General features: G+C 71.5%; 51 protein-coding genes and 1 pseudogene (2 of these 52 only partly in view). 23 read left to right on the top strand and 29 right to left on the bottom strand.

Annotation, left to right across the window (positions count from 1 at the left end; translation table 11 throughout):
- The 5 genes from ACFO60_RS11905 to ACFO60_RS11885 form a co-directional block, all read left to right on the top strand.
- A protein-coding gene (locus tag ACFO60_RS11905) for an acyl-CoA carboxylase subunit beta (protein WP_380840086.1) crosses the window boundary here: on the top strand, nt 1-729 show its final stretch. The gene continues 870 nt to the left of window position 1, outside the view; 729 of the gene's 1599 nt are visible here — the last part of the coding sequence; the start codon falls outside the window, past its left edge; it ends in the stop codon at nt 727-729.
- A gap of 9 nt (nt 730-738) precedes the next feature.
- Entirely contained in the window at nt 739-942 is a 204-nt protein-coding gene (locus ACFO60_RS11900; protein ID WP_380840084.1) for an acyl-CoA carboxylase subunit epsilon, read from the top strand.
- A gap of 103 nt (nt 943-1045) precedes the next feature.
- On the top strand, nt 1046-1987 hold the full coding sequence (locus tag ACFO60_RS11895) for an NYN domain-containing protein (protein WP_380840083.1): 942 nt from the start codon (nt 1046-1048) through the stop codon (nt 1985-1987).
- Between the two features lie 127 nt (nt 1988-2114).
- On the top strand, nt 2115-3662 hold the full coding sequence (locus tag ACFO60_RS11890) for a DNA-3-methyladenine glycosylase 2 family protein (protein WP_380840082.1): 1548 nt from the start codon (nt 2115-2117) through the stop codon (nt 3660-3662).
- A 65-nt stretch (nt 3663-3727) separates the two neighbouring features.
- Nucleotides 3728-4234, top strand: coding sequence for a methylated-DNA--[protein]-cysteine S-methyltransferase (locus ACFO60_RS11885; protein ID WP_380840081.1), 507 nt, complete (start codon nt 3728-3730; stop codon nt 4232-4234).
- 56 nt (nt 4235-4290) lie between these two features.
- Here ACFO60_RS11885 and ACFO60_RS11880 read toward each other — a convergent pair whose 3' ends face one another.
- The 14 genes from ACFO60_RS11880 to cutA form a co-directional block, all read right to left on the bottom strand.
- Nucleotides 4291-4956: an MOSC domain-containing protein gene (locus ACFO60_RS11880; RefSeq protein ID WP_380840080.1), complete on the bottom strand. Its 666-nt coding sequence runs from the start codon at nt 4954-4956 to the stop codon at nt 4291-4293.
- A 97-nt stretch (nt 4957-5053) separates the two neighbouring features.
- Nucleotides 5054-6202 (bottom strand): serine hydrolase domain-containing protein, encoded by a 1149-nt coding sequence (locus tag ACFO60_RS11875; RefSeq protein ID WP_380840079.1) that lies wholly within the window; start codon nt 6200-6202, stop codon nt 5054-5056.
- Nucleotides 6203-6287: 85 nt separating this feature from the next.
- Nucleotides 6288-7232 carry a hypothetical protein gene (locus ACFO60_RS11870; RefSeq protein WP_380840078.1) on the bottom strand — a complete coding sequence of 315 codons (945 nt, stop codon included), beginning with the start codon at nt 7230-7232 and terminating at the stop codon, nt 6288-6290.
- Nucleotides 7229-7924, bottom strand: coding sequence for a hypothetical protein (locus tag ACFO60_RS11865; protein WP_380840077.1), 696 nt, complete (start codon nt 7922-7924; stop codon nt 7229-7231). Before ACFO60_RS11865 ends, ACFO60_RS11870 begins: the two co-directional genes overlap by 4 nt.
- Nucleotides 7925-8083: 159 nt before the next feature.
- A complete protein-coding gene (locus ACFO60_RS11860) occupies nt 8084-11323 on the bottom strand; it encodes a BTAD domain-containing putative transcriptional regulator (protein ID WP_380840076.1) in 3240 nt (1079 codons plus the stop codon).
- Between the two features lies 1 nt (nt 11324).
- On the bottom strand, nt 11325-11870 hold the full coding sequence (locus ACFO60_RS11855; RefSeq protein WP_380840075.1) for a pilus assembly protein TadG-related protein: 546 nt from the start codon (nt 11868-11870) through the stop codon (nt 11325-11327).
- Nucleotides 11867-12283, bottom strand: a complete 417-nt coding sequence (locus ACFO60_RS11850; RefSeq protein WP_380840074.1) for a TadE family protein — start codon at nt 12281-12283, stop codon at nt 11867-11869. Before ACFO60_RS11850 ends, ACFO60_RS11855 begins: the two co-directional genes overlap by 4 nt.
- A 67-nt stretch (nt 12284-12350) precedes the next feature.
- Nucleotides 12351-12590 (bottom strand): hypothetical protein, encoded by a 240-nt coding sequence (locus ACFO60_RS11845; protein ID WP_380840073.1) that lies wholly within the window; start codon nt 12588-12590, stop codon nt 12351-12353.
- Nucleotides 12591-13517, bottom strand: a complete 927-nt coding sequence (locus ACFO60_RS11840; protein ID WP_380840072.1) for a type II secretion system F family protein — start codon at nt 13515-13517, stop codon at nt 12591-12593.
- On the bottom strand, nt 13510-14424 hold the full coding sequence (locus ACFO60_RS11835; protein WP_380840303.1) for a type II secretion system F family protein: 915 nt from the start codon (nt 14422-14424) through the stop codon (nt 13510-13512). The genes ACFO60_RS11840 and ACFO60_RS11835 overlap by 8 nt, the downstream gene beginning before the upstream one ends.
- A complete protein-coding gene (locus ACFO60_RS11830; RefSeq protein ID WP_380840071.1) occupies nt 14424-15731 on the bottom strand; it encodes a CpaF family protein in 1308 nt (435 codons plus the stop codon). Before ACFO60_RS11830 ends, ACFO60_RS11835 begins: the two co-directional genes overlap by 1 nt.
- Nucleotides 15732-15819: 88 nt before the next feature.
- Complete coding sequence (locus tag ACFO60_RS11825) at nt 15820-16611, bottom strand: hypothetical protein (RefSeq protein ID WP_380840070.1); 792 nt, start codon at nt 16609-16611, stop codon at nt 15820-15822.
- Nucleotide 16612: 1 nt separating this feature from the next.
- Nucleotides 16613-17314, bottom strand: coding sequence for a hypothetical protein (locus tag ACFO60_RS11820; protein WP_380840069.1), 702 nt, complete (start codon nt 17312-17314; stop codon nt 16613-16615).
- 451 nt (nt 17315-17765) lie between these two features.
- Nucleotides 17766-18125 (bottom strand): divalent-cation tolerance protein CutA, encoded by a 360-nt coding sequence (gene cutA, locus ACFO60_RS11815; RefSeq protein WP_380840068.1) that lies wholly within the window; start codon nt 18123-18125, stop codon nt 17766-17768.
- A 413-nt stretch (nt 18126-18538) separates the two neighbouring features.
- Between cutA and ACFO60_RS11810 the strand changes: the two genes are divergently transcribed.
- Both ACFO60_RS11810 and ACFO60_RS11805 read left to right on the top strand, forming a co-directional pair.
- Nucleotides 18539-19129 (top strand): COG4315 family predicted lipoprotein, encoded by a 591-nt coding sequence (locus ACFO60_RS11810; RefSeq protein WP_380840066.1) that lies wholly within the window; start codon nt 18539-18541, stop codon nt 19127-19129.
- A gap of 103 nt (nt 19130-19232) precedes the next feature.
- Nucleotides 19233-23960 (top strand): FtsK/SpoIIIE domain-containing protein, encoded by a 4728-nt coding sequence (locus tag ACFO60_RS11805; protein WP_380840065.1) that lies wholly within the window; start codon nt 19233-19235, stop codon nt 23958-23960.
- A gap of 139 nt (nt 23961-24099) precedes the next feature.
- Here the strand turns inward: ACFO60_RS11805 and ACFO60_RS11800 are convergent, their stop codons facing one another.
- Entirely contained in the window at nt 24100-24555 is a 456-nt protein-coding gene (locus ACFO60_RS11800; protein ID WP_380840064.1) for a TadE/TadG family type IV pilus assembly protein, read from the bottom strand.
- A 36-nt stretch (nt 24556-24591) separates the two neighbouring features.
- Nucleotides 24592-24864 carry a WXG100 family type VII secretion target gene (locus ACFO60_RS11795; protein WP_354837269.1) on the bottom strand — a complete coding sequence of 91 codons (273 nt, stop codon included), beginning with the start codon at nt 24862-24864 and terminating at the stop codon, nt 24592-24594.
- A gap of 231 nt (nt 24865-25095) precedes the next feature.
- Between ACFO60_RS11795 and ACFO60_RS11790 the strand changes: the two genes are divergently transcribed.
- From ACFO60_RS11790 to ACFO60_RS11780, 3 genes are all read left to right on the top strand, one after another.
- A complete protein-coding gene (locus ACFO60_RS11790) occupies nt 25096-26838 on the top strand; it encodes an acetyl/propionyl/methylcrotonyl-CoA carboxylase subunit alpha (RefSeq protein WP_380840063.1) in 1743 nt (580 codons plus the stop codon).
- Nucleotides 26839-26941: 103 nt separating this feature from the next.
- On the top strand, nt 26942-28312 hold the full coding sequence (locus ACFO60_RS11785; RefSeq protein WP_380840062.1) for a protein kinase family protein: 1371 nt from the start codon (nt 26942-26944) through the stop codon (nt 28310-28312).
- 345 nt (nt 28313-28657) lie between these two features.
- On the top strand, nt 28658-29890 hold the full coding sequence (locus tag ACFO60_RS11780; protein WP_380840061.1) for a pentapeptide repeat-containing protein: 1233 nt from the start codon (nt 28658-28660) through the stop codon (nt 29888-29890).
- A 364-nt stretch (nt 29891-30254) separates the two neighbouring features.
- Here ACFO60_RS11780 and ACFO60_RS11775 read toward each other — a convergent pair whose 3' ends face one another.
- Complete coding sequence (locus ACFO60_RS11775) at nt 30255-31649, bottom strand: NAD(P)H-quinone dehydrogenase (protein ID WP_380840060.1); 1395 nt, start codon at nt 31647-31649, stop codon at nt 30255-30257.
- A 221-nt stretch (nt 31650-31870) separates the two neighbouring features.
- On the opposite strand from ACFO60_RS11775, the gene ACFO60_RS11770 reads away from it, so the two are divergent.
- The gene (locus ACFO60_RS11770; protein WP_248966349.1) at nt 31871-32323 is read left to right on the top strand and encodes a gamma-glutamylcyclotransferase family protein; all 453 of its coding nucleotides are present in this window, start codon (nt 31871-31873) and stop codon (nt 32321-32323) included.
- A 39-nt stretch (nt 32324-32362) separates the two neighbouring features.
- Here ACFO60_RS11770 and kynU read toward each other — a convergent pair whose 3' ends face one another.
- The 3 genes from kynU to ACFO60_RS11755 all read right to left on the bottom strand — a co-directional run bounded on the left by kynU (nt 32363) and on the right by ACFO60_RS11755 (nt 36290).
- Entirely contained in the window at nt 32363-33538 is a 1176-nt protein-coding gene (gene kynU / locus ACFO60_RS11765) for a kynureninase (RefSeq protein ID WP_380840059.1), read from the bottom strand.
- Nucleotides 33539-33652: 114 nt separating this feature from the next.
- Entirely contained in the window at nt 33653-34294 is a 642-nt protein-coding gene (locus tag ACFO60_RS11760; protein ID WP_380840058.1) for an RDD family protein, read from the bottom strand.
- Between the two features lie 493 nt (nt 34295-34787).
- Entirely contained in the window at nt 34788-36290 is a 1503-nt protein-coding gene (locus ACFO60_RS11755; protein WP_380840057.1) for a PucR family transcriptional regulator, read from the bottom strand.
- Between the two features lie 93 nt (nt 36291-36383).
- On the opposite strand from ACFO60_RS11755, the gene ACFO60_RS11750 reads away from it, so the two are divergent.
- The 4 genes from ACFO60_RS11750 (at nt 36384) to ACFO60_RS11735 (ending at nt 40291) form a co-directional block, all read left to right on the top strand.
- Nucleotides 36384-36845, top strand: a complete 462-nt coding sequence (locus ACFO60_RS11750; RefSeq protein ID WP_380840056.1) for a nucleoside deaminase — start codon at nt 36384-36386, stop codon at nt 36843-36845.
- 3 nt (nt 36846-36848) lie between these two features.
- Nucleotides 36849-37805 (top strand): isopenicillin N synthase family dioxygenase, encoded by a 957-nt coding sequence (locus ACFO60_RS11745; protein ID WP_380840054.1) that lies wholly within the window; start codon nt 36849-36851, stop codon nt 37803-37805.
- Nucleotides 37802-39178: a purine-cytosine permease family protein gene (locus ACFO60_RS11740; RefSeq protein WP_380840053.1), complete on the top strand. Its 1377-nt coding sequence runs from the start codon at nt 37802-37804 to the stop codon at nt 39176-39178. The genes ACFO60_RS11745 and ACFO60_RS11740 overlap by 4 nt, the downstream gene beginning before the upstream one ends.
- A gap of 267 nt (nt 39179-39445) precedes the next feature.
- On the top strand, nt 39446-40291 hold the full coding sequence (locus ACFO60_RS11735; protein ID WP_380840052.1) for a hypothetical protein: 846 nt from the start codon (nt 39446-39448) through the stop codon (nt 40289-40291).
- Nucleotides 40292-40340: 49 nt separating this feature from the next.
- Here the strand turns inward: ACFO60_RS11735 and ACFO60_RS11730 are convergent, their stop codons facing one another.
- The 4 genes and pseudogenes from ACFO60_RS11730 to ACFO60_RS11715 all read right to left on the bottom strand — a co-directional run.
- The gene (locus tag ACFO60_RS11730) at nt 40341-41459 is read right to left on the bottom strand and encodes an ARPP-2 domain-containing protein (protein ID WP_380840051.1); all 1119 of its coding nucleotides are present in this window, start codon (nt 41457-41459) and stop codon (nt 40341-40343) included.
- Entirely contained in the window at nt 41456-42829 is a 1374-nt protein-coding gene (locus ACFO60_RS11725; RefSeq protein ID WP_380840049.1) for a hypothetical protein, read from the bottom strand. The genes ACFO60_RS11730 and ACFO60_RS11725 overlap by 4 nt, the downstream gene beginning before the upstream one ends.
- Before the next feature lie 457 nt (nt 42830-43286).
- The gene (locus ACFO60_RS11720) at nt 43287-44135 is read right to left on the bottom strand and encodes a hypothetical protein (protein ID WP_380840314.1); all 849 of its coding nucleotides are present in this window, start codon (nt 44133-44135) and stop codon (nt 43287-43289) included.
- A 210-nt stretch (nt 44136-44345) separates the two neighbouring features.
- A pseudogene (locus ACFO60_RS11715) lies at nt 44346-44501 on the bottom strand (helix-turn-helix domain-containing protein); the annotation flags it as partial.
- Nucleotides 44502-45006: 505 nt separating this feature from the next.
- On the opposite strand from ACFO60_RS11715, the gene ACFO60_RS11710 reads away from it, so the two are divergent.
- From ACFO60_RS11710 to ACFO60_RS11700, 3 genes are all read left to right on the top strand, one after another.
- Complete coding sequence (locus ACFO60_RS11710) at nt 45007-45297, top strand: hypothetical protein (protein WP_380840048.1); 291 nt, start codon at nt 45007-45009, stop codon at nt 45295-45297.
- A 79-nt stretch (nt 45298-45376) separates the two neighbouring features.
- Complete coding sequence (locus tag ACFO60_RS11705; protein WP_380840047.1) at nt 45377-46036, top strand: DUF397 domain-containing protein; 660 nt, start codon at nt 45377-45379, stop codon at nt 46034-46036.
- 192 nt (nt 46037-46228) lie between these two features.
- The gene (locus tag ACFO60_RS11700; protein WP_380840046.1) at nt 46229-46528 is read left to right on the top strand and encodes a hypothetical protein; all 300 of its coding nucleotides are present in this window, start codon (nt 46229-46231) and stop codon (nt 46526-46528) included.
- 252 nt (nt 46529-46780) lie between these two features.
- Here ACFO60_RS11700 and ACFO60_RS11695 read toward each other — a convergent pair whose 3' ends face one another.
- From ACFO60_RS11695 to ACFO60_RS11675, 4 genes are all read right to left on the bottom strand, one after another.
- Nucleotides 46781-47233, bottom strand: coding sequence for a hypothetical protein (locus tag ACFO60_RS11695; RefSeq protein ID WP_380840045.1), 453 nt, complete (start codon nt 47231-47233; stop codon nt 46781-46783).
- The gene (locus tag ACFO60_RS11690) at nt 47234-48001 is read right to left on the bottom strand and encodes a polymorphic toxin-type HINT domain-containing protein (RefSeq protein ID WP_417765079.1); all 768 of its coding nucleotides are present in this window, start codon (nt 47999-48001) and stop codon (nt 47234-47236) included.
- 188 nt (nt 48002-48189) lie between these two features.
- Nucleotides 48190-48678 (bottom strand): hypothetical protein, encoded by a 489-nt coding sequence (locus ACFO60_RS11680; protein WP_380840044.1) that lies wholly within the window; start codon nt 48676-48678, stop codon nt 48190-48192.
- A 143-nt stretch (nt 48679-48821) separates the two neighbouring features.
- Nucleotides 48822-51344 (bottom strand): ATP-binding protein, encoded by a 2523-nt coding sequence (locus tag ACFO60_RS11675; protein WP_380840299.1) that lies wholly within the window; start codon nt 51342-51344, stop codon nt 48822-48824.
- 377 nt (nt 51345-51721) lie between these two features.
- Here ACFO60_RS11675 and ACFO60_RS11670 point away from each other — a divergent pair, with 377 nt between their 5' ends.
- The 5 genes from ACFO60_RS11670 (at nt 51722) to ACFO60_RS11650 (ending at nt 56003) form a co-directional block, all read left to right on the top strand.
- Nucleotides 51722-52243 (top strand): MauE/DoxX family redox-associated membrane protein, encoded by a 522-nt coding sequence (locus ACFO60_RS11670; RefSeq protein ID WP_380840043.1) that lies wholly within the window; start codon nt 51722-51724, stop codon nt 52241-52243.
- 9 nt (nt 52244-52252) lie between these two features.
- Entirely contained in the window at nt 52253-52837 is a 585-nt protein-coding gene (locus ACFO60_RS11665) for a TlpA disulfide reductase family protein (protein ID WP_380840042.1), read from the top strand.
- An 85-nt stretch (nt 52838-52922) separates the two neighbouring features.
- Nucleotides 52923-54671 carry an ABC transporter ATP-binding protein gene (locus ACFO60_RS11660; RefSeq protein ID WP_380840040.1) on the top strand — a complete coding sequence of 583 codons (1749 nt, stop codon included), beginning with the start codon at nt 52923-52925 and terminating at the stop codon, nt 54669-54671.
- The gene (locus ACFO60_RS11655) at nt 54668-55171 is read left to right on the top strand and encodes a S26 family signal peptidase (protein WP_380840039.1); all 504 of its coding nucleotides are present in this window, start codon (nt 54668-54670) and stop codon (nt 55169-55171) included. The genes ACFO60_RS11660 and ACFO60_RS11655 overlap by 4 nt, the downstream gene beginning before the upstream one ends.
- A gap of 247 nt (nt 55172-55418) precedes the next feature.
- Nucleotides 55419-56003 carry a glycoside hydrolase family 26 protein gene (locus ACFO60_RS11650; RefSeq protein WP_380840037.1) on the top strand — a complete coding sequence of 195 codons (585 nt, stop codon included), beginning with the start codon at nt 55419-55421 and terminating at the stop codon, nt 56001-56003.
- On the opposite strand, the gene ACFO60_RS11645 is transcribed toward ACFO60_RS11650, so the two are convergent.
- Nucleotides 55889-56851, bottom strand: the 3' portion of a protein-coding gene (locus tag ACFO60_RS11645) for a LysR family transcriptional regulator (RefSeq protein ID WP_380840036.1). Its footprint extends 15 nt past the window's final position; the window shows 963 of its 978 coding nt (coding positions 16-978); the start codon falls outside the window, past its right edge; the stop codon is at nt 55889-55891. The genes ACFO60_RS11650 and ACFO60_RS11645 overlap by 115 nt on opposite strands.

Here is a 56851-nt window from a genome sequence, read left to right as displayed (position 1 = left end):
ATCCCCGACTCGGCGAACCAGCCGTACGACATGCACCAGGTGATCGAGCACGTGCTGGACGACGGCGAGTTCCTGGAGATCCACGCCGGGTTCGCGCCGAACATCCTCGTCGGCTTCGGGCGGGTCGAAGGGCAGTCGGTGGGGGTCGTGGCCAACCAGCCGATGAGCTTCGCGGGCACGCTCGACATCGCCGCTTCGGAAAAGGCCGCGCGATTCGTCCGCACTTGCGATGCCTTTAATATTCCCGTCCTGACTTTTGTCGACGTTCCGGGGTTCCTGCCGGGTACCGACCAGGAATGGAACGGGATCATCCGGCGCGGCGCCAAGCTGCTCTACGCCTACGCCGAGGCCACCGTGCCGCTCGTGACGGTGATCACCCGCAAGGCGTACGGCGGCGCGTACGACGTCATGGGGTCCAAGCACCTCGGGGCGGACGTCAACCTGGCCTGGCCGACGGCCCAGATCGCGGTCATGGGCGCCCAGGGCGCGGTGAACATCCTCTACCGTCGCGAGCTGGCCGCGGCCGACGATCCGGAGGCCGAGCGCGCGCGCCTGATCACGCAGTACGAGGACACACTGGCCAACCCGTACCTGGCGGCCGAGCGGGGGTACGTCGACGCGGTGATCAGGCCCGCCGACACCCGGGTGCGCGTCGTCAGGGCGCTGCGCGCGCTGCGCAACAAGCGCCAGACCCTGCCGCCGAAGAAGCACGGCAACATCCCCCTGTAGGAGGCGTCCATGGATCAGCCCTATCTGAGGATCATTCACGGCGGCGCCACTCCGGAGGAGGTGGCCGCGCTCGTCATCGCCGTCGCGACAAGGGCGCCAAATCCCTCCCGACCTGTCCGAAGCCGCGAACTATGGCGTAGCCCAGCACATCAGATGAGAAGGGCCTTCCCTACGGGGCCAGGAGCGTGGCGGGCAAGCTCACGGCCTCATTAGATCTTTGGAAGTGGGTGTCAAGCGCGCTAAGAGTTGGGACTATCTAGAAATGGGGGAATATAGTCAGCCGATCATCGCCTAGGACCGAGGCCTGGAGGAGAGCATGGCAATCCCGGACCTCACACCGCATCCCGTGGCGGCGAAATACGCCGTCCTCGTGGACGTCGGCTATCTCTACGCTGCGGCGGGCGAGGTCATCCTGGGGGCCAAGGAGCGCAAGGAATATCGCGTGGCGGCCGACGAGCTCATCCAGGCTCTCAAGAAGCACGCCATGGAGCGCATCCCCGGCGAACTGCTGCGGGTCTACTGGTACGACGCCGCCCGTGACCGGGTGCCGACGGTCGACCAGCGGGTGATCGCGCAGCTGCCCTGGGTCAAGGTGCGCCTGGGCAACCTCAACGCCCGCGGCCAGCAGAAGGGCGTGGACGCGCAGATCCGCAGCGACCTCGAGGCCCTCGCCCGCCACCACGCGGTCAGCGACACCGTGCTGATCGCCGGGGACGAGGACATGGTGCCCGCCGTCGAGGCCGCCCAGACGTTCGGCGTGCGCATCCACCTGTGGGGGGTCGAGCCGCCGTACGGCACCAACCAGGCCGAGCGCCTCGTCTGGGAGTCCGACACGGTCGAGGAACTGACCGCCGAATTCCTGCGCCCCTACTTCAGCCGCTCCGCCCAGGTCGTGCCGGCCGCCGCGCCGTCGCCGCCCTCGCCCGCCCAGGTGTTCGCCGGGCGCACCGCGATGGCCAAGCCCGTCAAGCAACCCGGCCAGGTCACCAAGCTCGGGCCGAGCCGTCCGAGGGTCGAGGAGGTCGGCGAGCACGTCGCGCAGAAGTGGATCCTCACCCGGGGCCGCGACAACATCCGCGACCTGCTCCCCGGACCGCTCCTGCCGACGGTCATCGACACCGAACTGCTCATCGAGGCCGAGAAGGAGCTGGGCCACTCCCTGCGCCCCTATCCCGAGGCCCGGGTGTGGCTCCGCGACGGCTTCTGGGCCCGCGTCTACCGGGAGTTCGATCTCGGGGTCGGCATCTCCACCAAATGACCGCCCGGTGCCGGGGCACCTTCACGCGACCGACACCCCCGGCACCGGGCCCCACGTCGGGACGCGCGCCACGGCTGGGTCCGATTTCCGCCAGTGGCTCGCCGCTAGCAGGGCATAGCCTCGATCTGTGACCCCACACCAGACCCTCGACTTCGACTCCTGCTACCGGGCGGCGAGCGCCCGGGACACGAGGTTCGACGGGCGGTTCTACACAGCCGTCACCTCCACCGGCATCTACTGCCGCCCCATCTGCCCGGCCCGCACCCCCGCCCGGCGCAACGTCCGCTTCTACCGGCACGCCGCGGCGGCCGAGGCGGCCGGGTTCCGCCCGTGCCGGCGATGCCGGCCCGAGCTCAGCCCCGGCGACCCCGGCTGGGACGTCCCCGCCGACCTGGTGGGACGGGCCCTGCGGCTGATCGACGACGGGGTGGCCGACGAGTCCGGCGTGGCGGGGCTGGCTCAGCGACTGCACGTGACCGAGCGCCATCTGCTGCGCCTGTTCACCGCCCAGCTCGGCGCGGGTCCGCTGGCGGTGGCGCGGACGCGGCGGCTGCTGCTGGCCAAGCAGTTGCTGACCGAGACCCCGCTGCCGATCACCGACGTCGCCTTCGCGGCGGGGTTCGGCAGCGTGCGCCAGTTCAACGCGACCATGAAGGAGGCGTACGGCTTCGTGCCCGGCGAGCTGCGCACCTCCTCGGGGCCCGGCGCCGCCGGTCGCGGCATCGCGAGGCCGGGGCCCTGCGCCCCGGGCGCGCCGGCCGCGCTCACGCTGCGGCTGAACCACCGTGCTCCCTATGACGCCGAGACGCTGTTCGGGTTCCTGGCCGCCCGGGCGATCCCCGGGGTCGAGGAGGCCGGCCCGGGCGGTTACCGCCGCGCGGTCCCCGGCGGGATGATCGAGCTCACTCCGGCGGCCGGGCACGTCAGTCTGTCGGTGACCCTGGACGACACCCGCCACCTGGCGAAGATCGTCTCGCGCTGCCGCCGGCTGCTGGACCTGGACGCCGACCCGGCCGCGATCGCCGACGCGCTGGGCGCGACCGCGCTGCGGCCTCTCGTCTCGGACAGGCCGGGGCTGCGGGTGCCGGGCGCGTTCGACGGCTTCGAGCTGGCGGTGCGCGCGGTGGTGGGCCAGCAGATCTCCGTGGCCGGGGCCAGGACGCTGCTCGGCCGCATCGCCGCCCGCGCCGGCGCCGCCGCCAGGCCGGCCGATTCCCTCCAGCCCGCCGACCCCGTCCAGCCCGCCGAGCCCGCCAGGGCGGCCGAACCTGACCGGCGGGGTGACGGGGATGGCGCGAAGGGCGGTGGGAAGCCGTTCCTGGTGTTCCCGACCGCGGAGCGGCTGGCCGAGGCCGATCTGTCCGGTCTCGGGCTCACCGGACGGAGAACGGCGACGCTGAAGACGCTCGCCGAACAGGTGGCCGCCGGTGAGCTGGACCTGGACGCGGGCGCCGATCCGGCCGAGGCGGCCGGACGGCTGATGGCGATTCCGGGCATCGGCCCGTGGACCAGCGGCTACATCGTGATGCGGGCGCTGCGCGACCCCGACGCCTGGCCCGCCGGCGATCTCGGCCTGCGAAGGGCCATGCGGGCGCTCGACATCCCCGAAGACGACATCGAGCGATGGCGGCCCTGGCGGGCGTACGCCGCCATGCACCTCTGGAGTTCGGAGTGACGCCCACCCCGGGTGCGTCCAGACCGGCTCGTCAGCGCTCAACATGCCATATACAAGGAGATCTCATGACTTCGACCATCGATGCTCAGGTACTGCCCACGCCGACCGGACCGCTGTCGCTCCTGGTGCACGAGGGTGTGCTGGTCGCGGCCGGGTTCACCGCCGACCCCGGTGAGATGCACGCGCGCCTGGCCGTCACGCTCAAGGCGCTCCCGCTGCGCACCGTCGACGACCTGGGCAAGCCGGCCCAGGCCGTGCGCGACTACCTGGACGGCGATCTGTTCGCCCTGGACACCGTGGAAGTGGAGCAGCCGGGCACGCCGACCAGGCAGCGCCTGCTGACCGCGCTGCGCGCGGTGCCGGCGGGCACGACGGTGAGGTACGCAGAACTGGCCGAGCGCGCCGGGCTCCCGAGGACGGCGGCGCGGGCCGCCGGATCCGCCTGCGCGCAGAACCTCATCGCGCCGTTCGTCCCCTGCCACCGGGTGCTGCCCTCCGTGGGCGGCTTCGGCGGCTACTACTACGGCAGCCCGGTCAAGCAGTGGCTCCTCCACCACGAAAAGGCCTTGTGAGGCGACGTCACGGCGCATCGGCGCCCTCGATCACGAAAAGGCCCTGTGAGGCGCTGTCACGGCGCGTCCGCGCCCTCGATCCGGCGGCGGATCTTCTGCCGGATCCCTTCGGGCAGGGCCTCGGCGGCGGCGGCCAGGCGAGGCAGCAACTCGGGTTCGCGGGTCAGCGCGCGGAAGGCGACGGCGACGGTGACGTCATGGCCGGGCCGGTGGGCGATCTCGACCGCGTCCCCGGCCCGGATGTCACCCGGCTCGACCACCCGCAGGTACGCGCCGGGCGACGCGGCCTCGGTGAACCGATTGATCCATCCTTCCTGCTCCAGCCATCCCTGGAACGTCGAGCAGGGGATGCGCGGGCAGGACACCTCCAGCACCACCTGGGACCCGATGCGCCAGCGCTCGCCGATCAGGGCGCCGTTGACGTCGAGGCCGGCGATGGTGAGGTTCTCGCCGAAGACCCCGTTGGCCAGCGGCCTGCCCAGCTCGGCCTCCCAGCGGTCGAGATCCTCACGGGCGTAGGCGTACACGGCCTGGTCGGACCCGCCGTGGTGCGCGACGTCGTGGACGCGGTCACCGGCGAGGCCGACGGCGCCGGTGCCCTTGGGGCCGGGATCGCGCACTGAGACGGGTCCCTCGACGGGCCGCTTGTCGATGCCCGTCGAGCCGCTCTCCTTCCACGGGTTGGGCCGCGGCTTGCCGACATTGACCGACAGCAGTCTCATATCGGCCACGGTACGTGCGCCCGTCGCCTTCGACGACCCTTTTTCGCTTCGCCGTGTCCGGCGGGAGGACCCGGGGCGCCGGACGCCGCGACCGGAGTCAGGCGCCGGCCGACCAGCGCCAGAAGTCGCGCATCACGGGAGGCGGCGTCGGTCCGGTCATCGCCACCTGGGTGAGCAGGATGGTGACCGTGCCGGTGGACGGGATGATGTGCGCCGCCGTCCCGGTGCCGCCGACCCAGCCGTAGCGTCCCGGGACGTTCCAGGGGGCGATGGCCTGGACGTCGACCGAGCCGCCGAAGCCCCAGCCCTGCCCCTCCAGGAACAGCGTGGCGGCCTCGCGCTGGGACGGCGTCAGATGGTCGGTGGTCATCTGCCGCACCGACGCCCGGGACAACAGCCGGCGGCCGCCGGCGGTCCCCTCGGCGAGCAGCATCCGGGCGAAGGACAGCAGGTCGCCGGCGGTCGAGACCAGCCCTCCGCCCCCGGACGGGAACGGGGGCAGGGTGCTCCACTCCTCGCCGGTGACGTCGAGCCGCTCCAGTCCGCCATCGGGATCGGGGCGGTAGTAGCCGGCGAGCCGGTCGAGCCCGCCCGCGGGCAGCTGGAATCCGGTGTCGGCCATACCGAGCGGCTCGAACAGCCGCTCGGCGAGGAACTCGGGCAACGGCCGCTCCGCGACCCTGGCGATGAGCACGCCCTGGATGTCCGAGCAGGTGTTGTACAGCCAGGCGTCCCCCGGCTGGCGCAGCATCGGGATGCGGCCCAGCGTCGCCATCCACTCGTCCGGCTCCGCGACGGCCTGCGGCTGCGGCGGCCCCTGCTTCAGCTCGCCGAACAACGGCGCGACCGCCGGCAGCGAGAAGTCGGACGGGAATCCGTACCCGGCGCGGAAGGTGAGCAGGTCTTCCACGGTGATCGGCCGGGCGGCCGGGACCACGTCGTCGATGGGGCCGTCGGGCGTCCGGACAACGGAAGGTGACGCCAGCTCCGGCAACCACTGCGCGACCGGGCTGTCCAGGGCGATGCGCCCTTCGTCGACCAGCATCATGACCGCCGCGGCGACGATGGGCTTGGTGACCGAGGCGATGCGGAAGATCGTGTCCCTGGTCATCGGGGAGGTGCCCTCGACGTCGGCGAAGCCGGCGGCCTCGCTCTCGACCTCCTCGCCCCGGGCCACCAGGCCCACCGCTCCGGGCACCGTTCCGTCGCCGGCGCACGTCTTCAACAGGCCGTGCAGAGTCGTCATCGGTCGACCCTCTCAAATATGCGGTCGCACCGTAAGTGGAGCGGCCGAACGCGAACCCGCGCCCTCCTGACCGGCGCGGCGCCGGTCAGGAGTCGCCGGCGCCGTCGCGGACGGTGGTCTGCACCTCGCCGACGGGGACGTCCCGGGTGGCCGTGGCCTGGACCGGCTGGAAGGCGAAGCCCACGCCGCCCCCGCCCGTGACCGGCCAGACGGTGGTCACGGACATGACGTACACCTTGCGCGGCTGGTCGACGGAGGCGCGCAGGTAGCGCACGCCGCAGCGGAAGGCGCCGCCCTTCACGTAGGGGTGACCGGTCGCGCCGCAGTCCTGCTTGACCTCGGCCCGCCCGGCGGGGGCTCCCGACTTGATCTCGACGCGGGACAGGGTGGCGGTCACGGTGGCCGACATGACGCCCGGGATCTCGGCCGTCACCGAGCGGCTGGTCTCGCCGGTGCCTTCGAGCCAGACCCAGGTGGGGAGGTTCACGTAGCTCTTGACGTCCGGGCTCAGCTCGACGCGCGGCTCGGGGACGGTGAGCGCGGCACGGGCCAGCTGGTAGAGCTCCTCCAGGGTGATCCCGCCCGGCGGGGCGCCTCCCTCGGGCACCCAGACGGCTCCTTCGAGCGCCGTCCAGCACGAGAGCCCGTCGGGGTCGGCGGCGTTGTAGGCGGGCACCCACCAGCGGCCGTTCTCGCCGACCTTGTCCTTGTACTGCTTGAGGAAGGTGTCGAAGTCCTGCTCGGTGCCGTCGGGGTGGGTGTGGAACCAGAACTGCCGGACGTCCTGGTCCTGCTGCCGGTTCAGCATGGAGTCGGCGTCGTCCCCGGGCTCGTACCAGCAGGGACGCTTGACGCGGTAGCCGTCGCTCTTGGCGCCGAGCCCGTTGCCGCTCAGCACGATCTTGGAGTTGCGCAGGATGACGCCGCTCGTGCGGTCGTTCTGGTACCCCTCGCCCATCGGGCCGCCGGGGTCGGGCACCGGCGCGGTGAACAGGGCGGCGGTCAGCACGTACGACAGCAGTGATCTCATCGGCGGCACTCCTTCGCACGCTGATGGGGATAGGAGGCATGCATGTACGTCTTGATCCGCCAGTCTCCGTCGTCGCTCTTGCGCACGGCGGCGACCTGGAGGTAGACGGCGGCGGGCGGGCGGGTCCAGGCCGGCTGGCGGGCCAGGGGCCGGCCGCCGACGGCGTCGGTGACCCGCACGCCCGACTCGTCGACGCAGGCGTCGATCTCGGCGCCGCGCCCGGTGACCGACGCGACGCGGACGGCGTACAGTTTGGCCGCCCCGGTGGCGGACTCGCGCCGGTCCACGAAGCCGCGCACCCAGGTGTAGGCGTCGCGACTGGCCTGGTCCTCGACGCCGGCGAGGTAGGTGTGGTCCTCTCCCTGGGTGACCACGGCCTTCCACGACCCGACATAGCCGTCGGTGAAGGCCTTGACCATGGCCTGCTGCTCGGCGTCGAGCCCGGCCGGCCACTCGATCGACACGGTCATGCCGGGGGTGACCTCGACGGTCTCGGCCCATGGCGTCGACAGCACCCCGGGGGCGCCGCCGGGGCCGGGCGTCTGGGCGACGGCGGACGTGCCGGTGAGAGCGCCGGACGACGCCGCGCCGCCGGGGGTGAACGGGCGCTCGGCGCCGGCGTCCGCGCAACCGGCGCCCAGCAGGCAGCTTCCGCCCAGGGTGACGGCGGCCAGGGCGGTCCGCATCCGCATGCCGCCGACGCTAACCACGCGCCGGACGGCCGGACCACCGTTATGCGCGTATCGGCATGAGTCACTCGAACCCCGCCCGTATCCGGTCAGACGACCAACCACCGCGACCTCTGTTCTCTCATCCGGTCTGGATTCTCGCGACCTGCTGTGACCTGCTTGTCAGGCCGACGGCATCGAGTGCAGCCGCCAGCTCGGCAGCAGCTCGTCGATCAGCGACTCGGTCTCGGGCGCCATCCCGCCGCCGTACGGATGGGAGGAGGCGCGGCGGTGCAGCCCGTCCACGACCGCGCGCAGTTTGAGCGGGTCGCCGGTGGCGTGCGCGGCCCGAAGGAGGTCGCGCCAGAGCCCTTCGTCGTCGGCGGCGAGCAGCAGCCCGGCCCGCACCGCGGCCACGGCCGCCTCGGGGTCGCCGTGCGCCAGCCGCACCTCGCAGAGCCGGTGGGCGGCGTCGGCCACGCTCGCCGTCACCTCGTACTCGAGCTCGTCGGCCGCCAGCCAGGCGTACCGTCCGCGCGGCCTGCCGTTGAGCAACGGGCCGCGGACCAGGCCGAGGGCCTTCTCCAGCAGCACGGCGCGCGCGCCTGGGTCATTGTGGGAACGGCGGACGAGCTCGCGGAACAGCTGCCAGTCGGACCGCACCTCGGGGCCGAGCCGCAGCCGCCCGGTGTCGTCGGTGCGCAGGTTCGGCCTGCCCTCGCTGTCGGTGCCGAGCCAGTCGGCCACCCGGGCGATCGTCGCGTCGCGGACGACGGCCTGCACTCCGCGCGGCCACAGGATGCCGCCCAGCACTACGGGATGCACGCCGGCCGGGTGGGTGGCGAGGTAGACGACCATCTCGCACGCCAGCTCGGCCCGGCCCTCCTCCAGCGGCGGCACCGGCCCGATCTCGATCGGCCCTAGGACGCGCACGTTGACCGACGGCGTGGTGGTGAACTCGCGGGCCGCCTCCTCCTCGCGCACCGGTTCGCCTTCCCTGCGCTCGGCGGTGCGGAAGAGCTCGATGACCGCGTCGTAGTGCCGGCGGGGCAGCAGCTGGGCGACCACCGTGACGCCGAGCGCCGCGATCTTGGCCTTGCCGTCGCCGGTGACCTCCCAGTTCCACGTGGCGTGCGGGATGTCCCCGGCGATGACGTACCCGGCGGCCGTGCGGGTGCCGGCGCGGCCGAGCATGGCCAGGCGGCGGGCCTCGTCGGGGTCGGGCGCGATCGCCGACAGCAGGTAGTGCGGAGGCCAGGCGGGGTCGGTGGCCCGCCCGTGGATCCGGCCGGTCAGCACCTGGCCGCCGGCGACCGCGGACGCCTCCGCCCTGGCCTCCAGCTCGGGCAGCGCCTCGGCCAGGCTGCCGGCGACCCGGACGCGGTGCGGGGCGATCATGGCAAGGTCGGCGCCGAAGCCGACCAGCGTGATGCGCATCTGGTCGGACCAGCGGTTGGTGGCCAACTCGACGGCGAGCGCGGACAGGGCGTCGCGCACCCGGTGCCCGGTGACGGCGATCACGCCCTGCGCGGACTCGAGGTCGATCAGGACGCGGCCCGTCTCGGTCACCCCGAGCGAGACCAGGCCAGGGTACGGCGCGGGCACGTCCGCGAGGGCGTGGTCGTCGATCGCGCGGCCCTCGTGGGCGAGCAGCCGCCAGGTGCGGCCGCCGTCGTGCGACTCCCACGGCTCGGGCGCGTCCGGCTCGGGCGGGTGGATCCACAGGTCGAGCCCGCGGGAGGACAGGTGCACCGCATAGATGGTCGGCGGGACGCGGCCCTGCTCGGCCAGCAGCTTGCCGAGCAGGCGCAGCCCGTAGTCGAGCATGCGGCTGCCGGGGGCGTCGGAGCCGAGGCGCAGCGCGACCTCCGCGCCGGCGGCGTCGCCGCGCGGCCGGGGGATGCGGTGGCCGAAGGCGCGGTTCCAGAGCTGCTCGCGACGGCGCCGGCCGAGCGCGGCCAGCAGCCCGGCCGCGGCCAGCGACCCGCCGGCGAGGTACTCCAGCAGGTCCAGGCCGCCGCCGTGGTCGCGGCTCTCGGGCGCCTCGCCCACCGGCGAGACGGCCGTCCTCGGCGCCTTGGCCGAGACGGTGGGCGCCTTCGCCGGCGGCGGGAGGTGGTAGGTGCGCTCGGGCAGCCCCGCCGAGGGCAGGCCCACGCCGGTGCGTCCCTGCTTCGCCCCCGTCTCGCCGGCGCCGTCGCCACGGCCGCCCGTCTCACCGGCGCCGTCGCCATGGCCTCCCGACTCGCCGGGCCCGCTTCCCCGGCTCTCCGCGCCGCCGGCTCCCGCCCGCTCGCCGGCGCCTCCGACGCCGGACGTCCCCGGCTCTCCTGTGCTTTCACGGCCGGACGTCCCGAGCCCACCGGCGCCGTCGCGGCCGGACGTCCCCGGCGCGCCGTCACCGCCGGGCCTCGCCGTGCGGTCTCCCTTCTGGAGGGCGCCGGACTTCCCGCGCGTCTCCTCCGCGGTTCCCGTGGCCGGCCGCGGATGCCGTGTCACGCCGGTGCTCCGCCCGGCCCCGCCCTCGTCCTTGGCGCTCCCGCCCTCCACGCCGGAGGCGGAGGGCACGAACTGGGTGCGGCCGTCCAGCTCGGCCGGCTCGCCCGGGTGCCTCTTGAGTGTGGTCTCCCGCGGCTCGTCCACCGGGACGACATGGACGTTCCTGGCGTCGTCCGGCATGTCGAGCACCCAGCCGGGCCTGATCAGGTCGGCCATCTTCAGGCGGGTGCCGTCGGGCTGCGGCCTGTGCTGGTTGAGCCGGTAGATCTCGGGATACCTGCGCCCGTCCCCCAGGCACTTGTCGGCGATCTCCCACAGGCTCTCGTGGTGGCGGCCGTGCGGCGGCTGGACCACGTAGACCTTCTTGACCTGGCGGACCTCTTCCAGCGCGGACCCCACCGCGGTCCCGGTCTCGTGCATGGGGGAGCTCAGGGCCGCCGCCACCACCGTGGGACGGGCCGGCGGCGCGACGGAGCCGAGGCCGGCGATCGGGATCGCGGCGGCCGACACGGTGAACAGCATCAGCGCGGTGGAGACCAGCCGGTTCGCCAGGGCCTGCGGCCCGCCCGACAGGGGGACCCGCGCGGGCATGCCGATGCGGCGGATGCCGGAGTAGACCTCCACGACCACGCAGATGACGAGCTGGAACCAGGTGAGCCACACCAGCAGGACCAGGATGGCGACGGCCGTGGTGGTGCTGATCTGCCGGGTCAGCAGGTCGCCGTTGAGCAGGTCCGCGGGCAGCGGCGGGCCGGCCAGGCGGAGCAGGGCGTAGGGGACGCCGCCCATGAGCGCGGCGAGCGCCAGGAGCGCGGCGACGCCGGCGATGACGTCGCCGAACGTGCGCCGCGGCCGGATGCGCTGGACCGGCGCCGCCGCCGGCCGGTACGGCGGGCGCGCCGGGGGTCTGCGTGACGCGGTCATGCTATCCCTCCTGGTCGCCGGGGTCGGGGCCCGCGGTGGCGGTGCCGGACATGTCGGAACCTGCGAATCCGAAGGCCGCGAGGAACATGGCCTCCCACCGGGCGCTCACGGCGACCGTCACGGCGGCCTGCCCCGCGGCGACGCCGCACCGGGTGAGCTTGATCTCGTCACCGTCGTGCGCGTCGACGATCTCCCGTGCCCGGCCGCAGACGACCCGCTCGTCCCCGAGCAGGCGCACCTGGCCGGTGGTGCGCAGGTTCTCGACGTCGATCTGGTCGGCCGCGGCCCGCGCCGCCTGCTCGGCGACGTCGGACGCCCGCAACCGGGCGTTGATCGCCGCGCCGCCGTCCACGAGCAGGCCCGCCAGCAGGAACACCACCACCGAGAAGATCACCACGAACACCGACATGGACCCGCGGTCTCCCCGGAGCCGGACGCCTCCCTCCCGGCCGCCGGCGCGCGCCCGGGCGGCGCGCCCCAAGGTCACCCGGCCACGGCCGGGACGGCCGCGGGCGGGGCGGCTCGCGTCGCCGCGACCCCGGATCATTCGACCCTCCTGAACTGCTCCAAGGGCACCACCGAGTCGCCCTTCATCTGCCTGGCCGCGCCGAACCCGAGGAAGTCGAGCTTGAGCTCGCAGCTCACACCGGCGCGCACGGTGCCGCCCTCGCGCCAGTCGCTGCCCGAGAGGCTGACGACGGGTGCGCACTGCCCCCGCAGCGCCGACCGGGCGGCGTCGCGGGCGGCGCCCTCGGCCGCGGCCAGCGTGCGCTGGACGGACGCGGCGCGCGCGGCGTCCCTGGCCGCGCCGTTGACCTCGCCCTGCGCCTCGACGACGCGGCCCGCGCCGACCAGGAACATCAGGAACAGCAGGAAGACGGGGGCCAGCATCACCGTCTCGACCGCCATCGACCCCCGGTCGCGCCCGTGCCGGGACGCGCGCGCCGGGGCTCCGCTCACCACGGGCCGCCGCACCGGCTCACGCCCCTCGCCGGCCCGCGCGCCGTGACGCCGCGCGGGATGATGATCACGATGGCGGCTTTCCGGTACCGCCGCCCCCACCGCCGAAGTTGCTCTGGATCTCGGCCTGCTTCTGCGTGACCAGCGTCCTGATCAGCGTGGCCAGGCCGAGGGCCACGCCGGCGATGATGGCGGTGATGATCACCCATTCGACGGCGGAGGCTCCGCGTGAGGGAGCGTTCCTGGCTCGGTCGAGACGCACGTGGAGTACGGCGATCAGGTAGGTGAACCACGGTGGTGTGAACATCTATGACCCCAACATCTTCATCGCTGCCGGATAACTGAGAAAGATCACGAAGCCGGCGCAGAGCAGGAGCTGGGCGACCAGCATGGACTGTGAACGCTCCCCCGCCTGGCCCTCGACCTCGGCCAGCTCGCGCCGGCGCATGGTCGCCGCCCGGGCGGTGAGCGAGGCGCGGACCTTGGCGCCGTCGTCGGCGACCAGGCCGAGCGCCGCCGACAGGTCGCGCAGCTCGTCGACGTTGATCTCGTCGCCGAGGCGGCCGAGCGCCTGCCAGGGGGTGATGCCGATGATCCTGGCGTTGGCCAGTGCCTCGCGGATGCGGGCCATCGCCCAGTTGCGCGAATCGCCGCCCTCGCCGACCGACACGGCCATCAGCAGCGCCTCGGGCACACCCCTGCCGCCGGCGAGGTTCATGGCGACCAGGTCGAGGAAGGCGCCCACGGCATGCCGGAAGTCGCGGCGGCGCACGGCGGCGTCCCTGCGGATCTGCAGGTCGGGGAGGAAGAAGAAGACCAGTGCCACGATCAGCGCCGCCCACAGCGGCACCTGGAGCGGGACGCCCAGCTCCATCAGGGTCAGCCAGCCCGCCAAGATCGGGAACGCCAGCAGGCCGGACACCGCGAGCAGCATCTTGGTGGCCAGATAGCCCTCGAACGACCTGCCGAGCAGCGCGAGGTCGGCCCGGGTGGAGCGGACCTCCCAGCCCCGCGCCGCGTACAGCTGGGCGAGCCGCGCGCCGACCTCGCGGCGCAACGCGCTGACCTCCTCGTCGGGGTTGATCAGGCGCAGCCGCGACGCGTCGTCGACCTCGCGGGCCGAGTCGAGCGCGAGCAGGCGGGCCACGAGCCCCGGCCTCGGCGGGAACAGCGCCCTGACCAGCAGGAACACCCCAAGGCCCAGCACCGCTCCCACCAGCACGTTCTCAACCATGGACGCTCACACCCCCTGTCACCGGCTCGCGCTCCAACGGGGCGCCCGTGGCCGGCCCGAGGAGCCGGGCGGGCTTGTCGAACCGGGCGAGCCGCCGCATCCACGCGAAGCCCGCGCCGAACAGCCCGGCGACGATCACCAGGACGGCCTGGCCGAGCAGGGAGTCGTACTCGGCGACGTAGGAGGGGTTGAAGATCACCAGCGCGGCCGCGAAGGCGACGGCCGTGCCCACGACGATCTGCACGCTGCGGCGCGTCGACCGGCGCTCGGCCTCGACGCGGCGGCGCATGTCCAGCTCTTCGCGCGCGGACACCGCCAGCGCGCCGAGCACCTCGCGCAGGCCGGGGCCGCGCAGCCGGGCGTTGAGGATGAGCGCCGCGATGACCAGGTCGGCGGACGGGTCGTTCAGCTCGTCGGCGAACAGCCGCAGCGCGTCGGGCAGCGGCATGCGGGTGTGCAGGCGGTCGACCATCGCCCGCAGATGGGGCCGCAGCGTCGGCGCCGCCGCCCTGATCGAGGAGGGGATCGCCTGCTCCAGGCCCGCCGCGCCCGCGATGGTGTCCCTGAGCGACTCGGTCCAGGCGGCCAGCCCTTCGAGGCGGGTCATGGCCGCCCGTTCTTCGGCCGCCCCGCCGGTCAGGCCGCGCCAGGCCAGCACGAGCAGCACGGCCCCGGCCGCCATGACCGGCCACCTCGTGATGATCAGCACCAGGCCGCCGGTGACGGTCGCGACCGCCGACCGCGTGGACAGCCGGCGCAGCAGTTCGCGGCGGTGGGCGGTGCGGTCGGGCGTCGCCGGCGCCGGGCGCAGCCCGTAGATCGCCAGGCCGAACAGGAACAGGCCGCCGCCGGCCGCCGCGCCCGCGAGGATCGCCAGCGGGTCGAACAGCCCGGCGGGCAGCGCCATCACGACCACGCTCCGATGGTCGGGTCGTAGCCGTACTCGGCCAGGTCGTCGATGCAGGCGATCGGCGCGTGCGGCACGGCGTACCCGTCCGGCCCCGGCGCGAAGACCTCCGAGGACAGCACGCGCCCGTCGACGCCGGCGACCTCGCGGACGCTCGCGACGAACCGCCGCAGCCGGCCGCCCCGGTGGTAGTCGTTGCGCTTCTCGATGAAGATCACGAAGTCGATGGCGCCCGCGATCAGCATGTGCGTCGCCTCGATCGGCAGGCGCTCCACGGCCTGGAGCGCGTAGGTGGAGATGCGGTTGAAGACCTCCATCGAGGAGTTGGCGTGGATGGTCGACAGCGACCCGTCGTTGCCCTGGGTCATGGCGTTCAGCATCGTGACGATCTCGTCGCCCAGCACCTCGCCGACGATCACCCGGCTCGGGTTCATGCGGAGCGACCGCCGCACCAGCTCGGCCATCGTGATCTCGCCCTGGCCCTCGGAGTTCGGCAGGCGATGCTCGAAGGCGACGACGTTGGGGTGCAGCTCGGGGAACTGGTCGAGCCCGAGCTCAAGCGCCCGCTCGACCGTGATCAGGCGCTCGTGCGGCGGGATCTCGTTGGCCAGCGCCCGCAGCAGCGTGGTCTTCCCGGCGTTCGTCGAGCCGGCGATCATGATGTTCTTCCTGGCCGCGACGGCCGCCGACAGGAACCGGCCCAGCTCGGGGGTCAGGGTGCCGTTGCCCACCAGGTCGCTGAGGAAGACCTTGCCGAGGCGGGCGCGGCGGATCGACACCGCGGGCCGCACCGTGACGTCCATGACGGCCGACAGCCGGGAGCCGTCGGGCAGGCGCAGGTCGAGCTGGGGGTTCGCGGTGTCGAACGCGCGGCTCGACAGGCCGCTGTAGGCGGCGAGGATCTGGATCAGCTCGATCAGCTCTTCGTCGGAGTCGGCCACCGGGTCGTGGACGAGCTCCTGCCCGTCGGCGTACCCGACGAAGACCCGGTCGCAGCCGTTGACGTCGATGTTCTCGACCTCGGGGTCGTCCAGCAGCGGCTGGAGCCGGCCGACGCCGAACAGCGCGGCGTGGATGCCCGCCGCCAGCGCCTCTTCCTCCTCGGCGGTCGGAGGCGTGCGCCCTGAGCCGATCTCGTTGCGGGCGTGCTCTTCGAGCACCTGGGAGATCAGCGCCCGCGCGAACTGGCGCTCGTCCTCCCCCGACATCGGGGTCAGGCCGCTCGCCTGGTCGAGCCGCCTCTGGTGCGCCAGCCGGTCCCCCACCTCCTGCCGGAAGCGCTTCACCAGCGAGTGGTCGGTGCTCATCGGCTCGCTCCGCTCGCGGAGCGAGGGCGTCCCTGTCCCACTCTGCTCATCGGATCGCCCGGCTCGCGGAGTGAGGGCGTCGTTGAGCTCATGCTCGGTCCCCCGATCGTGGACGGGGCAGGTCGGTGACGGCGTCGCCGGGGCGGACGGGGGCGACGCGGGCGGCGAGCCGGCCGGCGAGCTCGCGGGCGGTGCGGATCAGCAGGGAGCGGTCCAGGCGCCCGCCCCACTGGCCTCTCAGCAGCTCGGCCCCCTTCGGGTCGTACGCCAGGCCGGCCACGAACGCGACGTCCCTGTTGGTGGCGGCGACGATGCGGCGCACCTCGTCGATCGACGCGCGGTAGGAGCGGGGGTCGGCGATGACGACCACGCCGATCTGCCCGACGATGAGCATGAGCCGCTCGCGCAGGTGTGCCACGTGGTCCAGGCTCGGCCGGGTGAACAACAGCGTGACCTCGGCCTCGGCGATGAGGTCGGCCATCTGCGGGTGGGCGCCGAGCCTGCCGCAGTCGGCCAGGACGTCGGCCCCGGGCAGCGCCGACAGGGCGCGGCCGAGCGGCCCCCACAGCCAGGTGAGCCCGGCGGCCTGCTCGCCGTGGGTGATGCCGGTCAGGACGTCGAGCCCGCCGACGAGTTTCTGGGTGTGCTCGTGGACCTGTTCGGGACGCAGGCCGCGGCGGGCGGTGGCGCCGAGGCTGAGCAGGCCGCGGGCGGGGTTGAGCACGCCGCCGTCCGCGCCGGGCAGGCGGTAGACCAGGTCGCCCCCCGAGGGGTCGCATTCGGCGAGCAGCACCGGCCGCGGCCAGACCGCGCCGAGCGCCGTGGCGGCGGTGGTGACCCCGGGCGCCCCCTTGTCGGCGGCGAGAGCGATGAGTGCCACGTCAGCCCGCTCCGGCGAGCTTGCCCAGGGCGATCTCGCCGCTCGAGGAGTACATGGCGATCGTCGGGGAGACCGTCGCGTCGACGATGACGGACACCAGGCCCGAGCTGCCGCCCTCACCGTCGCCGACGCTCTCGACCAGCGCGCTCGGGGCGAGCACCTTGCCCTGGGCGGTGCCCCGGCCCGAGCCGGGGACGTACACCACCTGGACGCGGTCGCCGGCCCGCAGGCCGAGCGGCACCTGCCCCGCCTTGAGCGCGAGGCCGACGGTGACCTTGCCGGGGCCGACCTGCTCGCTCGTCCTGCTGGTCATCGGCTCGGTCAGCAGGGTGCCCGGCAGGAGGGTGACCCGGGCGAACGTCGTCGCGACCTCGTCGCGGTGGATCCAGGGGACGTAGGCGACGCCGGTGTCGGCGATCTGGACCTCTGTCATCGCGTCGGTGACGATCGGCTGGCCGGGGCCGATCTGCCGGCTGATCTGGATGGCCGACACGCGGTCGCCGCTGCGCATGACCAGCAGCGTGGTGCCCAGCGCCCCGCCGAGGACCAGCAGCAGCGCCAGTGCGGCCAGGGCGGGTTTGCGCTCGCGGGGCGGCACGGGCAGCTTGCGGGAGGCCGGCCCGGACAGCGCGCCCGGCGACCCCGGGCGCTCCGCGTTCAGGGACGCGCGGCCGTCGCGGTCGGATTTCTCGCTGATCCTCATGGGTGGGGGGCTCCCGAATCAGGGACCGGGGCCGGCAACCTCACCATGCGCTGACACCGACCAGCGCGGGGCCGATCGAGATGAACCGCATGACCACGGTGTGGGACGGCATGGTCACGGATATGGAGGACGGGGGGATGGCTGGGTTATGCACGGAAATGTCATGCCATTGTTGCAGCTTGCACCAAGTGCAGGGACAGAAACCGGACCCATGCTTATCCACTATCGATCGGCTGTCAACGGGAGCGTCAAGAATCACAAAGCCCCCGGCGACCCGTTGGCGTGAATATTTCTGTAGATAATCACCTTTGTATCGCCGGCATCGAGGGTCACACTTACCACTCTGGTTTCCCGGCGGGGCAGCGCCTTAACCGTCCGTGACCCGGCTTTTACCTTTCGGCCAGCCCCGATCTTCCCTGAGGACCCGCCGATACGCCCGGCGCGGCCCTCTTCAGGTCACGCCGGGAGGTCGCGCCGGGTCGCCTTCCGGTTCGCGCCAGGTCTCCTCGTCGATCCAGCGCAGATAGGCGTCCAGGCCGCCCTCGACGGGCAGGCGGAGGATCTCCGGGGTCTCGTACGGATGCGCCCTGCGGATGTGCTCGGTCAGTTCGCCGGAGCGCTCGCGGGTGGTCTTGATGATCAGCAGGTACTCCTCGGCCGTCTCCACCTCGCCCTTCCACCGGTAGACGCTCGTGACGGGCCCGACTATCTGGGCGCAGGCGGCGAGCCGGGCACGGATGGCCGACTCCGCCAGCTCGGCGGCCTTGGCGCGATCGTCGACGGCTACCTGCACTTGAACGTACTGCGACATGAAAGCTCCCTTACGCGTGCCGGGACGTCTCCTATGGGCGATGTACACAGCGTTATCCACAGTGCTAGATGGTTATCCCCCATCTCCTGGACGCCCGGATCGTAGCCAGATATCCGGTTTAAGGCCGGAAATCCCGCCACAAGACCATCCGGTTATCCACAGGCGGCGTAGTTGTCCACAGGTTCGCCCACAGGCCCTGTGGGCAACCCGCCCCGCCCTCGCCGGACACGCCGTCCCGCCCGGCCGGCCGTTACCGTCAAATCGGTCATTGGTAACAAGTAGGAAGAAACAGCTACAGATGTACTGAAAAACGTATTCGCGGGAAGAATACCTACCGTCTCCCCTCGACAACCGCATAGCCCGAAGTCCCCGCCCGTCACCCCGGGCACGGAGCTTCGCAAGAAGGAGGGGTCATGAGAAGAATCCTGGCATCGAGCGTCGGGCTGGCCACCACGGTCCTGCTGGCAAGCGCCTGCGGCGGTGCCGGCGAACCCAGGACCGGCTACAGCAGGGCCGCCGCCAACGCCACGGAATCTCCGTCCATGGAGAACTCCCCTCCCCCTGAGATGTCGCCGACCGGCGGCATGTCCCCCGGAGCCTCCCCCACCGACAGCGGCATGATGAGCCCCATGCCGACCCCGCGGAACGCGATGGTCAAGGTCGCCGACTCCACGCACGGCAAGATCCTGGTCGGCGAGAACGGCCACACGCTCTACGTGTTCGACAAGGACACCGACGACACCCCCTCCTGCTACGACGCCTGCGCGGTCGCCTGGCCGCCGCTGCTCACGCTCGACAAGCCACAGGCCGGCCCCGAGGTGGTGGAGAATCTCCTCGGCACCGCCGTCCGCAAGCAGGGCGAGAAGCAGGTCACCTACAACAAGCACCCGCTCTACTACTACAGCGGCGACAAGAACCCCGGCGAGTACAACGGCCAGGGCAAGAACGAGTCGGGCGGCAAGTGGTACGTCGTCGGCCCTGACGGCAAGAAAGTGGAGAAGTAGGAAGACGGGCGCCTGAAGGTCTGGTTGACGTAAACCTCCGGACCGGCCGAACTCCCGTCGCTACGTTGATGCGCGGGAGAGCCGGACCCGGAGGAGACGTCGCATGCGGATCATGCTTACCGTGGTCTCAGAGCACGGCCACCGTGACGTCGTCGTCGACGGTGACGAGGAGACCACGGTCGCGGGGCTCGCCGCCGCGCTGGACGGCACGCAGGCCGAGCGCCACGGCAACGTCGTGCCGCTGCCGCGCGCCCGCGCGCCGTACGGGCTGGGCGGCCAGTCGCGCCCGCGCGCGGCGCCCGAGGCGCCGTCGCTGTGGGTGGACGGCAGGCGGCTGGCCCCGGACGCGCCGGTCACGGCCGCGCTGCGGGACGGCGACCTGGTCACGCTCGACCAGCGCGCCGCGGGGTCCACCGTCCTGGCCGAGCCGGGCGGCGTGGCCGAGATCAGGGTGGTGGGCGGGCCCGCCGCCGGGTCGGTCCACCGGCTGGGCCTCGGCGTCCACGTCATCGGGTCCGACGCCTCCTGCGCCGTGCACATCGAGGACCACCACCTCGCGCCGGAGGCCGCCGAGATCCGGGTCACGCTGGACGAGGTGCTGGTGAGGCCGGCGCATTTCTCCGGCGGCGACGCCGTGGCCGCGCCGTCGAGGCGGGAACGGCGCGCGGCCCGCCGCCGCGCGCGGGGCCGGGCCTCCCGAGGCGCGGGCGCGGGCCCGGCGGGGGTCATCGGCGACCTGACGCGCGGCGCCGCGCACACCGTCCCCCGGCTGGCAGGCGAGCCGGTGAGCGCCCCGCGGCCGTGGCCGCAGGGCGCGCCGCTCGCCTGCGGCAACTCCGTGCTGGTGCTGCGCGCCACCGAGCCGCCCGACGCGCACCTGGACGCCATGCCGGACGGCGGCCTGGCCTACAACCGGCCGCCGCGCCTGCGCCCCACCGAGCGCCGCCGCCGCTTCGAGGTGCCCGCCGAGCCGAGCCGCGGCGAGGGGGCGCGCCTGCAACTGCTGGCGGCCTGCCTGCCGGCGGTCCTCGGGCTCACCCTGGCGGCGGTCTTCCAGATCTGGTTCTACCTGCTGATCGCCCTCATGACCCCGATGATCATGATCGGTCAGTGGATCAGCGACCGCCGGCACGGCCGCAAGAAATACCGCCAGGCCGTGAAGGCGTACAAGGAGCGCCTGGCCGCCTTCGAGACCGCCATCGACAAGGCCAGGGCCGTGGACGAGGTCGAGCGCCGCGCCGCCTCCCCCGACCCGGCCGAGCTGCTGCTCACCGCGACCGGCCCCCGCAGGCGGCTCTGGGAGCGCAGGAGCCACGACGCCGACGCGCTGCGCCTGCGCATCGGGCTGGCCGACCTGCCCGCCGAGATCGAGTTCGTGCCCGAGCGCGGAGCGCCGCCCGACACGCCGATGCCGGAGCGGCCGCCGTCGGGAGCCGTGCCGGTCTCCCTGGCCATGCGGCGCCTGGGCGTGGCCGGCGTCACGGGGGCGCGCGAGGTCGCGCTCGGGCTCACCCGGTCGCTGGCCGGGGCGGCGGTCACCCTGCACAGCCCGCGCGACCTCGCGGTCGTCGTGCTGTCCGCCAACGCCGACGGGGCCGCCCAGTGGGGCTGGACGCGCTGGCTGCCGCACTGCGCGCCCCGGGACGCCGACTGCGTCGCGCTGGTCGGCGCCGACCCCGAGGCGGCGGCACAGCGGGTGGCCGAGCTGGCCGCGCTGATCGCCGAACGTCTCGGCGACGACGACTCCCACGGGCTCGGCGGGCCGATCTCGGCCAAAGGATGGGGGCGCTCCTCCCTGCCGGACGAGGAGCCGCTGTACGCCGCCTACGACGACCGCCCCTACGACGTGCTGGTGATCCTGGACGGCGCGCAGGTGCTGCGCACCCTGCCCGGCATGCCGCAGGTCCTGCGCCAGGGCCCGCGCGCCGGGGTGTACACGATCGCGATCGACGAGGACCACCGGCTGCTGCCCGAAGAGTGCGCGACCGTCGTCGAATGCGGCGCCGACGGCTTCGTCCGGCTGCGCGGCGGCGGGCTGGAGGCCGTCGGCGAGATCCTCGCCGACCAGGTCTCGCCCGCCTGGTGCGACCGCCTCGCCCGGTCGCTGTCCCCGCTGCGGGACGTCAGCAGGGACGACGCCGCGGCCGTGCTGCCCGGCTCCGTCCGCCTGCTCGAACTGCTGGAGCTCAGCCCGTCCGGACGAGCGGTCGCGGCGCGGTGGCGGGCGGGTGGCCGCACCACCGAAGTGCCGATCGGCGTCGGGCCCGACGGGCCGTTCAGCGTCGACCTGCGCGCCGACGGCCCGCACGCGCTCGTCGCCGGCACCACCGGAGCGGGCAAGTCGGAGCTGCTCCAGACATTGATCTGCTCGCTGGCCGTGGCCAACCGCCCCGACGAGATGACCTTCGTGCTGATCGACTACAAGGGCGGCGCGGCGTTCAAAGAATGTGTGCGCCTGCCGCACACCGTCGGCATGGTCAGCGACCTCGACGAGCACCTGACCCAGCGGGCGCTGGCCTCGCTGGCCGCCGAGATCCGCCGGCGCGAACGCCTGCTGCTCGCCGCGGGCGCCAAGGACATCGACGACTACCACGAGCTCAGAGACCACCCCGCCGCCCAGGGTCCGAGGCCGGGAGGCCTGAGCGCGCCCCCGGGCGGCCTGGCGCGGGGGACGGCGGGCGGCGTCGCGCCGGGCGCGTCCTCCACCGCCCTGCGACCCCTGCCCCGGCTGCTGCTGATCATCGACGAGTTCGCGGCCATGGTGTCCGAGCTGCCGGACTTCATGGACGGCCTGGTCGACATCGCCCGCCGGGGCCGTTCCCTCGGCATCCACCTCATCCTCGCCACCCAGCGGCCCGGCGGCGTGGTCACCGCCGACATCCAGGCCAACACCTCTCTGCGCATCGCGCTGCGCGTCACCGAGCCCTCCGAGTCGGCCGACGTCATCGCGGGCCCCGAGGCCGCGCACATCTCCAAGTCCACTCCCGGGCGGTGCTACGTGCGCTCCGGCGTCGGCGCGGCGCAGGCCGTGCAGACGGCCAGGGTCGGCGGCAGGGCGCCGCGGGCCGCGCGGCGCGGCGGCGGGCCGAGGGTCGTGGAGGTCGGCTGGCGCGACCTCGGGCATCCGCTCCGCGCCGTGCCCCAGGCCGGCGCGTCCGGCGCCGAGACCGGCCCCTCCAGTGACCTGGCCCTCCTGGTGGACGCCGTCGTCGACGCCACCCGGATGCTGGGCGTCGGCGAGCAGGCCAGCCCGTGGCTGCCGCCGCTGCCCGGCAAGATCCTGCTCGAAGCGCCCGCCCAGCGCGAGGAGGCCGAGGTGCCGCCGCTGCCGTTCGGCGTCACCGACCTGCCCTGGGCGCAGGACCGCAGGCGGCTGGCGCTCGACCCGGCCCACGGCGGCCACCTGCTGATCGCCGGCACGGCCCGCACCGGGCGCTCCACGGCCCTGCGCACCCTCGCCGGCGCCATCGCCATGCACGCCTCCCCGCGCGACCTGCACCTGCACGCGATCGACTGCGGGTCGGGCTCGCTGCTGCCCCTGGTCGCGCTGCCGCACTGCGGCGCGGTGGTCACCCGCGACCAGCTCGACCGGGTGGAGCGCCTGCTCACCCGGCTGCGCGAGGAGGTCGGCCGCAGGCAGCAGCTCCTCGCCGAGGCCGGGTACGCCTCCCTCGCCGAGGCCAGGGCCGCCCTCCGGCACGACGGCGACGCCGCGCTGCGGATGCCGTGGCTGGTGCTGATGCTCGACCGGTGGGAGGGCTTCACCGCCGCGTTCGAGGGCTACGACTACGGGCGGCTGCTCGAGTCGTTCATGCAGCTCCTCCGCGAGGGCCCGGCCGTCGGGCTGCGCGCCGTGGTCACCGCCGACCGGTCGGGGCTGCTCGGCCAGATCTCGACGCTGTTCGAGGACCGCCTGATCATGCGGCTGGCCGACCCGGCCGACTACGGCCTGGCCGGCTTCCCCCCGCGCGGCATCCCGTCCTCCCTGCCGCCCGGACGCGCGCTGTCCATCGGCGAGCAGGGCGTCGTCGAGAGCCAGATCGCCCTGCTGTGCGACGACCCGTCAGGACCGGCCCAGGTCGCGGCGCTGCAGGCCCTCGCCCGCACCGCCGCCGAGGCCGTCCCCGGGCCCGCCGCGCCGCTGCGGGTGGACGCGCTGCCCATGCGCATCACCGCGTCGCAGGCGCTCGACCTCGCCCCCGGTTTCAAGCCGCCCTCGCCGCTGTGGGCGCTGCTCGGCGCGGGCGGCGACGCGCTCGCGCCGCTCGGCGTCGACCTGCTGGCGCAGGGGCCGGCCGCGGTGATCGCCGGGCCTTCGCGGTCGGGACGGTCGTCCGCGCTGCTCACGGCCGTGCGCTTCCTGCTCGCGCAGGACACGCCGGTCGCCGTGGTGGCGCCGCGCCGCAGCCCGCTGCGCGAGCTGTCCGGGGAGCCCGGCGTGCTCGGCGTCCTCACCAGCGACGCGCAGGACCTGGCCGCCGTGACCGGCGACCATGAGCGGTACGTCGTGGTCGTGGACGACGCCGAACTCGTCTCGCCCGACTCTCCGCTCGGGCAGGCGCTGGAGGAGACGCTGCGCAGCGGCAGGGACGGCGAGCACGCCCTGCTGATCGCCGGCACCACGGGAGACCTGGCGACCGCCTACCGGGGGTTCGTGGCCGAGGCGCGCAAGGCGCGCACGGGGCTGCTGCTGTCGGTGCAGAGCCCGGCGGACGGCGACCTGTTCAACGTCCGCCTGCCGCGCGGCGCCGTCGGCGGCCCTCCCGGCCGCGGCCTGCTGGTGACCTCGGGGACCCCCACCCCGGTCCAGGCGGCGCTGACGGCCTCGTGACCCCTATTGCCGGCCGCCCCTCACCCCCTACAAGCCCTGCACCTGCCAGGTCGTACAGGGCCGGGCCTCGCATCCACCAGGGCCTGCGACGATGACCCCCGCGTCTGCCAGGTCACGTGGTGCCGGGCTCCGCTGCCGGTCACTGGCAGCCGGTGTCGCCGTCGTCGGGGCGGAAGCACTCGATGGGCCCGCCGAACGTCGAGGTGATCGTGAACGTCATGCCGGGGAGCAGGGGGACCACGGCGACGGCGTCGCCCTCGACGACCACCCCGCGCTGGTCGCCCTTCTCGAAGGCGCGCACCCGCACCGCTTGGAGCATCTTGGGCCCGATGGTGCGCACGATGCCGCGCGCGCGGGCCTCGGCCGCCGTCTGCCAGCCACCCGAGGACGCGCCCGCCCCCCGGGCGACGCGCGCTCCCTCGCGGGCCGCGGCGTCGGCCACCTGCCGGCCGTGGAAGACCAGCGCGAACTGCACGATGAGCAGGATCACCACGAGCACGACCGGCATGATCAGCGCGAGCTCGATGACGGAGGCGCCGCGGTCGCCCGCCCGCCCCCGTCCGAGATCGCGCCGCCCGTGCGCTTCGGCCGTCATGGAGATGACCCCGCGAGACACCCGCAGGGAGACCCGCTAACGGGTCGCGGACTCGATGTTGCCCCGGTAGGTCGTGATGATGCGGGAGGCCTCGGCGAGCTCCTCGGACATGCGCTGGAAGGCCTGACGGTAGTTCTGCCAGGCGCCGCCGAACCGCACGGCCCCCGGGCCCGTCCAGGCGGTGCCGACCTTGGCCGCCTCGCGGTCGAGCGCGGCCATGGTCTGGCGCACCTGCTCGGCCTGCTGCGTGAACTGGGCTGCCATGTTCTGCATTTCCGCGGGGTCGCCGCCGAGCAAGCTCTGGCTCATGGCCGGTCTCCTTCGGGATCGGTCGCACACAGTGGGTAGCCAAACGCCCCTACTTTAGACGTCAAACCCCTCAGACGCACTGGTTATACCGAGCGATTATCGGCCTCGGCCCGGCCCGGCGATCTGGGGGTGCTTAGAAGTAAGCGGGGGGGTAGGGGCTCACGGCGGATCAAAGGCCGCTTACACTCCGTGGAAGGCGCGCAAGGCCTCTGGAGGAAAGGGACGACCTCGGTGCGGAAGGTCCTGATCGCCAATCGTGGCGAGATAGCTGTGCGGATTGCCCGGGCGTGCAAAGACGCGGGCCTCACCGGCGTCGCTGTATACGCCGACCAAGACCTCGACGCGCTTCATGTGCGCATGACCGACGAGGCGTACGCGCTGGGCGGGCAGTCGCCCGCCGAGACCTACCTCGACATCGGCAAACTGCTGCGCGTCGCCGCCGAGTCCGGCGCCGACGCGGTCCACCCCGGGTACGGCTTCCTGGCGGAGAACGCCGAGTTCGCCCAGGCCGTGATCGACGCCGGCCTCACGTGGATCGGGCCGCCGCCCTCCGCGATCACCGCGCTCGGCGACAAGGTCGCGGCCCGGCACATCGCCCAGGCCGTCGGCGCCCCCCTCGTGGCCGGCACCCCCGACCCGGTGTCCGGCGTGGACGAGGTCGTCGCCTTCGCCTCCGAGCACGGCCTGCCCATCGCTATCAAGGCCGCCTTCGGCGGCGGCGGGCGCGGCCTGAAGGTCGCCCGCACGATGGAGGAGATCCCCGAGCTGTACGAGTCGGCCGTGCGCGAGGCCGTCACGGCGTTCGGGCGCGGCGAGTGCTTCGTCGAGCGCTACCTCGACCGGCCCCGGCACGTCGAGACGCAGTGCCTGGCCGACCGGCACGGCAACGTGGTGGTGATCTCCACGCGCGACTGCTCGCTGCAGCGGCGCCACCAGAAGCTCGTCGAGGAAGCCCCGGCCCCCTTCCTGTCCGGCGAGCAGCGTGAGCTGCTGTACGCCTCCTCCAAGGCGATCTTGAAGAAGGCCGGCTACGTCGGCGCGGGCACCTGCGAGTTCCTGGTCGGCCAGGACGGCACGATCTCCTTCCTCGAGGTCAACACCCGCCTCCAGGTCGAGCACCCGGTCAGCGAGGAGGTCACCGGCATCGACCTGGTGCGCGAGATGTTCCGCGTCGCCGACGGCGAGCCGATCGGGTACGACGACCCCGAGGTGCGCGGGCACTCGATCGAGTTCCGCATCAACGCCGAGGACGCCGGCCGGAACTTCCTGCCCGCCCCGGGCACGCTGACCACGATGCGCACCCCCGCCGGCCCGGGCGTGCGCCTGGACGCCGGGTACGAGGCCGGCATGACGGTGCCGCAGTCGTTCGACTCGCTGATCGCCAAGCTGATCATCACCGGCCGCACCCGCGAGGAGGCTCTGGCCCGCTCGCGCCGCGCGCTGGAGGAGTTCGTCGTCGAGGGCATGCCCACCGTCCTGCCGTTCCACCAGGCCGTCGTGTCCGACCCCGCCTTCACCGGCGAGCCGTTCACCGTGCACACCCGGTGGATCGAGACCGAGTTCACCGGCGCCATCGAGCCCTACGCCGGCGAGACCGCGGGCGACGAGCCGGTCGAGCGCGAACGGGTCGTCGTGGAGGTCGGCGGCAAGCGCCTGGAGGTCGTGCTGCCGGCCGCCTCGGGGATGACGCGCCAGGCCGCGCCCAAGAAGCCGGTCCGGCGGGCCGGCGGCAAGGGGTCGGCGGCCGCCACGACCGGCGACTCGCTGGTCAGCCCGATGCAGGGCACGATCGTGAAGGTGGCGGCCTCCGACGGCGACGTCGTCTCCGCCGGCGACGCGATCGTGGTGCTGGAGGCCATGAAGATGGAGCAGCCGCTCACCGCGCACAAGTCCGGCACCATCACCGGCCTGGTGGCGACCGTCGGCCAGACGGTGACGGCGGGCGCGGCGATCTGCGAAATCAAGGACGTCTGACACCGAGCTCCCGCGACTTCGCGAACGCGTGGATATACGGTGGCCTACCGAGGAACTCAGACGACCCGCCATTCGTCCTGTAGGGCGAAGGAGGCATAAAGCCGTGACCACTCATGTGATGCGCCGCGCCACTGCCACGTTCGTGGCCGTGATGGCCGGACTGCTGACGCTGTTCGCGTCGCCGCACGCGGCTCAGGCCGCGGCCCCGCCCGATCCCAACGCGATCATCGCCGCCTGGAAGACCGGTGACCCGGTCTACGTCGCACCGGGGGTGTCGCTGAGCTCCAGCCAGCTCTCCGACATCCGCAAGGCCGTCGAGGGCGCCAACAGCAAGATCTACGTCGCCGCGCTGGCCGACGGCACCGTCACCAACAGCGCCTCGGCCGGCCCGCTGATCACCGCCCTCGGCCAGGCCCTGTCCGCCGAGGGCCGCGCGCGGGCCACCGTCGCCGTCCTGGACGGCACCACGCTGTTCGCGGCGTCGAGCGCCATCCGCAAGCCGGGCCTGGCGGGCCAGCTCGCCACCGCGGCGACCAGCAACAACAAGGACGTCGTCTCCGGCATGGAGGACTTCGTCAACCGGGTCGACAAGGCCGCCAGCGGCGACACCAAGGGTGCGCTCAAGGCCGGCAGCGCGGCGGGCGGCGGGGGCGGCGGCGTCCTCATCGGCATCCTCGTCCTGGCCCTGGCCGGCGGCCTCGGCATCTTCTTCCTCGCCCGCAGCAAGCGGCGCAAGCGCGAGGCCCGCGAGGCCGCCGAGCTCGCCCAGGTCAAGCAGACCGTCGAAGAGGACGTCACCAAGTTCGGCGAAGAGATCACCGCGCTGGACCTCGACGTCAAGGTGTCGGACAACCAGGCCAAGACCAGCGGCGACTGGCAGCAGGCCCTGGACGCCTACGAGCGGGCCAAGAGCGAGCTGGCCGCGGTCAAGCGGGCGGACGACCTGCGCGGCGTCACCACCGCCCTGGAGGAAGGCCGTTACGCCCTCGCCTGCGTCAAGGCCCGGGTGAACAGCGAGCCGCTCCCCGAGCGGCGCGCCCCCTGCTTCTTCAACCCGCAGCACGGCCCGTCGGTCCGCGACGTCCTTTGGGCCCCGCCCGGCGGCGCCCCGCGCGACGTGCCCGCCTGCGCGGCCGACGCCCAGCGCGTCGACCAGGGCTTCGACCCGCACATGCGCGAGGTCATGGTCGACGGTCAGCGCCGTCCTTACTGGGACGCCGGCCCCGCGTACGCGCCGTACGCCTCCGGCTACTACGGCGGCTTCGGCGGCGACCTGATGACCGGCATGCTCATCGGCACCATGCTCGGCGGCTCCTTCGGCGGCTGGGGCGGCGGCGGTTACGGCGCCGGGTACGACGCCGGCTTCTCGCAGGGCGCCGAGTCCGGTGGCGGCGGCGACTGGGGAGGTGGCGGCGACTGGGGTGGCGGTGGCGACTTCGGTGGCGGCGACTTCGGCGGTGGCGGCGACTGGTAACCCTCCTTCGCACACGGAGCCCCGGCGAACCCGCCGGGGCTCCCGCTTTTCCCCACCCAGCGCACACCCCCGCTCTCGACAGCCCCCAACACCACTGGGGGTATCTCCTAGACCGGCGTGACACTGGATGGGATCGGCGCCGGGTCGGCGGGGTGTGGTGCGGCGATGCCGGCGCCGGCGTACGGCGTCCGGCCTGGCGAACGTTCCTGGACGACGAGCCGGCCGTGGTCCCCTGTCGGCGGGCGTCCTCGGCGGCTCTCGCGGCGAAAGCGATCTGCAAGGCGGGTGCAACCCCGCGTATATGATCAGCTGCCACACTCGGCGCAGTAGTCGAGGAGGCTCGCGTTGCGTCGTTCCATCCCCCTGGCCCTCATGTCCGGCCTGCTGGTCCTCGCCGTTCCCGCCGTGCCGGCGTCGGCGTCGTCCCCCTCCGCGTCCGTCACGGCCGCGCACCTCGCTCTGGCGGCGCCGTGCAAGCCAGGGTCGGGGCTGAAACTGCGCGGCAAGGACTTCACCGGCGGCGCCGCCCTCCCGGAGAACCTGCGCTGCGCGGATCTGACCAACGCCAAGCTTGACGAGGTCGACTTCACCCAGAAGGACCTCTCCGGGGCGCTCCTGCGCAACGCCTCGATGAAGGAGGCCGACTTCACCCAGGCGCACCTGGAGTACGCCGACCTCACCGGCGCCGACCTGTCCGACGCCGACCTCGGGCAGCTCCACGCCAAGCACGCCACCTTGCGCGACGCCATCCTGACCGACGCCGACGCGGGCCAGGCGGAGTTTCCGCACGCCGACCTCAGCGGGGCGGTCATGGCGCGAGCGGAGCTGACCCAGGCCAACCTGACCGACGCCAAGCTGACCGGAGCCGACCTCAACGAGGCCACGCTGGGCCAGCTACAGGCCAGGAACGCCGACTTCACCAAGGCCAAGATGCGCGAGGCGAAGCTGGGGCAGGCCAAGCTGCAGTTCGCGGTGTTCAAGGGCGCGAACCTCACCGAGGCGGAGTTCACCCAGGCCGAGATGGACGGCGCCGACCTGCACGGCGCGACGGTCGAACAGGCGTCGTTCACCCAGGCGGACGACCTCGACCTCACCGGAGCGCTCGGCGAGCCCAAGGACGTCCCCAGCGACGCGACCGGCAGCACCGAGGACCTGCCGGAAGGGGGCGACGACACGGGAGCCGGCTTCGAACGCCCGCCGGCGCCCCGGGGCAAGGGCGGTCTCGGCCTCGCCCTGGTGATCCTCAGCGGCGTGGGCCTGAGCCTGACACTGATCTTCTGGGGGCTGTCGCACCGGCGCAGGGTGGAGCGGGCGACCCGGTTCGCGCACGCGCGGCGCGCCGCGGAGGAGAACGTGATCAGGCTTGGCGAGGAGATCGACGCGCTCGACTTCGACTACAAGATCAACCACATGAACACGGGCAGCGTCGACCAGGACTGGCGGCGCGCGCTGGACGCCTACGAGGCGGCCAAGCACTCACTGGCCTCCGCCCGCTCCCAGCCCGAGCTGGCCGCCGTGGCGGCCGCCCTCCACCACGGCCACGACGCCCTCGCCCGCGTCCGCTCCCGCCTGACCTGACCCATATCACTCGCCGACAGGACCCAGCGGTCGCCGCCCGCTCCCCGGCCTGGCCCACGCCACCCACAGACCGGACCCAGCGGTCGCCGTCCGTCATCCGGCCCTGACCCACGCCACCCGGCGACAGGGCCGAGCGGTCGCCGTCTGTCCGTCTCGTCCGCTCGCTCATATGGGCACCGCGACGGCGGGCGCCGGTACGGCGATTCCGGCGCCCTCGTACGGCGGGCGCCGGTACGGCGATTCCGGCGCCCTCGTACGGCGGCCTACCTGACGCGCCTTCGTGGACGGCGCGCCGGCTCCGAACCACTCGGCCACTGACGGGCTTCGGCACCGGCCAAAGGACCCGATGCCCCGCTGCGGAGGGTCAGACGATGGTGGAGGTGCCCGGGAGCATCAGGCGGCGGGCGGCCTCGGTGATCGAGCCGGCCAGCGACGGGTACACCGCGAAGGTGTGGGCGATCTGGTCCACGGTCAGCCGGTGCTGGACGGCGAGCGACAGGGCCAGGATCAGCTCGGAGGCGCGGGGCGCGACGACCACCCCGCCGAGCACGATGCCGGTGTTCGGCCGGCAGAAGAGCTTCACGAAACCGTCGTTGAATCCCTGCATCTTCGCCCGGGCGTTGGTGGCCAGGGGCAGCTTCACGATGTTGGCCTCGATCTCGCCGGCCTCGATCTGCCGCTCGGCGATGCCGACGGCGGCGATCTCAGGGTCGGTGAAGATCGTCGAGGCGACGGTGGCCAGGCGCAACGGCTGCACCGCCTCGCCCAGCGCGTGCCACACGGCGATGCGGCCCTGCATGGCGGCCACCGAGGCGAGCATCAGCACGCCGGTGCAGTCGCCCGCGGCGTACACCCCGGAGGCGGAGGTGCGCGACACCTTGTCGACCTGGATGAAGCCGTTCCTGTCCAGCGTGACGCCGGCCTCCTCCAGGCCGATGCCGGAGGTGTTGGGGATCATGCCGACGGTCATCAGACAGTGGCTGCCCTCGGCGGTCCGGCCGTCCTCCAGGGTGACGACCACGCCGTCCTCGGTGCGCTTGACCGACGACGCGCGGGACTTGCCCATGACGTTCATGCCGCGGCGCCGGTAGACCTCTTCCAGGACCTCGGCCGCGTCGGCGTCCTCGTTCGGCATCATCCGGTCGCGGGAGGACACCAGCGTGACCTCCGCGCCGAGCGAGCGGTACGCGCCGGCGAACTCGGCTCCGGTGACGCCCGACCCGACGACGATGAGGTGCTCGGGCAGCTCGGGCAGGTCGTAGAGCTGCCGCCAGTTGAGCACCCGCTCCCCGTCCGGCTCGGCGCCCGGCAGGACGCGGGGGGTGGCGCCGGTGGCGACGATGACGACGTCCGCGCTGATGGTCTGGTCGCCGACCCGCACGACACGCGGGGCGGCCAGCCGCCCCTCGCCCCGTACGACCCGCACGCCCTCGGCGGCGAGCCGGGCGGCGATGTCGGACGACTGGTGGCCGGCCAGTTCCTTGACGCGCTTGTTCACCAGCGGCATGTCCACGTGCACGCCGCCCACGTCGCCGTCGGGACCGCCGGTGTAGTTCACCCCCAGGGAGGAGGCGTCCAGGAGTGCCTGCTTGCGGACGGAGGTGGCGATCATGGTCTTGGACGGCACGCAGTCGGTGAGCACGCAGGCTCCACCGGGGCCGTCGCGTTCGACCACGGTGACCTCGGCGCCCAGCTGGGCGCCGACCAGCGCCGCCTCGTATCCGCCAGGCCCGCCACCGATGATCACAATGCTCGTCACGTACCCCATTCTCCCGCATGGTCGGGGGTGCCAGGGGTGCAATACCGGGTCAGAACATGTGAAGACCCGTAAAAAACGTTGATTAACCCCGAAAAACCCCTATGAATCCACGGGTCCCAGAGCGGGTCACCGGAAGAAAGCTGCCGCCCGCCCATGGACGCGCGCGTGTTGGAACCGCCGGGCCGGGCCCTGAAGCCGATCTTGGATTAGTCTTAGATGCCGTGCCTGTTTACGCCGCCTATGGCAGCAACATGGACCCGAAGCAGATGGCTCAGCGGGCTCCCCACTCACCCATGCGCGGGACGGGCTGGCTGCAAGGCTGGCGCCTGACCTTCGGCGGTGAGGACGTCGGCTGGGAGGGCGCCCTCGCCACCATCGCCGAAGACCCCGCCGAACACGTCTTCGTCGTCCTCTACGACGTGCCCGAATGGGACGAGGAGTCGCTCGACCAGTGGGAGGGCGCCGTGCTCGGCCTCTACCACAAGGTCCGTCTGCGCGTCGCGACCCTCGACGGCGAGGTCGTCGCCTGGTTCTACGTGCTCGACGACTACGAGGGCGGCCTGCCCTCGGCCCGCTACCTCGGCATCCTCGCCGACGCCGCCGAGAAGGCCGGCGCCCCCGACGACTACGTCGCCGACCTCCGCACCCGCCCCTGCACCTCCATAGGCGGCTGACCCCGAGGGCCGTCGAGCCCCCCGACCGGGCGGCCGGACCTAGGCGAGCAGGGCGGCGAGGGCAGTGGCCGCTCGCAGGGCGTCCTGGTAGCGGACGTATAGAGGGGCGAAGCCGAAGCGGAGGATGTCGGGGGTGCGGTAGTCGCCGATGACCTCGCGGGCGGTCAGGTCGACGACCAGGGTCTCGGCGTCCGGGTGGCGCAGCGACACCTGGTGGCCGCGCCGGTCGTCGCGCGGGGTCACCACCTCGACGGCGTTCCCCACCAGCTCGTCCACGCACTCCATGAAGAACTCGGTCAGCGCCAGACCCTTGGCCCGCACGTCCGCCAGATCCACGTCCTGCCAGACGTCCAGCGCGGCGTCCAGCGCCAGCAGCGACAGGATGTCGGGGGTCCCGGCGCGCGCCCTGGCGATGCCGGGCGCCGGTTCGTACCGCGCGTCCATCGCGAACGGGTCGCGATGCCCGCCCCAGCCGGACAGCGGCTGCCGGAACTCCCCCTGCAGTCCGCGCGGCACGTAGATGAACGCGGGCGAGCCGGGGCCGCCGTTGAGGAACTTGTAGGTGCACCCGACCGCGAGATCCACCCCCAGCGCGTCCAGCTCGATCGGCAGCACGCCGACGCTGTGGCACAGGTCCCACACGATCCTGGCCCCGGCCGCGTGCACCTTGGCCGTGGCCGCCGCCATGTCGTACAGCCGCCCGGTCCTGTAGTCCACGTGGTTGAGCAGCACGACCGCCGTCCGGTCGCTCAGCACGCCGTCGAGCTCGTCGGCGAGCACGGGACGCAGCACCGTCCCGGTCAGCTCGGCCACCGACTCGGCGATGTACCCGTCGGTCGGGAAGGTCGCGGCGTCCACGACGATCTCGCGCCGTCCCGGCGCCATGCGGACCGCGGCGACGAGGGCCTTGAAGAGGTTGACGCTGGTCGAGTCGGCCACGACGACCTGGCCGGGCGCGGCGCCCACGAGCGGAGCGATCTTCTCCCCCACCCGCTCCGGCGCCGTCCACCAGCCCTCGGGCCACGACCTGATCAGCCTGCGTCCCCACTGCTCCCGGACGACGTGCTCGACCCGCTCCGCCACCCGCCGCAGCGGCGCCCCCAGCGAGTTCCCGTCGAGGTACACGACATCGGGATCGAGATCGAACTCGTCCCGCACCCGCCTCAGGGGGTCCTCGGCGTCCAGTTTCGCCGCCCGCTCGACCAGGTCACCCATGCCCGCGCCCTCCGCCTGCCGACCTCACCACCAAAAGCCCATTTCCCGACGAACGTTACGCAATACACGTTTCCTCCGGAACACCACCCACCCAGGAACGAACTCCCCCGGCCGTCAGCTCCAGGCCAGCCACAGGAGCCCGAGGTACAGCAGGCCGATCACCAGCAGCCCTCCGACGAGCATGCGACGTCCCGAACCCCCGCGAGAACCGCCGGATCCTTGGGCCACGGCGTTCAGGTCGACCACGACGGTGCCCGCCACGACGTCATGCAGGCACCTTCTGCTCGGACCGAAGATCCAGGCGACGTTCACCAGCGAGAGGAGGAATCCGACATAGGGCAGCAGCGTCACCGCCATGTACAAAAGAGAGCGCACGCCGGCCTGGGACGTCGTCAAGGGCCTGCCATCACGGCTGACGACCTTCAACCGGCACAGCCGCTTCCCGATGGTCTGCCCCCAGAAGGCATGGCCGATCCAGAAGTACAGGAACCAGAGGATGACCACGGACACATCGATGTACCAGTACGGGTTTCCGGCGAAGGGGTTGTCGAACACGAAATCCTGCCAGCCGGAGGCGGCGCCCTGGTCCTGTGCTACGGCGGACCGGTCGTCGCCGTCCACGAGGCCTGGCGCCGCCATCATCGTGATGGCATAGCTGATCACACCGAAGATCAGCGCATCGATGAGGCTCGCGCCGAACCGGTACCGCCGCGCGGCGATCACCGTCTTCGGCGGCGCAATGGGGGGTGAGGTCACCGGGCAAGTCTGGCAGCGGCCGGAGTTCCCCGCGACGTACCGACATGGCGGACAAAGGGGTACTGGCCACTGCGGGGAACAACGCCACCTGAGGCCGATTCGGCCGGTCACGGGCGGCGAGCGTCGCCGCGTATAGATCGGGATAGTTGCCCTGGATATAGCGGGTGCCCTGGATCACCTCGCCACCTGGGTGACGGCCGCGGAGGTCGAATCGTTAGGCGCCGCCATGTCGGACAAAGGGTCGATGAGCGAAAGTACTCGCTCATGAAACGCTTCCGGGTGATCCTGCCGATCATGCTGCTGACGGCGTCCCTGGCGACCGGCTGCGGCCTGGTATCCGACCTCACGGGGCAGCGGTCCTTCACCGCCAGCAGTGAATCCATGGAGCCGACCTTCAAGGTGGGGACAAGGGGCACGGCCGACCTCGTGCACGACTACGTGCCGAAGACCGGCGACATGGTGGATGGCCACGCCGGCGGGGTCTGCTGGATGGTCAGCGGAGGAGGCGGTGGGCGGTGGTGGCCAGGAGGAGGGCGGTGTGGACGGTGGGGTCGGTGACCGGGTGTCCCAGGAGGGTTTCTATGCGGTGGAGGCGTTGGTAGAAGGATTGGCGGCCCAGGTGGAGGGCGGCGGCGGTGCGGGTGGGGCTGCAACCGTGGAGAAGGAAGGTTTCCAGGGTTGTCACCAAGTCGGTGCGGTGGGTGCGGTCCCAGTCGACCAGGGGGCTGATGGCGCGGCGGACCAGGTCCGCCGCGTGGGAGGGGTCGAAGTGGCGGGTGAGTTCCAGGTCCAGGGCCAGGGCGCGGGTGGTGACGACGGGGGTGGCGCGGCGCAGGCCCAGGGCGGCCCGGGCGTCGCGGAGGGAGGGGCCGAGGTCGGCGAGGTCCGCGGCGGGAGGCCCCACGGCGACGCGGAGCTGGGTGGCGCTGAGCCTGCGCAGAGCCTCCTCCAAAGCCTGGGCGGCGGCGCCCACCGTGTCCGTCAGGGAAGGGGGGACGGCCAAGGCGCCGAGCACCAGGCGTGACACCCGGCCGCGGATCGCGGAGGTGTGCAGGATGTGCGCGGCCCGGTCGACAACGGCCAGCGCCGCCGCGGTCTCCACCGCCTCGGCGGCCACCCCGACCAGCACGTGGCCGGGCGGCAGCTGGAACCCCGCCATCATGGCCCGCACCGCCGCGTCCGCCTCGGCGGTGCCCTCGATCAGGTCGCGCAGCAGCGCGGACACCTGCTGGTCCCGCTCGCTCGGCGGGCTGCCGGTGCGCAGCATCGCCAGGGCCAGCGCGACGGCCGTCCGCTCCAGCGCGATCATCAGGTCCTCGCCGGGCAGCGCCGACCCCGGCCCCGCCACCAGCCGTCCCCAGGGCCCCCCGTGCAGGGTGACCGGCGTCTCGCACCCTGCGTGCTCCACGGCCCGCCACGCCTCCCGGTCACCCGCCACACCGTGCGCGGCGACCAGCGCCCCGCTCGCCGCCACCAGCACCAGTGGCGCCCCGATCACCTCGGCCCCGGTGGCGAGCACCCCGGCCACCCCGGCCCCCGCGATGAGCGTCTCGTTGAGCGCCCGGGTGGCCCGGTCTCCGAGGCGCAGCCGCCGGCCGGCGTAGTCGACGATCAGCGTGTTGACGTGCTCGATGATCCGGATGAACGGCACCACCGCGTACAGCGCGATGAACGGCAGCTCCTGCCGCCGCGCCTCCTCCACCAGCTCACGCGGCGTCTCGGGGAAGGTGCGGCCGAGTTCCAGCGCGACCCCCGCCACCCCGCGCTGCGCGATCTCGCGCAGGTAGTGCCGCCGGGCGCCCGCGTCGGTGCCCGCGAGCCCGAGCCCGGTGGTGAGCAGCAGCTCACCCCCGGTGAGCAGCGGCCCGATCTCGTAGATCTCGCTGGAGTGCACCCAGCGCACCACGCGGTCCAGCGAGGCATCGCCCGCGAGTACGCGCGGCCGGGCCTCGCGCAGTACGTCGAAGGCCAGCAGTTCGCGAAGCGTGAGCGGCATACCTACCCGCTTTACGGATTGTCTGGTGAGGGTGGCCATAATACGGACGATCTGTCCGTTCTCGCAGGGCGCCTTCCGGGGGATAGTTGCCCCATGACCAGCGAAGCAGCCGACCCGGCCGCGATGCTCGCCGTCGCGCTGGAGGAGGCCAGGAAGGGGCTCGCCGAGGGCGGCATCCCCATCGGCGCGGCCCTGTTCGGCCCGGACGGTCGCCTGCTCGGCCGGGGACGCAACCGCCGCGTCCAGGACGGCGACCCCTCGGTGCACGGGGAGACCGCGGCGTTCCGGAACGCGGGACGCCAGCGGACGTACCGGGGCACCACCATGGTGACCACCCTGTCCCCGTGCTGGTACTGCAGCGGGCTGATCCGCCAGTTCGGCATCACCGGCCTCGTCGTCGGCGAGAGCCGCACCTTCACCGGGCAGCACGAGTGGCTCGCGGAGAACGGCGTGTCCGTCACGGTGCTGGACTCCCCCGAATGCGTCGAGCTGATGACCGCGTTCATCGCCGCCGACCCGGCGCTGTGGAACGAGGACATCGGAGAGGATTCATGACCCATGAAGACGGTCCCGATCGTCGATCTGACCCCATGGTTCCAGGGCGGCGCCGCCGATCGCGCCCAGGTGGCGGGGCGGGTCGACCAGGCGCTGCGCGAGATCGGCTTCCTGCTCGTCACCGGCCACGGGGTGCCGCCGGAGCTGCGCGCCGGGGTGCGGGCCGCGGCCAAGCGGTTCTTCGCGCTGCCCGATGAGGTGAAGCGGCGTTACGCCGTCACCGTCGGCGGCCGGGGCTGGCTGCCGCCCGGTGTGGAGGCCAACGGGTACGCCGAGGGGACTCCCACCCCGCCGGACCTGAAGGAGACGTTCGCGGTGGGCGCCGACGACCCGATCGGCGACCCGCTGATCGACGCCGAGTGGTTCCTGCGGAACGTGTGGCCGCCGGAGGTGCCCGAGCTCCGGAGCCTGGTCACCGAGTATCTGGCCCGCATGCGCGCCCTGGCCGATGAGCTGCTCGTCGTCTGCGCGGCGGCGCTCGGCCTGCCGGACGGCTTCTTCACCTCGAGGGCCGGCCACCCGTCGTACACGATGAACATCAACAGATACCCGCCGCTGTCGCAGGTCGGCCCGCCCGAGCCCGGCCAGTTCCGCATCGGCCCGCACACCGACTTCGGCACGGTGACCGTCCTCGACCGGCAGCAGGGCGTCGGCGGCCTGCAGGTGTTCACCCTGGACGGCGAGTGGATCGACGCGCCGTACGCCGAGGACTCCTTCACCATCAACATCGGCGACCTGCTGGCCCGCTGGACCGGCGACCGCTGGCGCTCCACGCGGCACCGGGTGCTGCCGCCCGACCCGAGCGCCCCGGACGAGGAACTGGTGTCCCTCATCTACTTCTACGAGTGCGACCCCCTGGCGGAGGTGGAGTCCCTGGGGCCGCCGATCGGCACGGTCACGCATCCTCCGGTCATCGCGCACGAATACCTCATGGAGAAACTGAAGGCGATCACGGTATGACGGTTCTGGAACCCCCCGGCGTCGCGGTACGCGAAGGCGACTATGGCGCGAAGGTCACCGCGGTGGAACCCGGCGGTGTCGAGTTCATCCCCCTGGCCGACCGGCACGGCACGCCCCGGCAACTGCTGTGGACGTGGATGTCCCCCAACCTCGAATTCGCGACCATCTTCCTCGGCGTGCTGGCGGTCGCCGCGTTCGGGCTGAGCTTCTGGCAGGCCGTGCTGGCGGTCACCGTGGGCACCGGGCTCGGCGCGCTGTCGCACGGCGTGCTGTCGGCGCGCGGCCCGGCGGCGGGGGTGCCGCAGATGGTGCTCGGGCGGCTGCCGTTCGGCTACTGGGGCAACCTGCTGCCGTCCGCGTTCAACACGGTGGCGGCCGGCATCGGCTGGTTCGCGGTGAACAGCGTCAGCGGGGCGCTGGCGCTCAACACGCTGACCGGGCTGCCGGCGTGGCTGTGCCTGGTGGTCGTGGTCGCGGCCATGGTGGTGCTCGGCTTCTTCGGGCACAACTTGGTGCAGGCGTTCGAGCGGTACGCCTTCCCGGTGCTCGCCGTGATCTTCCTGGTCGCGTCGGTGATCATCCTGACGCGGGCGGACCCGGGGTTCGCCGGCAGCGGCGGCGGACTCGGCGGGTTCCTGCTCACCGTCGGCGCCACCTTCGGGTACGCCGCCGGCTGGAACCCCTACGCCGCCGACTACACCCGCTACCTGCCGCCGGACGCCGGGAAGCGGGCCGTGGGGCTCGCGGCCGGGCTCGGCGTGTTCGTCCCGTGCGTGCTGCTGGAGGTGGTGGGCGCGGCGTCGGTCACCATCGGCGGCGACGCCCTCGGGCAGCCGACCACCGCCTTCACCTCGCACCTGCCCGGCCTGATCGCCGGCCTGACCCTGCTGGCCATCGCGCTCGGCGCCGTCTCGGCGAACGCGCTGAACGTCTACTCCGGCGCGATGTCCCTGCTCACCATGGGCGTGCGCCTCCCGCTCACGATGCGCCGCGCGCTCACCGCCGTCGCGTGCGGCGTCGTGGGCTTCGTCGTGGCCCTCACCGGACTTCAGGACGCGGGCCACAAGTACGAGTCCTTCCTGCTCGTCATCTCGTACTGGATCGGCCCGTGGCTGGCCGTCGTGCTGACCGACCAGTACCTGCGCCGCGGGGAGGTGCCCCTGGCCCGCCTGTACGACCGGTCGCACCGCAGCCCCGCGGGGCCGATCGCCATGCTCGTCGGCGTGGTGCTGTCGGTGTGGCTCTTCTGCAACCAGGAGTTGTACGTGGGCCTGGTCCCGAGCCGGTTCCCCGCGGTGGGCGACATCACGTTCGAGGCCGGCTTCCTGATCGCGGGCGTCGTCTACGTCGCGCTCAAACCCCTGCGCCGCTGACCCCGGCCCCGTGGCGCCCGGCGCCACGGGGCCCTTTCCCACGCGCCGCGCCGCCCAGGCCGAACCCGCTCGTCTGGCCACGCCTACCCGCTGCTCAGGCGGCTTCCCCTCACCGTGGGCACCAGCGATGGCCGCGCCGGCCGAGGTCTTGAGCGACTCGCGCCGAGCCGGTATCGCCGCGCGGCGATCGCTTCCGGTGGCGAGATGGGGGGAGAAGTCACCGGGCAAGTCTGGCAGCAACCGGAATTACCTAGTAAGGATGCCGCCATGGCTGACATATGGCTACAGGCGGCGGTGCGGAACAACGCCGAGTGGTGCGACTCGATGTGCCGCGCGCATGGCATGCCGGGGACGTTCAGTGATTCCCTGTGGTCCAACCCGCGCAGGTCGCCACCGCTGTACCCGGACGCGGTCACCCTCACCCCGGCCGCGTCGGCCGACGCCGTGCTCGCAGCGATCGAGCTCGACTCCCCCGAACCCTCGGTCAAGGACGGCTTCGCCCGGCTCGACCTGCGCGACGCCGGCTTCCGCATCCTGTTCGACGCCCAGTGGATCCTCCGAGCGCCTACCCCTGCCAGCCCGACGTCCGAACCAGGCGTGCCGTCCCCCAGCCCTCGCGACTTCCCCTCCACGCCAGGCGCTCCGTCGCCCATCCCTCGCAGCCCGACGTCCGAGAGGCCAGGCGTGGCGCCAGCGGCTCTCGAAGGTCGCCTGCCCGACCTGCGGGCCGCCACCGGGGATCCCATCGCCTGGAGCACGATCACCACCGCGGCAGGCCTGCGCGACTGGGAGACCGGCCTTCTCCCCGGTTACGAAGGTGTCCTGTTCCCCGCCGTGCTGCTCGCCGACCCCGCCGTCACGCTGCTGGCCGGCCGCATCGACGGCGACATCGTCTGCGGCTCCGCCCTCAACACCAGCGACCAGGTGGTGGGCGTGTCCAACGTCTTCGCCTCTGGATGCGACATCGAGGCGGCCTGGGAAGGCACCGTCACGATGGCCTCCACCCTCTTCCCCACCCGCCCCATGGTCGGCTACGAGCATTCCGACGACCTGGAGGCCCCTCTCCAGCAGGGCTTCACCCCCATCGGCCCGCTACGGATCTGGCTCAAATAGCAACGTCACCCTGTGACCGTACGGACCTCGGTGACGCGCTCGCCGGCGTTCAGGGGCGACCGGCCTTCCGGTAGGCGTCCAGGACGTCCTGCCGGAGCAGGTGCCCGAAGCCGGCCCGTTCCAGACGCAGCCCCAGGGCCGCCTGGTCGGTGCCGAGCGCGGCGGCGGCGCTCGGCAGGTGCCAGTCGTGGCGGGCGAGCACGCTGAGCAGGTGACCGCGCCGGCTCTGCGCCTCCGAGAGCCGGAAAGTCTTCAGGTACGCCAGCCGCCCGGACTCGTCGGTGATCATCTCGCCGATGTGGTTCTCCCGCTGCCGCTCGAAGGAGGGCAGGAAACGCCGGAGCGTGAAACGGCCGAGCCGGTAGACCACCTCCTCGCGATCCGGCGCGGCCCGCAGCCCCGCCGCCATGACCGAATCGTGGAAGTCCGCCCACTCCCGCTCACACCGCGTAGCCTGCGCCCGCAGGTCGGCGAGCGAGGAGACCGCGGCCTCGTCGATCGCGACGGGCACGTCCCTGGCCGGATGGAACAGGGCGTACTGGTAGATCAGCTCGCCGTACAGGTCACGGACCAGCGTGGGATGCAACGCCCGGTAGTCCTCGGGATGCGGCACGACGAAGGCGGCGGCCAGCGTGTCGCCGACGTAGAGCAGCACGCCGCACTGCCCGGCGTAAATCTCGAAGACGCGCAGCGCGTCGTCGAGCCCACGGACCTCCGCGCCGGTGTAGGCCTCCTCGACACGGGGCGACAGTCCATGGGCGACCGCCTGGTGGGTCCATTCCTCCCAGGCCACCGTCGGGCCGCCGAAGTGCAGGGCGAGGAAGCCCTCCAGCGCGAGGTGCAGGGGCAGGAAGCGCAGCCGGTTCTTCTCCACGCGCCGTGCCATGCGGCGCCGCGTCCTGATGCCCATGTGCCGCAGCGGCCGTCCGAGCTGCGTGCCGTACGTGGCGGCCGGCGTGCCGTCCCCGGTCCACGACGCGACGAAGGCGTGCGGGATGTAGGCGGTGTAAACGGTCTTGTCCGGCAGGGACACCATGGAGAGCTCGTCGCCGTAGACCACGGGGTGCAGCCGCAGGTCCTTGATCGGTTCCGGGCGCACGAGCGGCACCAGCCGTACCGAGCCCCAGGTCTGCGCGGGACGCGTCATCAGTCCACTGAGTTCGATCAACGCCGTGCCGCCCTGTCCTCCAGGTAGGCGCGCAGCTCGTCCAGACCGGTCCGGCCCTGGGCGAACGCGGCCAGCTCCACCAGCGCGGGCAGATCCTCGGCGTCCCGGATGCCCACTGTGGGCACCATGGGAGACACGCGCCGCACGTCGAACCGCTCGGCGTCGTAGACCGGGTTCAGATGCACGATGCCGACCTCCCCGGCGGGGTCGAGCCTGCGCCGCCAGACACGCAGCACCTCCGCGGCCAGCCCGGGCGGCGCGTTGTCCCAGCCGTCGGAGACGATGACCAGCCGGTCAGGGCGCTGCTCCAAGGCGTCGATGATCCGCTGTCCCAGCGGCGTCGGCCCGAGCGGTCGGGCCGGCACGGGGTCGGCGCGCCGGGAGAGCCACAGGCCCTGGTAGGAACCGGCCAGCGCTTCGAGCAGATAGTGGCAGGCCAGCGCGACCGCCAGGGGACGGCGGCGCTTGGCCGGCGACCCATAGGAGGAGAAGCTGTCGTCGAGGACCGCCGTAACCTTCCCCCACGTCCCTGCGCGCGCACCGGCCACCCGGGCGGCCGCGGCCCGCAGCGCGGCGGCGAACTCGTCGCGGCGCTCCGAAGACGGCCGGGACAGCGCGTAGGAGGCCAGGCGGACGAGCGGCATGGCCGCCAGGTCCGCTTCGGTGTCCACACCGTCCTTCCTCGCCGACCTGGTGAGCCTCAGCCGCTCCAGCGAGGTCAGCCGGGGGGCGATGCGCGCCATGAAGACCTCGCGGTCGATCCCGTGACGGGCGGCGAAGCCCTCCGCCACCGTGTACGGCAGCTCGTACAGCGCCGCCCTCTCGTAATGGGCCCGGCGCCACGCCTCCAGAATCGGGGTGGCGAACCGGGTACGGCTGCGCGGCGCGAACAGGAAGTCGCCGAGCTCGCCCGGAAGGCGCAGATGAGCGTGCCGTACCGCCCCCTTCACCGCAGAGCGGTACTTGACCGCGTCGAAGGCGAGGTCGGGACGCGCCGCCAGCCAGCCCCGGACGATCGCCCGGGTGCGCCTGTTGTTGATCCCCTCGCGTCGCAGCTCCCGGAACAGCCGGTAGACGCGCGGCGGGCTCATGCGGGCGAGCCGCCAGGCGATCAGCCGCCCGTCGCCCGCCCCCGGTTCCCTCAGCAGGTTACGGATGATCAGCGCGGCGTTGTGGTCGTTGATGTCCAGGGCGAGCGTCGCCGCGTACAGGTCGGGATAGTTGCCCTGGATGTAGCGGTGCAGGAAGTCCAGCGAGAGCCGCTGCTCGTGAGCCGACCCGTGGAACTCGCGCTGGCCGGTCGACGTGATGGCCGCGTTGGCGAAGAGCAGCACGTCCTCGCACTCGATCAGGTCGGCGTAGGTGTCCATCGCCCCTCACAAGGCAGACCGGCCGGGGAATGAGAGCACGAACTGCGAAGCATCGCTTCAAAGGCGGGTTCCGGAAGTCGCACTGGAGTCCCGCGGCCGGCCCAAGGCTCGACCCTAGCAAGACCCTTTACGAGCAAGCGAGGGATTATCACCGCATCTGTCCAGCAAGCGCCGACGCCGCCGGCAACCTACCCCCCACGCACCACCCCGTCCTGTACACACGCACCCCCCTCGGCCCGTACGCACCCGGCCGGTTCGCACCACCCCCGGCCCTACCCGCCTCCGCCAGCGTGGTGACCACATACCTTCACCGGGGTGCCGTTCTCCACCCGCTGTGTGCTGGATGTGGCCGGCGCCGGGTCGGCGAGTCGTGGTACGGCGATGTCGGCGCCGCCGTACGGTGCCCGACCCGGCGAACGTCCGTGGACAGCGCACCAGCTCAGACATGCCTCGATGTCTACGTGGTGGCGAGGACCTCCCGGAACTCCATGACCGCCGGACGGCCTTGCTGGGCCATCGGCACGGCGCGGAGCACCAAGCGGCCCGTCTCCAGGATGTGGGTGCTGCGATACGCCGGAGACATCCCGCCGATCGTCGCCGCCGCCTGCCGGACCCCTTCGTCCGTACCACCCCGGGTGACCGTACACAGAGCACCGTGCAGGGCGATGTTCGCTTTGTACTGGTAGTCACCGGTCTGTCGCAGCACCTCATCTCGCGCCTTGCCCGCAGCGGCCTCCTCACCGGCACCCGCGTAGACCCAGCTTTCCGCGAAATGGATCTGATCCGGCTTCCAGAAGCCCCATGGGTCGGACCGGTTGCTGGTCTCGGCGAGCCGGACGAGCGCGTGCAACGTCTGACGGGCCTCGTCGTGCCGGCCGAGCATCGACAGCGCCTTCGCCTGCGTCGTCATCAGGTCGACGCTGGGCGCTCCGGCGATCTGCTCGGCGGACTCGACCAGGCGGAGGACGGTCTCAGGGGCGCGCTGGCCGTACAACCCGTGACCGGCCTCCTCACCGCGCACCAGCAGACGCAGCCCGAAGTCGCCGGAGAGGTCCGCCGACTGGCGGGCGATGCGCCACCAGCGGATCGCGGCGCCGTGATCGCCCAGGCGGGTCAGCGCGTTCGCGTGGACGGCCGAGAGCGTGGCCGTGATGCGGTGCAGCCCGGCCGTCTCGGCGGGAGCGCAGGCGTCCAGTTGCCGGCGCACCGTCATCAGGTCGACGGCCAGATCGGCGGCCACCTGCGCGGGAGGTCGGGTGCGAAGCGCGTGCAGGTGATCGGAGCAGCTCACCTCCCAATCGTCCATAGCGCGGAAATCGTTGCTCAGGGACAGGCTGAGAAGCTGTCGGACGGGTTCGCCGGGTACTCCGAGCGCTCCGAGAACAGCGCTGGTCGCGGCGAATCGCAGAAGCTGTCGGCGTTCCGTGGCGTCCTCCTCGTCGGTATTCCCCTTTGTTGCGAGTGTACGTAGCCGGTCGATTTCCACAACCAACCCATGAAGTGTTACAAGTCGCCCATCAGCCCCCAGAGCATCATCGATCCCTTTGATGTGATCGGCGTGCGGACGCGCGATCCCGCGCTCCCACCTGGAGAGCTCTCCTTGATCGACGAAGGCCGCTCTGGCCAGTTCACGCTGCGAAAGATTGCGAACTTCCTCCCGCCAATGGCGCATAAATGCACCCAGTAGATGCCATGGCGACTCACCGAGGGCGACCGGCTCACATGCGCGCGGCATGAAGAACTCCCCGTGATGGATTGATGGGAATGCGCGCCCCATCAACGTTCCGCTTGGACCGTTCCGAAAGCTCTTCCACTATGACATCCACCAGGCAGAAAGACCTGGGTAAAAGCAGACCCGCCCGGCGCTGCAACGTCCGGGCGGGTCCTTGATCAGGAAGGCGAGTCCTGACCATGCCAAAGGTTATGGGCAGCGAAGCGATCCAAGCCGGCTGGAGTCCCGACCAACCCCTCACCCCGCCGGACAGCGCCCCCGGCGACAGCCCACCCCCTCCCAAGGGCGCCCCTCCGGGCGGAACAGGATCGCACCGGCACAACCCGCACCTGCCTTCCACGAACCGGCACGCGCCGCACCGGCCCGGAGCGACGTCATGAGCCGACCGGGACAGCTTGCGAACCCGCGACCGGGACGGCCCATGAGCCGACGACCGGGACCGCTCGTGAGCCGGCGACCGGGACGGCACAGGGCGGGCGGCGTACGGCCCGGCCCCGTCCGCCCCAGGCGCTGGGACCTGCCCCAGCGCGCCGCCGCCGCGCAACTCGACCAACTCGAACCGGCCTGGTTCGTGTCCTACGGCGTAGGCAGCAGACGCTTCCTCGCCATCGCCGCCTGGCACACCACCCCGCTGAGGGTCGAGGCGGCCACGGTGCACGAACTCCAGGACCTGATGCGCGACGCCGAACTGGAAACCGCCCTGTCCCCCGCCTCGCTGTCCATGGCGGCACGATGACCCACCCCGCCCCCACCCCCGACCACGCCCTCGGCGACCTTTACGGCATGCCCCGGCCTGGCTACCCGTGGGCGGCACGATGACCCACCCCGACCACGCCCTCGGCGACCCGTACGGCATGTCCACCAACGCACGGATCTCCGTCGGCGGCCACATCCCCATGCCCACGGGCGACGTCACGTCGACACCCCTGCCGCAGGCGATCCACGACCTGATCGAGCGGCAGATCGCCCTCATGGAGCAGGCCTATCCCGGCTGGCAGGTCCGCCGCCTCTTCCGCACCGACGGGACACCGGGCGGCTGGTGCGCCACCCGCCACGTACCGCCGACCCACGCCGAGCGCTGCGCCGGTCTGCTGCCCGGCATCGCCCGTCCCGACGCCGAATCCCTGGTGATGGCCCTGGCCGTCCAGGAAGAGATCGCCCACCAGAACGGCTGCCCGGAAGACCGGACCCCGACTCCGGCCACGAATCGTCCGGCGGACCCGCCGGGCCGTCCCACCTCTCTCAGAAAGGAAACCCAGCACATGGACAACCTGTACGACCGCGACCTCACCGGCGCCGCGTTCACCCCGCTGTGCGGCGGCAACACCGGCGAGGAGGGAGAGGCATGCGTCGAGTTGGCCCCGATTCCGGGCGTTGACGACGCGTTCGCCCTGCGTGACAGCAAGAACCCGGATGCCGGGACGCTCCGCTTCAGCGGTTCCGAGCTGCGCACCGCCGGCATGACCACCATCTAGCGACACCACCACCCCGGGTGGCTCCCGCCCGCCGCAGACAGGCGGGAGCCACCCTCACCGTACGGGGCGCCCATGCATTTTCACTGCTACTCATGGACCGGAATCGGCGACGAACAACGCCGCGAAGGCGAACGCCGCCCGCCACTACCCCCCGGCGACCTCGCCGCGTTCCGGGCCTCGCCTCTACCCCCCATGCGCACCTGCGACTGGCTACTGAAACCCGCCGGCCGCATCGAAGCCTCCCCCAGGACGGTCGCCGAGGCCCTGACCTGGCTGGCCGAACGCTACAAGGCCGCCGAACCGTCCTTCCTCCACCCGGCCGACGAGGCCCACATCGGCCTGGACCACCGGCTACGAAACGCTGAGGAATCACTCACCGGCGGCGTAGACGTCCAATGGGGCATCTGGCTAACAGCAGGCAGATTCCTCACCCTCAACACCACCTCCTGCACCCCCAACCGCCACGCCCCCCACCCCTGTCCTAACATCTGACATCGCTCCCCGTGCGCGGAGGCGAGGGCAGTCGCCCGGTATCACCAAATAGACGGCTAGCACAAAAGGCGGCCGACCGCCGACCTTCGACCTCAAGCTCTACAAACAGCGCCACGTTGTGGCGCGCACCGGCTCAAACGCCACCGCGCTGTAGTCATCGGGTTGGACAAACTCCCCGTGCGCTACGAGGCCACTGATCTCATGGCGCGAGCAACAAATGGCTCTGACCGACTTCGATACACGGTCTAGTTTCTAGTCGCCACCCCCCTCGTTGTCAGCCATTCGTTCACAGGCCAGTATCACCTTCTTGAGACGATCCAAGTCGAATGGGCCGAGCCAGCTATCGTCAAGAAGCATCGCGTCAATACTCCCACAGACGATGTCAACATTGAGTATCTCAAAGCGTGACGGCTCACCGAAAGCCGCTTCTGCCGGCCAGACGTCGAGTGCGTCATTCACGCATATTCGACTTACGTCATTCATTCTGAGCAGAGCAGTCGATGGGCGCTCATGCTGGAATTGCAGCAAGAACCAAGACGTCCAGCCGTTCGGCGCCACCTGGTTAAGGTCGCGATCAACATATCCGGTACTCAGCGAGAGAGAGCTTTGAATCACTCCGTCTCTGAACCCGTCTACAGCGTCCAGCAGCGCTTGCCATCCCTCTGCGTCTGAAACGTGATATGACCGAGGCATCAGAATCTTCACCTAACAGAGGTCGATCTGGGGAGAACGCCTGCCGCCTCCACCTGGGTGACGCTGATCTCTCGCGTCATAATCGAATTCGTGGTAACCAAATCCATGCCTGCCACCTCCGGCAGGATCATCATACTGTCTGACACGGTCACCGAAACGGTCATACGTTGCAACCTGCCTGATCGTACCATCCGAGTAGAACCGCTCATACATTTCATAGGGCGCACCCTTGATGGGCGCACGCCCTTTTTCCTTCTTTCGATAATATTCCTCAGGCAAGAAGGGATCAGCGCCAGGGGCATCGTTGTGGACGAGGATTGCCTTGTCGCCCGCGAGGACGTGGTAGGTATGAATGCCTGCAACCGTCAGGTTGCGGACGTGGTGTGCGGCGGTCCACTTCTTGATGGCGGTGATCTGGATGTGGGTGCCGGCGCTGGTTTGGAGGAGGGTGCCGACGCGCAGTTCGGCGGCGGTGAGCCATTTGTGGAACTCGGGGGCCCAGAAGGGGTGGCCGTCGGTGGCGATGACCACGCCGGTCGCGTCGCCTCGCTTGCCGTCGGTGTCGGCTGTGATCTCTACGAGGCTCTTGTCGCCGTCGCCTGTTATGAGGTCAAGGACGAGGCGGGGACCTGTCTGGCCTGTTTCCGGGTCGGTCGCCTGGACGAAGTCGCCGACCTGAACTTCTTCGATGGGTTTGTGCGTGCCGTCGGCCATTTCGATCGGTTCGCCGTCGAGGCCTCGGCTGTAGCGGCTTTGCACGGTGCCCGCGTCGCTGGTCATCGCGACGATGTCGTTGGCCAGGTCGCCGTATACGTAGCGGCTCAGTACCCCGCCCTGGCTGCGGCTGACGACGCGGTCCAGGGCGTCGTAGGTGGTCGATGCCGGTGAGCCGGTCGGCGTTGTCGTAGCCGTAGGTGAGGGTGGTGGCGGTCACCGGGTCGCTGAAGGTCTTCAGGCGGTCGGCGTTGTCATAAGTGAACGTCGCTGAGCCGGAGGCGTCGGTGCGCTGGGCGAGCCGGTCGTTGGCGTCGTAGCCGAACGACGACAGGTCGCCCGATGTCCCCGTTTTTGGCGGTCTTCAGCAGCAGCCCGCGGTCGTTGAAGGTGAAGTTGAGATCGTTCGCGCTGGTACGGCGGCCTGCGAGGGCGTACCCGAATGTGTTGCTCTGGGTGGCGGCCTCGGCCCCGGACCCCGCCTCGGTCACCAGGCGGCCCAAGTTGTCGTAGGTGTTGGTGATCCGGACCCCGCCGGGTTGCTGGACGTCGACCTGGTTGCCCGCCGCGTCGTAGGACATGGTCCAGGTACGGTCGGCCGAGCCGGGGTGAGCCTGGGTCGAGGGTTCGATGCGCGACTCCACCCGGCCGAGGGTGTTGTAGGTCGTCAGGAACGCGTTGCCCCGCCCGTCTGTGGTGCGGGTGTTCGCCCCTGCCGCGTCGTAGGCTTCATCGACCGACATCCATTTCCCACAGAACCGATCCAGCGCGCCCCCGACACGCAACCGCTGGTCTCACCGTGACCACCAATCCTTACGGTGAGAAGCATCGGCGACGGTGCGGTCGAGGCGCTTCGTCTCGAGGGCGACGAAGCTGGGAAAGCCGCTCATGTCGGCGACGTGGTGCCTTCGAGTATCCCGAGCCGCACCGCGAGCTCGGCCGCAGCGGGCGCTTTCAGCGCGTGGTAGAGCTCGTACGCCTGCATAAGCAGCTCGCGCGCGGAGGGGTCGCCCAGCTGCTCGCAGGCGGCTGCGAGGGCGACGAGCGTGCGCGCTTGTAGGGCTGGGACCTGCTCGTCGGTCCAGTACCGCAGGGACTGGCGGAGTCGCTCGGCGGCTCGGGGGTCACCATGGCGGACTTCGATCTCACCGAGGCTCAGCTCGGTGAGCGCCAGTCCCCAGCGATATCCCTGGTCACGAAACAGAGCGGCCGCAGCGGTCAACGCCTCTTCGGCCTCGTCCAACCGGTGTGGTTCATGCGCCAGCGCCTCGCCCAGCGCTCGCAGGCTCTGCGCGGCGCCGATCAGGTCACCGATCTGCTCGAAGAGGGTGGCGGCCTCGCGGGCCACCCGCTCCGCCTCCTGAGGCCGATCGCACACCTGCAGAGTGCTGGCGAGAATTCGCAAGGCGTAGGCTTCTGTGGAGCGTCCGTCACACAAGCGGGCAATCCTCAGTGCGGAATAGATGGCGTCAAGGGCGCCGGCCGTTTCACCCCGTTCTCGCAGCAGGAATCCGAGGCTCGTGAGCGCAAGGGCCCTGGCGAGAGGCAGGTTGGCCTGTTCCAGCCCCTCGGCGGCCGCACGCAGCTCAGCCTCTGCCTCCTGAACGCGGCCGGTAATGCTCAGCATGAAGCCGATTTCCCTGCCCGCCAAGGCAGCACCGGCCAGATCGCCGATCTCTTCTGCCAGCGCCCGTGCGGGGTACAGGGCTGAGAGGGCGGCGTCCGAATCGTCAAGTTCAATCAGGCAGCTGCCGAGACCGCGCAGCATGGTCGCCTCACCCGACCGATCATTGGCCCGCCGGCAGGCGACTTGCGCCACGCTCACGGCCCGCTGCCAGTCGTCATAGTATCCCCGCAGCTCGTAGAAATCGGCGCTGCAGCCGGCTAGGCAGCGCGCCGTCGCGGCCAGACCTGCCTCGGCGCAGGCCGACACCAGCACGGCCAGCGCCTCCCGCTCGGCTTCGAACCACTCAACAGGCTGGTCGGCGGCGACGGCGGACGCCCGCTGATCGGTGATGGTCGCTGTGTGGTCCCTGTCGTCGAGGTAGAGACGCAGGCAGTCCAGGCCGTCCTGAGCCTGCCGGGCCATGGCCAGCCAGCCGGTGGCGGCACGGGCCAGCGCGGCCGTCCACTCGGCCTGGTCGATCTCGGCTTCCCTGCGCTCGCGCGCGTATATCCGGGTAATGTCGTGGAACCGATATCGCGACTGGCCGGCCCGGTCGGAGCCGAGCGCCTCCAACAGCCGCGCGTCGAGCAGCTCTTCCAGGACAGCGGCTCCCGCGGCCGGGTCGACGCCCAGTAGGGCGGCCACAGACCACTCTGGAAAGGACGGCACCCCCAGCTCGCCGAGCAGCGCGAACGCTCGGGCGGCGGCGGGTGTGAGCCCTTGATAGGCGAGGTGAAGCCCCGGACGCACGGCCAGGTCGCCGTGGCGCAGCTCGTCGAGTCGCCGGCGTTCGTCGGCCAGCCGCTCATTGAAGGCCTCAACCGTCCAGTGCGGACGCGCGGCCAGCCGCGCCCCGGCGATCCGGACGGCCAGTGGCAGTCCGCCGCACGCCGACACCAGCTCGGCCGCTGCTGCGGGCTCGGCCCGCACCCGATCCTCACCGGCCACCTGGCACAGTAGCTTGACAGCGGTCGGGCCAGGCAGCGGCCGCAGGTCGATAGAGGTCACGCCAGGAAGGCCGGTCAGCGGCAATCGGCTGGTGACTACTACTGAGATGCCCGTGGCCGGTAGTAGCTGCTCCACCTGGCGGTACCCGCCTGCGTCGTCGACGACAAGCAGCACTTGCCGCATTGCCAGCCTGTCCCGAAACAGCGCGGCGCGCGCGTCAATACCAGCGGGCAAGGCCGATCCCTGCACGCCGAGCGCCCGCAGCCATTGGGCGAGTACCTCAGCGGGGTCGGCGGAATCGGCGGTGGCACCGCGCAGCGCCGCGTACAGATGCCCGTCAGGGAACCACGATGAGAACCGGTGGCCGGCGTGTACGGCCAGGGCTGTCTTACCGACGCCTGGTGGCCCGGAGAGCACCGCCAGCCTTGGGTTGTGGTTGTCAGGGTGGAGGATGGCAGCCAGTAACCCGAGCTCCTCGTCGCGGCCGACGAAGTCGGGAAAGTCTGCGGGCAGCTGCCTCCACGTCAGGTTGGCGGCAGGGATGCCTTTTTCCGGCAGGTTGCGGTCTGGCCGGCCGGTGCGGCTGGCCCAGAACAGCGCGTGGCCGACGGCGACGAACTCCTCCCGCTCCTGGCCGTCCAGGTCCAGCGCCGTTGCCAGCTGCTCCAATGAACGGGGTCGCGGACTCCGGCCGCGACCGCGTTCCAGTTCGGCCACCGATCGGGAGCTGATTCCCGCACGCTCAGCAAGCGCTTCCTGAGTGAGGCGGAGACGAAGCCGGTGAGACCGGAGCAGCGCACCAAACGCGTCCCCTACGATGACGCCTCCCTAGATCACGTGTGAACGTCCACACCTTATGTCCTGATCAACTTCCGGCTCAACGTCAGGCTGAGCGTCATGGTGCGCCGATCAGCCGCCGGGTTTGATGAAGGCAGCCGGATCGCGACGGGCGGCCGGCTGCACAGGAGGCTCAGATGACCCGAAGGATCACCGGCTTCACCGACCGTCTCATCGGTGCCCTCGCGCCCAAGGCGACCGCACGCGCCGCGAGCGTCTGCCGAGAGAACACCTGCTACTGCCGCGGCATTTACCTGTACAAGCGGACCGTGTGCCTCTACGACGACGGTTCGGTGTATACGGGCCCCTGCAAGAACGTTGGCGCTGGCTGCTAAGTGGCATTTGTTGTTTCAGGGTGCCAGGGCCTGCTCGCAGTGGTCTTTCTCGCCTCTGCGGTGAGCAAGTTGCGCGGCGGGCGGGCCCTGCGCGCCTTCGCGGCATCCCTGGCCGCGATGCGTCTGGTCAGCCGCTCACGGGCGGCATTCGTCGCCGCCACGCTCGCCGCCGCCGAGGGCTGCGTCGCGGTGCTGCTGGCGGTTCCGCTCACCCGACAGGCCGGGTTCGCCGCCGCGATTGCTCTGCTCGCCGTGCTCACCGCGGGGGTGGCGGTGGTGCTCGCGCGCGATGGCGGGGTGCCGTGCCGCTGTTTCGGGGCTTCGCCTGCCCCGCTGAGCGGTCGGCATCTGGTGCGTAATCTCCTGCTCGTCGCCGTCGCGCTGGCCGGTCTCGTGCTACCGGCTGGTTCCCCGGCCTCTACGGGATGGCTAATCGCATTTCTCGCGGGTGGTCTGGGCGGTGTGATCGTCACCTTGCTGGACGACCTGGTCGAGCTTTTCGTACCCTCTCCGACTTCCTAAGGAGACCCGATGGCATACGTAGCCGCGACCATGGTTCTCATCGGCCTGCTGAGCGCCCTCAACCTGTTGCTCAGTGTCGGCGTCATACGTCGGTTGCGTGAGCACTCCGCGGAGCTGGCCACCCTGCGCAGCGGCGGCACCGCCTCGAATGGAGGTCTGGTCTCGCTCGGTGATGTCGCGCTCCGGGACGGCTCTCCGATCGGCGAGTTCACGGCCGTCACGGTTGATGGAGAGTCGGTCACCCTCGGCTCATTCGGCGATCGCCCGCTGGTCGGTTTCTTCTCCCCGGATTGTACGCCGTGCAAGGAACAGCTGCCCGCCTTCGTCGAGTTCGCGGCCGACCGGCCGGGAGGCCGTGACACGCGGCTGGCCATCGTCGTGGGCACCAGCGAGGAGGCCGCGGAGACCGTCGAGCGCCTTAGACCGGTGGCCACGGTGGTGGTGGAGTCCGATGGCGGGCCTATCCAGAAGGCATTCGGAGTGACCGGCTTCCCCGCGTTCATCCTGGTGTCGAGTGGCCTGGTCACGGCGTCGCACTACCAGCTCCATGCCGTCGTCGATCGTAACGCCGTGGCCATGTCCGCTGCGGGCTGACCGTTCCCTGCTGATGTCACTACATGTCGCCAGGCGAGCGGTGTCGCTTGTCCGAGATGCCGCTCCCGCACAGAGCTCGGCTTACTTGGGGCTTTCCCTCCTCAGCGGGCTCGCACCGCCGACAGCCGCGTGGCTGACCAAGTTCCTGATCGACCGGCTTGTGGCCGGTTCGATTCGGTGGCCGGACGTGCTCGGGCTGACCGCCACGTTGGTCGCCGTTGGGGTGGCCGTCGCGCTTGTACCTCACGCCGTCCGTTACCTGCAGGCCGAGACCGGCCGTCGAGTGCTTCTTCTCGCCAACTCGCGTCTCTACGCCGCGGTCGATCGTTTCGTGGGTCTTCGCCGTTTCGAGGATCCGGCGTTCCTTGACCGCCTTCAGATCGCCAGGTCGAGCGGTGTAAGCCGCCCCGGGGATGTGCTGGACGGAGGCCTTGGCGCTGTTCAGGCGCTGATCACGGTCCTCGGCTTCGCAGGTACCTTGCTCATGCTCGACCCTTGGGTGGCCGTCGCGGTCGTGTTCGCCGCAGTTCCGGCCCTGTTGGCCGAGCTTGCGCTGAGCAGACGCCGGGTGGCGATGGTGACCGAGATCGGCCAGGCCGAACGTAGAGAATTGTTCTACTCCAGCTTGCTGACCAATCCGCAGACCGCGAAGGAACTACGGCTGTTCGGCGCCGGCCCGTACCTCTGGCGTCGCATGGCGGCGGAGATAAGGACGATCAACGACGCACATCGCCGCATCGACCGGCGCCAGCTGGCTGTCCAGGGCGGGCTGGCTGTGCTGGGAGCCACCGTGGCGGGCGCCCTGCTGCTGTGGGTGGTCCGTTCAGCCGTGGTCGGAACGCTGACCGTCGGCGACGTGGCACTCGTGATCGCCGCGGTGGGTTCCGTCCAAGGTGCTCTCGCCAGCCTGGTCACCGAAGCGGTGTCAGTGCACGAGGCATTAGCGCTCTTCGGCCGCTACCTGGCCGTTGTCGACGCCGGCCCAGACCTGCCGGTCCGCCCGGATCCGCTACCGACACCGCCGCTGGAACGCGGCATCGAGTTGCGTGACGTGTGGTTCCGCTACGCCGACGACCAGCCCTGGGTGCTGCGCGGGGTGAACCTCACGCTCCCGGCTGGATGCGTAACCGCCGTCGTCGGGCTCAACGGCGCGGGTAAGACCACGTTGATCAAGCTCCTGTGCCGCTTCTACGACCCGACCCGCGGGGCGATTCTCTGGGACGGCACAGACGTGCGCGACCTCGACCCAGTGGAATTGAGGCGCCGGATCCGCGCCGTCTTCCAGGACGCGACCGCGTACGATCTGACGGCGAGGGAGAACATCGGGATCGGAGACCTGACTGCCCTGTCGGATCTCCCCCGGATCGAGCGCGCGGCACGGCAGGCCGGTGTGCACGACGTCATCGCCAGGCTCCGTCACGGCTACGAGACGATGCTCACCCGGATCTTCTTCTCGGAAGCCGACCGAGCCGACCCGGAGACCGGGGTGGTTCTTTCCGGAGGGCAATGGCAGCGGCTGTCGATCGCTCGCGGCCTCGTGCTCGACAAGCCAGACCTCCTCGTCCTTGACGAACCGAGCTCCGCTCTGGACGCGGAGGCCGAGCACGAGGTACACGCACGGCTCCGCGCGCACAGAAGTGGGTTGACCAGCGTGCTCATCTCACACCGGCTGGGGGTGGTGCGGGAGGCCGACGTGATCGTCGTCCTGTCCGGCGGGCAGGTTGTCGAGCGCGGCACCCACGTCGACCTGTTGGCGCATGACGGCGAGTATGCGCGGCTCTTCGCGCTGCAAGCGGCCGGTTATCGCTCCTCGGATCCGGAGGCATTCGTATGATCGCCGTCCTGATCAGCATGGGAGGGTTGTCGCTCGCCGCCGCGATCGCTGTCATCGTGCTCCGGCGGCGCCTGGTGGTGGTATCGGTCAGCGGGCCCAGCATGGAACCGACCCTGCGGCATCGAGATCGGGTGCTGGTGCGACGGGTGCCTGCGGAGACGCTAGGCAAGGGCGACATTGTGGTGGTCACCGAGCCGGGGCCGTGCAGAGCAGGCGGTTCTGCCGACACCCCCGGCTCACCCTGGGTGATCAAGCGGGTCGTTGCCGTGGCGGGCGATGCGGAACCGGCGTTCCTGCCCGACTGGGCTCGGCGGCCCGACGGCGTCGTCGGTCCAGGCCGGCTCGTCGTCCTTGGCGACAACGCCGACTTCAGCTGGGACTCCCGCCAGTTCGGCACGGTACGGGCCGAACAGGTGCTCGGCGTGGTGCTCCGTGCGCTTGGAAGCCAGATCCAGAGCCGCCCTCGTCCTGTCTCACCACGAGACGGCCGCGCCGCCTGAAGATCAAACAGAGCAAGGAGGTCGGGATTGCCTCGGCCATGGAAGGAAGGAACACTTGTAGGCGAATCGTCGCGGCGGTTGCCGCCGTCGGTGCCGTGCTGTTCAACCGCCGGGGCAGACGTTCACCGAGGCGTTGGCGGCCGCCGATGCCCGACAGGGCAGGCTCCCGGCTCTGCGAGTCTTCTGTCCCGGCGCCCCAGGAGCGTGGACTGACGCGAAGCGCAACACCCCGGGCCGGACGACCGTCGTGTCGTTCAAGTACCCTCCGAAGGACGTGGCAGCGGGCAAGCACGACGTAAATCTGCGTTCGTGGTTCGCGAGTGCCCCGCAGGACCGGGACGTCTTCTGGTGCTTCTACCACGAACCCGAAGACGACATCAGCGACGGGCGGTTCACCGCGGAGGAGTACAAAGCGGCGTGGAGGCGCATCGAGGGCCTTGCCGGCGAAGCCGGGAACTCACGGCTGCTCGCCACTACGATCTTGATGGACTGGACGCTCAGCGAGCGCAGCGGCAGGCACTGGCAGGACTACTATCCCGGCTCGGCGTACGTCGACGTCATGGCGTGGGACGTATACGGCTTCGATGAGGCGAACTCCGAGACGATGGCCGCTCACAACGCGAGCCGTCCGGGGCTTGAGGTCGCCCGATCGCAGAACAAGCCGTACGCCGTCGCGGAACTCGGAGGGCGGAATCACGTCAATCGTCCGGCGATGCTTCAAGACATCGCAGTCTTGCCGGGTCGGGGCTTCGAAAGGTGGCTCTCGGTGGCCGTGCGGATGGCGTGGACGCATACGGCGACCGCGGGGTGCTCGGCGGCTCCGCGGCGGTAGGCGATGCGGGTTCTGCGCCGCGCCGGCAGCGGCAACAGGCGTACACCGTCCGGGAGCCGGCCGATGCCGAGCTGCGGCACCAGGGCGACGCCCTGACCGGCCGCGACGAGCGTCAGGACGGCGCTGAAGTCGTCCACGTGGTGGCGCACCCGTGGCGTGAACCCCGCCGCCTGGCAGGCGCGCATGGCCACGGTATGGCAGAGGGTGCCCGGCGAGGCCACGATCCAGTCCGCGTCCCGGAAGCCGCCGATCCGGTCCGCGTCGAGGAAGCCGCCGATCGGGTCGTTGGGCACCGCCCCGATCGAGTCGGCGGGCGCCGCGGTGTCCGCGGTGCCGGGGATCGCGAGAAAGACCGTCTCGTCCAGCAGGGGCGTCGAGTCGAGCGCCGGGTCGGGCTCGACAGGGGCCAGGTCGTAGTCGTGCAGCAGCGCCACATCGAGGTGCCGTTCCCGCAGCGCCTCGGGAGCGGCGGCCGGATCCAGTTCGGTGACCATCAGGGCGAGCCCCGGATGGTCACGGCCCAGTGCGACCAGTGCCGCCGGCAGCAGGGTGTGCACGGCGGTCGGGAACGCTCCGATGTGCACGGTCCCGCTCAGGCCGGTCCGGGCGGCGGCGAGGGTCGCCTCGGCCGCTTCCAGTGCGGCGAGCACGGTCTCGGTGTGCTCGACCAGCGCGACGCCCGCCGTAGTCAGGGTCACGCCGCGGCCGGTCCGCTCCAGCAGCGGTACCCCCGCCTCCCGTTGCAGCGCGGCGAGCTGCTGGGACACGGCCGACGGCGTGTAGGTGTGGGCCTGCGCCACCGCGGCGATGGTGCCGAGCCTGGCCAGGTCGCGGAGCAGCCGCAGGCG

The sequence above is a fragment of the Sphaerisporangium dianthi genome, from assembly GCF_042654065.1.
GTDB lineage: Bacteria > Actinomycetota > Actinomycetes > Streptosporangiales > Streptosporangiaceae > Sphaerisporangium > Sphaerisporangium dianthi.
This window is presented reverse-complemented; position numbering and strand designations above follow the sequence as displayed.

Excerpts from the sequence above, each read along its gene's own strand:
- ACFO60_RS11900 (WP_380840084.1), top strand. The coding sequence starts at position 739 with ATGGATCAGCCCTATCTGAGGATCATTCACGGCGGCGCCACTCCGGAG.
- ACFO60_RS11895 (WP_380840083.1), top strand. The coding sequence starts at position 1,046 with ATGGCAATCCCGGACCTCACACCGCATCCCGTGGCGGCGAAATACGCC.
- ACFO60_RS11885 (WP_380840081.1), top strand. The coding sequence starts at position 3,728 with ATGACTTCGACCATCGATGCTCAGGTACTGCCCACGCCGACCGGACCG.
- ACFO60_RS11880 (WP_380840080.1), bottom strand. The coding sequence starts at position 4,956 with ATGAGACTGCTGTCGGTCAATGTCGGCAAGCCGCGGCCCAACCCGTGG.
- ACFO60_RS11875 (WP_380840079.1), bottom strand. The coding sequence starts at position 6,202 with ATGACGACTCTGCACGGCCTGTTGAAGACGTGCGCCGGCGACGGAACG.
- ACFO60_RS11870 (WP_380840078.1), bottom strand. The coding sequence starts at position 7,232 with ATGAGATCACTGCTGTCGTACGTGCTGACCGCCGCCCTGTTCACCGCG.
- ACFO60_RS11865 (WP_380840077.1), bottom strand. The coding sequence starts at position 7,924 with ATGCGGATGCGGACCGCCCTGGCCGCCGTCACCCTGGGCGGAAGCTGC.
- ACFO60_RS11860 (WP_380840076.1), bottom strand. The coding sequence starts at position 11,323 with ATGACCGCGTCACGCAGACCCCCGGCGCGCCCGCCGTACCGGCCGGCG.
- ACFO60_RS11855 (WP_380840075.1), bottom strand. The coding sequence starts at position 11,870 with ATGATCCGGGGTCGCGGCGACGCGAGCCGCCCCGCCCGCGGCCGTCCC.
- ACFO60_RS11845 (WP_380840073.1), bottom strand. The coding sequence starts at position 12,590 with ATGTTCACACCACCGTGGTTCACCTACCTGATCGCCGTACTCCACGTG.
- ACFO60_RS11840 (WP_380840072.1), bottom strand. The coding sequence starts at position 13,517 with ATGGTTGAGAACGTGCTGGTGGGAGCGGTGCTGGGCCTTGGGGTGTTC.
- ACFO60_RS11835 (WP_380840303.1), bottom strand. The coding sequence starts at position 14,424 with ATGGCGCTGCCCGCCGGGCTGTTCGACCCGCTGGCGATCCTCGCGGGC.
- ACFO60_RS11830 (WP_380840071.1), bottom strand. The coding sequence starts at position 15,731 with ATGAGCACCGACCACTCGCTGGTGAAGCGCTTCCGGCAGGAGGTGGGG.
- ACFO60_RS11820 (WP_380840069.1), bottom strand. The coding sequence starts at position 17,314 with ATGAGGATCAGCGAGAAATCCGACCGCGACGGCCGCGCGTCCCTGAAC.
- cutA (WP_380840068.1), bottom strand. The coding sequence starts at position 18,125 with ATGTCGCAGTACGTTCAAGTGCAGGTAGCCGTCGACGATCGCGCCAAG.
- ACFO60_RS11810 (WP_380840066.1), top strand. The coding sequence starts at position 18,539 with ATGAGAAGAATCCTGGCATCGAGCGTCGGGCTGGCCACCACGGTCCTG.
- ACFO60_RS11805 (WP_380840065.1), top strand. The coding sequence starts at position 19,233 with ATGCGGATCATGCTTACCGTGGTCTCAGAGCACGGCCACCGTGACGTC.
- ACFO60_RS11800 (WP_380840064.1), bottom strand. The coding sequence starts at position 24,555 with ATGACGGCCGAAGCGCACGGGCGGCGCGATCTCGGACGGGGGCGGGCG.
- ACFO60_RS11795 (WP_354837269.1), bottom strand. The coding sequence starts at position 24,864 with ATGAGCCAGAGCTTGCTCGGCGGCGACCCCGCGGAAATGCAGAACATG.
- kynU (WP_380840059.1), bottom strand. The coding sequence starts at position 33,538 with ATGGGTGACCTGGTCGAGCGGGCGGCGAAACTGGACGCCGAGGACCCC.
- ACFO60_RS11755 (WP_380840057.1), bottom strand. The coding sequence starts at position 36,290 with ATGCCGCTCACGCTTCGCGAACTGCTGGCCTTCGACGTACTGCGCGAG.
- ACFO60_RS11750 (WP_380840056.1), top strand. The coding sequence starts at position 36,384 with ATGACCAGCGAAGCAGCCGACCCGGCCGCGATGCTCGCCGTCGCGCTG.
- ACFO60_RS11745 (WP_380840054.1), top strand. The coding sequence starts at position 36,849 with ATGAAGACGGTCCCGATCGTCGATCTGACCCCATGGTTCCAGGGCGGC.
- ACFO60_RS11740 (WP_380840053.1), top strand. The coding sequence starts at position 37,802 with ATGACGGTTCTGGAACCCCCCGGCGTCGCGGTACGCGAAGGCGACTAT.
- ACFO60_RS11735 (WP_380840052.1), top strand. The coding sequence starts at position 39,446 with ATGGCTGACATATGGCTACAGGCGGCGGTGCGGAACAACGCCGAGTGG.
- ACFO60_RS11725 (WP_380840049.1), bottom strand. The coding sequence starts at position 42,829 with ATGGACACCTACGCCGACCTGATCGAGTGCGAGGACGTGCTGCTCTTC.
- ACFO60_RS11720 (WP_380840314.1), bottom strand. The coding sequence starts at position 44,135 with ATGGACGATTGGGAGGTGAGCTGCTCCGATCACCTGCACGCGCTTCGC.
- ACFO60_RS11705 (WP_380840047.1), top strand. The coding sequence starts at position 45,377 with ATGACCCACCCCGACCACGCCCTCGGCGACCCGTACGGCATGTCCACC.
- ACFO60_RS11700 (WP_380840046.1), top strand. The coding sequence starts at position 46,229 with ATGCGCACCTGCGACTGGCTACTGAAACCCGCCGGCCGCATCGAAGCC.
- ACFO60_RS11690 (WP_417765079.1), bottom strand. The coding sequence starts at position 48,001 with ATGACCAGCGACGCGGGCACCGTGCAAAGCCGCTACAGCCGAGGCCTC.
- ACFO60_RS11680 (WP_380840044.1), bottom strand. The coding sequence starts at position 48,678 with ATGTCGGTCGATGAAGCCTACGACGCGGCAGGGGCGAACACCCGCACC.
- ACFO60_RS11665 (WP_380840042.1), top strand. The coding sequence starts at position 52,253 with ATGGCATACGTAGCCGCGACCATGGTTCTCATCGGCCTGCTGAGCGCC.
- ACFO60_RS11655 (WP_380840039.1), top strand. The coding sequence starts at position 54,668 with ATGATCGCCGTCCTGATCAGCATGGGAGGGTTGTCGCTCGCCGCCGCG.